Source organism: Brucella cytisi, from assembly GCF_038433355.1.
Taxonomy (GTDB): domain Bacteria; phylum Pseudomonadota; class Alphaproteobacteria; order Rhizobiales; family Rhizobiaceae; genus Brucella; species Brucella cytisi.
The window spans coordinates 113,504-171,174 of record NZ_JBCAUP010000002.1 but is presented as its reverse complement, the minus strand read 5'-3'; the positions used below and the strand labels follow the sequence as shown (position 1 = coordinate 171,174).

Genomic DNA, 57,671 nt, shown 5'->3' with positions numbered 1-57,671 from the left:
AAGCAGAACCAGCGAAACGCTTGCCGGTCACAGCGAAGCCTTCGCTGCAAGCGTCGCCGACAACCTTGCTGGCACCGAAACGCGCCTCAATGAACGCGCCAGCGCTATTGCCAGCGGTCTTGAAGCAATCGAAAGCCGCCTCACCGGCGAACTTAGCTCGATTGAAGCGCGGATTGCCGATACGGCTTCCAGGACGAGTGAAACGCTTGCAGGCCATAGCGAGTCCTTCTCGGCCAGCGTTGCCGACAATCTCGCTGGTACCGAAACGCGCCTCGCTGAGCGTGCTGACGCGATTGCAACCCGTCTCGGTGATATCGGCTCGCGCATCACGATGGAACTCGGTTCCGTCGAGGCTCGTATTGCACAGGTAACCGACACGACTGCGGTGACGCTGGAAGAACGTACTCGTGAGCTCAATGCCGTTCTCGCTGCCCGTTCGCAGGAAATCACCAAGATCCTCAACGATACGGCAGAACCGCTTGTACAGCGGCTTGCTGATAGCGGTCGTGGACTGGCGCAGCAGCTTGAAGAAGCAACCCATGCCGCAACCGACAGGCTTCGTTCGGAAAATGCCGCTCTGGTCAATGCGCTTGCAAGCCGCACCGCGGAAACGATTGCCGCTGTTCAGCAGGCCAAGACCGGTCTTTCCGACAATGTCAGCGAACTGATCGATCGTCTTGCAGCCTCCAACGGCGAACTGGGCAAGTTGATCGACACTGCAACGCGCAATCTCACTGATATCGATGGTCGCCTTGTCGACACGACCTCGAGCTTCGTTGAGAACACCAACCGTGCAGCACAGATGTTCCAGGCCTCCACTGGCCTGATTGACGGCAATATCGGCACGCTGCGCGCGATCTCCGACAGCACGCTGTCGCAGATCGCAGACATCGCCGACCGTTTCGAAGAGCACGGAAAGGTTCTCTCTTCGGCTTCCGACATGATCAACACGGCCCAGAACGGCCTTGTCAGCACGCTTGAAGATCGCCATCAGGCGCTCGACAAACTGGCATCCGGTCTCGTCGAGAAGTCGGAAGGCGTGGAAAAGCTGATGCTGTCCTTCGAAGGGCTGGTGACCTCCGCATTCCAGCGCGCCGAAGGCCAGACCCGTTCGTCTGCCGAGAAGATGCGGGAAAGCGTTTCGGAAATCGTTGAACAGGCAGCACAGAAGTTCTCTGCAGCAACCGACGATATTCGCCGCACTGCAAGCGAAATTCGCAACGAGCTCAACACGACACGTGGCGAACTGAAGCGTGGCGTTCTCGACATGCCTGCCGAGGCCAAGGAAACAACGACCGCTATGCGCAAAGCCGTGAGCGAGCAGATCAATGCGCTCAAGGAACTGGCCGAAATCGTCAATAAGTCCGGTCGTCTGGTAGATGTCGGCGAAAGCCGTGCTGATCGCCCGGTTTCGCGTCCGGCACCGGCAGCAGCTCGTCCAGCGCCCGTTCAGGCACCGGTGGTACAGGCAGATGTTGCAATTCGCCAGCGCGCCTACGAAGCGCCGAAGGCTCAGCCTGCACCGACAGCCGCACAGGCAGAAAAGCCACGTGGATGGGTGTCTGATCTCCTAGCCCGTGCTTCCCGCGAGGAAGAAGAAGCAACGCAGCCGAAAGCACAGCCGGTCGCAACGCCTCGTTCACCAAGCCATGTCGTTGAATCGCTGAACTCGCTTTCGGTGGACATTGCCCGCGCTATCGACCACGAAGCTTCGGTGGAGCTTTGGGACCGTTATCGTCGCGGTGAACGAAACGTCTTTACTCGCCGTCTCTACACGCTGAAGGGGCAGCAGACTTTTGATGATATCAAGCGCAAGTATCAGACGGATGGTGAATTCCGCCGCGCCGTTGATCGCTACATGGACGACTTCCAGCGTCTGCTTGAAGATGTAGCCCGCAACGACCGTGACAACATGGTGACGCGGACTTACCTCACCTCAGACACTGGCAAGGTCTACACCATGCTTGCCCACGCAAGCGGTCGCCTTCGCTAAGACCAGAACTAAAACGCGGCCTTCGGGCCGCGTTTTTGTTTGTCTGGCTCGGATTAAACCGGCTGGTTCCGTTCAATAAAAAAGGTCGACGCAACACGCCGACCTTTTTTATTGTTCCACCTTGCCTCGGTTGGAGTACGTCTCGAAAAGTGTGAAACGGTTTTTAGACAAGATGTGCTTAAAAAAACAAACGGTTAGAGCGCTGTCACTGTCCAGCTAACAATCTCGCTAGCAGTCCGTTCAAAAGCCGCGTCAAGTGCCTTCACATAGGCCGCATTCGTTGCGCCGCTTACCGGAATGGCCGTACGGAATACGCGGGTTGCACGTACTTCGCCGTTCTTGTCATTCATCAGTTTGACAGCCAGTTCGACCACTGCGAGCTTAGGCGATGCATAGGCCTGAATGCCGAACATGCGCAGATCGGTCAGAATCTGATAGTTGATTGCCAGCCCGTCTCCTGGACGTCCAATCCCGCCGAACACACCTGTATTCTCATAGGCCTGCACCAGACGTGATTGCACAATGTTCGTCAGCCTGTCACCCCATTGAGCACCCTTCAGATATTCGATGGAACCGGGCGCTGAGCTGACAACGATATTCTCGCTATCGAGCGCCTTAAGGGCTGTTGGCGTCGGAACCAGCAACTGTGTGCTCTTGCGGCTTGGCGAAGAAACACCCGGCTGCGGTGCAGACAGATTGAACGTGTCGAGCGGCGTTGTCGTCCCGCAGCCAGCAAGAAGTATGCTGAGCAGAACAGATATTGAAGTTGTACGACAAAGAGTGCGACGTGATTTCATGTCAATAAGGCTAGCTTTGGAAATCAATGACGCGTCCTCCCGTCATACTGAGGTACATTCCCTTTACCGCCAAAGATAAGGCGCTGAGGGTTACGCTCGAGATCGGTAATTGCCTGTTCTATGCGCTGAATGGAGCGGCGGCTATCCACCACGACGGATTGCACATCACGCAATCCCTGTCCCGAAAAACGCTGGAGATTGTCCGCAATCGGCCCCATCCGCTTGTCGAGATTGTCGGATGTCTGGCGGATGGATTCCAGCGTTGCCTTAGCCTGTGCAACAACCCCATCCTTGTCGTCGCTCGACAGGAGCTTGTCGGTCTTCGCCAGAATGGCGTCAACACGCACAGAAGCAGCGTTCAAGCGAGCCATCATATCCTTGGCGTCAGTGACGATCTGGTTGATGTTTCCGGTGTTCTCACCAAGTTCCTGAATAATGTTGGCGTTCTGTGCCAGTGCGTCGGTGAAAGTCTTCGTGTTGTTGATTGTATCCGTCAGCGGTCCACGAGCATCCTTTACGAAACCCTCCAACTGACCAAGTACGGCATTGGCTCGTGCAGCAATATCCTGTGCGGTAGCAAGAAGATTGTTGATTGAGGACGGATCGGCATCAATACGCGCAACCGAATCTACGTTTGCAGCCTCGGTCAGAAGATTGGGCTCATCAAGACGACCGCCCTTCAGTTCAATATAAGCCTGCCCGGTCAGTCCCTGAAAACCGAGGGTTGCTGCAGTTGAGCGGGTGATAGGTGTTGTCGCGTTGACGCGAGTTTTGACGATCACCATTTCTGGATTGGACGGATCAAGACGCAGCGCCCGAACATCGCCAACTTTGATACCGTTGAATAGAACCTGACTCCCGATCGAAAGGCCAGTCACGGAACCCGGGATGCGAACATCAAGCTCCAGAGAATCGCGTGCTTCCCCAAAACGGGCGATCCAGAACACAAACGCGAAAGCCAACAGGCTGACGATCAGCGTAAAGACACCCACCAGTACATAATTGGCTTTAGTTTCCATATCTTATCCAGTCTGCAAGCGGCTGCCGGGCCGCCGTCTCGTTGGCGCCGATGGATCAATCTGGCGCGCACGCTTGCCCCGAAAATAGGATTTAACCCACGGATCGTCTACCGTTAGCATGTCTTCAATGGTGCCGCTGACGAGTACCTTCTTGTTTCCAAGAACGGCAATCCGGTCGCAAATTGCAAAAAGACTATCGAGATCATGAGTGACCATATAGACGGTCAGACCCATCGTATCCCGCAGATTGGCAATCAGGTCGTCAAACTCTGCAGCGCCAATGGGATCAAGACCCGATGTCGGTTCGTCAAGGAACAGAATATCCGGATCCAGAGCCAGAGCACGTGCAAGCGCAGCACGCTTGATCATGCCGCCGGAAAGTTCGGACGGAAACTTTTCTGCCGTGTCAGGCTTCAAACCGACAAGGTCGATTTTCAGTCGCGCCAGCTCGTCCATCAGCTTCGGCGACAGATCAAGATACTCGCGCATCGGAACCTGAATATTTTCAAGAACATTCAGCGCCGAAAATAGCGCCCCGTGCTGAAACAAGACGCCCATACGCATGTCGATGGACATTTTTTCCATCTCATTCAGCTGATCGATGTTGCGACCGAGAATCTCGATTTCACCCGACTGTTTCTTGTTGAGACCGAGAATGGTCCGCATCAGCACTGATTTTCCCGCCCCCGAAGGACCGATGAAGCCCAGAACCTCGCCCTGGTAAATCTCAAGCGACAGCTTGTCGAGCACCGTCTGACGCCCGAACGAAACCGTCACGTCGCGCACCGAGATCATCGGCGCGGTCGTCTGGCGATTGTCTTCGTCCTGCAGTTGCGACCGGTGGTCGATGCCGTTCTCCATAACCATTCTTTAACCGAGCTTGGCTTCGGACTGAACCGTTGAACACGATTGAGGGGTCAATTTTCTGTGCAACTGTGTCTCAAAGAACCCATTAAAAACAAAGAACATAAGCAGTTTCTAAAAATTAATGGCCGCATAGAACATCGCAAACAAACCATCCACGACAATAACCACAAAAATTGCTTTCACAACGGAAGCAGTAACACGACGGCCAAGTGATTCTGCACTGCCACCGACCTTCATACCTTCTACCGAGGCGAGAATCCCGATGATCATGGCCATAAACGGTGCCTTGATAAGACCGGCGAAATAAGTATTAAGCGCCACCGCATCATGCAGGCGGCTGATGAAAGCATCGGGCGAAATATTGGAATAGAACCAGGCGACTCCACCTGCCCCAATCAATGCAGCCAGGTCGGAAATGATGGTGAGCAATGGCAGGACTACGACCAGCGCAACGAGACGGGGAAAAACCAGAACGCCGACCGGATTGAGGCCGATAACCGTCAGAGCATCCGTCTCCTCGCGCATTTTCATGGAGCCGATTTCAGCTGTGATCGCACTGCCTGAACGACCAGCGATCATGATAGCTGTCAGAAGCACCCCGAGTTCGCGCAGCACCAGAATGCCAACCAGATCGACGACAAAGATTTCTGCACCGAAATAGCGCAACTGAAATGCGCCCTGCTGGGCGATGATCGCACCAACGATCGTCGACATCAGGATGATAATGGGAATCGCACCGACGCCCATGCGGTCCATCTGCGTAACGATGGCAGCGATTGGAATACCGCTTCCTCGACCGTATTTCAGCTGGGCCCCGCGGATCGTGGCGCCCAGGATATGCATCGCCATCTTGAAGTCGTTACCCATAGAGATAACGCCACCGCCAAGCGCGGCCAGAAACGAGATAAAAAAGAACGGCTTCTTCTGACGTGGAATATCCAGAGTACGTTCGACAGCCTGCCCCACTTCCTCCATCAGAGGGAGCCAGGATTGACGCACGCCTTCAAGCTGGGCGTCGGCACTCTTTGCAACGAGCCGCTGCCGCAAGCGTTCAATCAGCCAAGCACCTGCCGTATCGAGACCGGATACGCCAGAAACATCGATTATCGTTGCTTTGTGTTCGTCCGTTTTCTCAAGGCTGCGCATCTTGTCATCGACAAGATTGACGCTCTGCGAGACCCAGCGACCGCTCAACCTGATATGGCGCGCACCGTCCTGCTCCGTCAGATCAATCTTCGGCGCAGGATTATTGGTGGCTCTTGCTTTGTCGGCAGTGTCGGTCAACATGGCCTACCTCATATACGAGTCGTTGAACGACCGAAATACTGCGTCCCAGAGGGCATCTCTATGCACAATACCTTGAATATCATTGTCGAACGCTATCCCATCGCCGGAAAATTCACAATCTCCAGAGGTTCCAAGACGGAAGCCGTTGTCGTTGTGTGTGTGATTGGCAACGGTCTCAATCAAGGGCGCGGCGAATGCGTTCCTTATGCGCGTTATGGCGAAAGCATTGAGAGCGTGAGTGCCCAGATTGAAGCCGCCCGTACAGCTATCGAAAGTGGCGCCACACGACAGGATATCCAGACTTTGATGCCAGCCGGCGCTGCCCGCAATGCGGTCGATTGTGCCTTATGGGATCTCGAGGCAAAGGCATCAGGCAGAAGTGTCGCCGATATGCTCGGTACGCCAACCCGACCACTTGAAACCGCAATCACCGTTTCGCTCGGCACACCCGCCGAAATGGCAGAGTCGGTAGCCAAGGTCGCTCACTATCCTCTCATCAAGGTCAAAATGGGTGGTGAAAACGATATCGAGAAGATACAAGCGGTCACGACTGCGGCTCCGAACAGGCGCATCATTATCGATGCGAACGAAGGTTGGACGGCCGACAATATTGCCGAGAACATGCGTGCAGCAGCCGACGCAGGCGTCGTTCTTATCGAACAGCCCTTACCAGCGGATAACGATCATATTCTCAGTGAAATTGAACGGCCTGTCATTATCTGTGCCGATGAAAGCGTTCATACGTCGGTCGGACTTGAGGAGCTGGCCAAGCGCTACGACGCGGTGAACATAAAGCTCGACAAAGCAGGTGGACTGACTGAAGGTCTCATCATGCGAGACAAGGCAATCAACTACGGTCTTCAGATCATGGTCGGCTGTATGGTCGGCACATCGCTCGGCATGGCGCCAGCTGTTCTGCTCGCCCAGAAAGCCAATGTGGTTGACCTTGATGGCCCGCTACTCCTCGCCCATGATCGTGACCCAGGCTTGCGCTATGATGGGGCTCTGGTTTACCCGCCGGAAGCCGCCGTCTGGGGCTGACTTGCACGTTGATAACTCTCGCTCGCGGTTCCGCTTATCGGAGCGAGAGCATCTTCGAAAATGTCCGCACAAGCGTCCCAGGTGAACTGCCTGAGCACCTGTGCGGGCTCGAACGGCTCCATTTGCAGGGCTGACAGACACGCCTTCCCAAGATCTTCGGAGAGAACGCCTGCCCCGGTTGCCACCACGACATCCCGTGATCCGGGAACGGGATAGGCCGCCACCGGCAAGCCGGAGGCAATTGCTTCAAGCAAGACGAGACCAAACGTATCTGTCCGGCTTGGGAAGACAAACACGTCGGCTGCGGCATAGGTGTTTGCCAGCGTTTCACCTTCCTGCTTCCCGACAAACACAACCTCCGGGAAACGCGCACGCAGATCGTTGAGGGAAGGACCATCCCCGACGATCAACTTTGTGCCGGGAAGATCAAGCTCCAGAAACGCTGGCAGGTTCTTTTCCGTGGCGACGCGTCCCACACAAATGAACACCGGACGTGGCAAGTCCTTGACCACTTCCGGCCGAGGATAAAACAGATTGCGATCGACACCGCGCGTCCAGAGGTCCAGCCGCGTAAAACCTCGCCCCTTGAGATCATCCACAATAGATTGGGTCGGTACCAGCGTATGCTGGGCCGCATTATGGAAACGTCGCAGGAAAGCATAGGTCCATTGTGGCGGGACAGGAAAGCGTTCCGCAAGATATTCGGGAAACCGCGTGTGAAAGCTTGTCGTGAAGGACCAGCCCATTTTCAGGCAGGCGCGCCGTGCCATAAACCCGAGTGGTCCCTCGGTTGCAATGTGCACATAGTCCGGTCGCATGACCTTCAAACGTCGTCTAAGCGCACCTGGCGTCGTCAAGGCGAGCCGGATTTCCGGATAGGTCGGACAGGGGACCGACCGATAATCCAGCGGAGATATGACGGTGACGTTGTATCCGCGCTCAATCATCAGATCACGACATTTGGTCAGCGTGCGCACGACGCCGTTGACTTGAGGATGCCAGGCGTCGGTAACGATGACAATTTTCTTCATCAGCGGAAGGTCGCCAGTTCGCGGACGGGAAGTGGGAGCTGGATTACCCTATCCTCGTCACGCTCTTCACTGTCGGAATTGACAATACCTGTCGTCGGGCGGCGATCACGGCGTTCCGTCCATTCGATGAGCTCCATACGGCCATCGAAATGTTCAATCACGGCCGTGCAGCTTTCCACCCAATCGCCCGTATTGATGTATTCCACGCCATTCATGCTCTCGATCGTGGCGTGATGAATATGGCCGCAGATCACACCATCAACCCCGATACGCTGCGCTTCTTCCGAAACCACGCTCTCGAACTGACCAATGAAATTGACCGCCTTTTTGACGCGAAACTTCGCCCAGGCTGAAAATGACCAATAGCGCAGGCCGAAAAGCGAGCGAACCCGGCTCATAACCGTATTTATCCAGATCGCTGTGTCGTATGCCCAATCACCCAGATAGGCGATAAAGCGGGCATTGCGTACAACCACATCGAACTGATCACCATGGATTACCAGAAACTTGCGTCCGTCTGCCGTCTCATGGATCGCGCGGTTCATCACTTCGATGCCGCCAAAATGCGTTCCCTGAAAATTACGCAGGAACTCATCGTGATTACCAGCAATGTAGATGATGTTGGCACCCTTGCGGCTCTTGCGGAGCAGCTTCTGGACTACGTCATTATGCTCTTGCGGCCAATGCCAATTGCGCCGCAGGCGCCACCCATCGACAATATCGCCGACAAGATAGATCGTCTCGGCTTCATGATAGCGAAGAAAATCCAGAAGCAGTTCCGCCTGTGCGGCCTTGGAACCGAGATGCACATCCGAGATAAAGAGGGTTCGGAGTTTTCTGGGCTGAGGAGCTTCGGTGCTCATGTGGTTGTCCCCTTCAATGGCAACCTGATCTGAGCGCAGAAAACCCGATTCATGTCACAGAGATATGACGGTCGGCTTTGAGGCGCGGAAGGTAGCATCCGCGCCTCTTGTTGTGTCCACTTTAGGCGACAAGTCCCACAGTTGGGCCGACATATCGCGACTGCGGACGAATGAGCTTGTTTGCCGCCACCTGTTCACGACAATGCGCTATCCAGCCCATGGCCCGCCCCATAGCGAAAACGCAAGTGAAAGCCTCACGTGGGAACCCCAGTTGTTCCAACAACAAAGCAGTATAGAACTCGACATTGGTTTCGAGGGAGCGGTCCGGTTTGTGGCGCTTTAGAACTGCGATAGCGGCTTTCTCAACGGCCTCGGCCAATTCAACGCGGTGTTTTCCACGCCCTTGTTCTAGGGCTTCGATGTGCTTCAATGCACCTTTCAAGGCACCGGCGCGTGGATCGCGTACACGATAGACCCTGTGACCGAACCCCATCAGTCTGTCTCCATCCGCAACAGCGGATTCAAGCCAACGCTCCGCGTTGTCGGGTCTACCGATTGCATCCAGCATATCGAGGACCGGGCCGGGTGCACCACCATGCAGCGGTCCTTTCAGTGCGCTGATTGCGGCAAGCAGCGATGAAGTCAATCCGGCTCGTGTCGATGCCACGACACGCGCAGCAAAAGTCGATGCGTTCAATCCGTGGTCTGAAACCGTCATAAGATAAGTGTTCAGCCCCGCAACTTCTGCTTCATCCGGCATTCCCGCATTCATCATACGAAGGATGTCAGCGCTATGGGGAAGCGTCGGATCAGGATGTATCGGACGGCGCCCCTTCTGGCCCCTCAGAATGGCCGTCGTAAAGACCGCCGGTGCCGCCATCAGGTGTAAGGCTGCGGTCAGATCATCGTCATCAGGGATGCGTGCCATCAATGCGCGAAGCGCTTCTATGGGAGACATTTCCATCAATGTATCGTCAAGCGCATCCGTATGATGATATACCTGTACGCGCGCTTCACCGAGCGCTTTCTGAAGTTCCTCCCCTTTGGGAAGATCATTGAAAAAGCCGCCCCACAGAAGTTCTATTCCATCTTCGACGCTGCTATGCGGGACCAGATCGTCCAGCGACCGACCGCGAATAACCAGCCTGCCTGCAAGCCCATCGACGTCTGACAACACGGTTTCAGCAGCAATCACATCTTCAAGTCCGCTATTCATAATTATTCTCCTTGTTTGCCTTTCGACATTGAATCCAAGTATAGTTGACGTCAATCTTGACGAAATAGATCAATGTAGGGGGCAATAATGGACTGGCTAACTACGGAGGAAGCCCTCGCTGTTCTCCAGACAAAGCCGCAGACTCTTTACGCAAATGTGAGTCGCGGGCGTATCCGTTCCAAGCCATTGCCGGATGATCCGAGACGCAGCCTCTATCGGTCGGAGGATGTCCATCGTCTGGCTGGCAAGCGTCCCGGTCGCAAGAGAGATAGCGTGGTTGCCGCCGACACCATTCGTTGGGGCCTGCCGATCATGCGCTCGGGCATTTCGACCATCCTGGATGGCCGCTTGCTCTATCGCGGCTGCGACGCTGCTGAACTGTCCGAAACAGCAACGCTGGAGGAAGTGGCTGCACTGCTGTGGCAGATGGATTTCGACGGTATCATCAGCAGTGACAACGAATCGACCTTGAACATTCGTCAGACCGAGACTGGGCCTCTGGAACGGCTGTTTACTGTCTTTGGTGTTCGCGCTGCGAATGATCTACCCAGTTCGGGACGTTCAACATCGATTCTGCAGCAAGAGGCTTTTGGTCTGCTGCAACTGTTTCACAATACCGTTCTTGGCGTTTCCGCATCGAATATGCCGATGCATGAACGCATTGCTCAGGCTTGGCAAAAGCCGCAGGCAAGTGATGTGATCCGGCGCATTCTTGTGCTTCTGGCCGACCACGAACTCAATGCATCGGCATTCGCTACACGCGTTGCAGCGTCTACAGGTACACCACTTTCCGCTGCGGTTCTCGCCGGATTATCAACATTGATTGGCCCGCGACATGGACGAGCGGCCACAGCGGCGGCGGCTATTGTTACGCAAACCCGGCAAATAGGAGCAGAAGCAGCGATCAAGGGCCAGCTCAGGCAAGGAACACAGTTTCACTTTTTCGGCCACCCGCTTTACCGCGAAACAGGTGATATTCGCGCCACCGCACTATTGGAACATCTGGAATTGCCTGCCCCCTATAGCGACCTGAAACAAAGTGCCGCGAACATTCTCGGAGAAAAGCCAAACGTCGACTTCGCCCTCGCTGCCGTTACAGAAATCTATGATCTGCCGCTCGACGCACCGCTATTTCTGTTTGCGCTCGCACGCATCGTGGGATGGCTCGCCCATGCACTGGAACAGGCTGATAGCGGATCGCTCATACGCCCGAGGGCAGAATTCATGCCGCCGCTTGAATAACGCTTCACCAAATATTGTTCGCAATGAACGCATATTCTGCTGGTAAAAGGTGGACATATGCGCCCGTGAACCAGAATCCGGTTGATCGGACTGCTCGCTTGGTGGCATGTCTCTAAAACTGGAACAAGATGTGAGGATCGAGCCGTGGACTTGGGCCTGAAAGGTCGAAAAGCAATTGTGTGTGCTTCCAGCAAGGGACTCGGACGGGCATGCGCGGAGGCGCTCGCCGAATCCGGTTGCGATCTGGTTCTCAATGGACGCAACGAAGAAACTCTCGCCACAACCGCGGAAGCAATTCGCAAAACATTTGGCGTGAAAGTCGATGCTGTCGTTGCCGACGTGTCCACTGCTGAAGGGCAAGCCAAACTGCTTGCCGCCTGCCCCGCACCGGACATTCTCGTGAATAATAACGGCGGTCCAGCCTTCAAGGATTTCCGTCTGCTCGACCGCGACGCGATCCTGGAGGGTGTGACACAGAATATGGTCACCCCCATAGAATTGATCAAAGCTGTTATCGACGGGATGGTCGAGCGCCGTTTCGGCCGTATCGTCAATATCACATCGACGTCGGTTTACGCCCCCATTCCCGGGCTTGATCTCTCATCCGGCGCCCGCGCCGGTCTGACTGCATTTCTGGCTGGCGTCGCCCGCACGGTTGCAGCCTCCAATGTGACGATCAACAACATCCTCCCCGGGGCCTTTGACACGGATCGCCTTCGCAATGGCTTTGCATTCTCAGCCCAGAAGAACGGCACGACAGCGGATGCGGAAGCTGCAAAGCGAGCATCAGCAATTCCCGCCGGAAGAATCGGGCAGCCAAAGGAATTTGGTCAGGCCTGTGCCTTCCTATGTTCGGAACATTCCGGGTTCATTACCGGGCAAAATCTCGTTATCGATGGCGGCGCGTATCAGAGTGCGTTTTAACAGCATCAAATAATAGATCTGCAAAATTGGAAAAACTCATTCTCGAAAACGGGCCTACTGAGATTTGAGCCGATAGACTAAGAACAATGACGGCCCAGAGTGCGGAAGTCGTGTACGGAAACTGTATGCGAACACCGCACCCTCCACGTGCAAACGAGCTTTTGCCCTGCACGAAAGATTTTGGAAAGCGATGCGACAATGACCAAGAAAACACCTTCCACTTCCCGTTCGGATTTCGATGAAGCAGCTCTATTCTTCCACCGTTATCCGAAGCCCGGAAAGCTGGAAATTCAGGCGACAAAGCCACTTGGCAACCAACGAGATCTGGCGTTAGCTTATTCTCCCGGCGTAGCCGCTCCCTGCCTCGCAATCCACGAAGACCCGGCAACTGCCGCCGAATACACCGCTCGCGGCAATCTCGTTGCCGTCGTATCAAACGGCACTGCGGTTCTCGGCCTCGGTAACATTGGTGCGCTTGCTTCCAAACCGGTCATGGAAGGTAAAGCCGTCCTTTTCAAAAAATTCGCCGACATCGACGTATTCGACATTGAAATCGACGCGCACGAAATCGGTCGCATCGTTGATGTTGTTGCCGCTTTGGAGCCGACTTTCGGCGGCATCAACCTTGAAGACATCAAGGCACCGGAGTGCTTCGAAGTTGAAGAACAGCTTCGCGCGAAAATGAACATTCCGGTTTTCCACGACGACCAGCACGGCACAGCGATCATCGTTGCTTCGGCGGTGTTGAACGGTTTGGAACTTGCCGGCAAGAAAATCGGGGACGCCAAGATCGTTACATCGGGCGCTGGCGCTGCGGCCCTTGCCTGCCTCAATCTTCTCGTCAATCTCGGCGCGAAACGCGAAAACATCTGGGTCTGTGATCTCGAAGGCGTTGTCTACGAAGGCCGTAACACGCTGATGGATCGTTGGAAGGAAGTTTACGCCCAGAAGACTGACGCGCGCGTTCTGGCCGATGTCATCGGTGGTGCTGACGTCTTCCTCGGCCTTTCGGCTGCTGGCGTGCTGAAGCCTGAACTTCTGAATCAGATGGCCGAAAAGCCACTCATCATGGCCCTTGCCAATCCGAAGCCGGAAATCATGCCGGAAGAGGCTCGTGCGGCCCGCGCCGACGCCATGATCTGCACCGGACGTTCGGATTATCCGAACCAGGTCAACAACGTTCTCTGCTTCCCCTATATCTTCCGCGGCGCACTGGATGTCGGTGCGACTGCAATTAACGAAGAAATGAAGCTGGCGGCTGTTCGCGCAATTGCCGCTCTTGCCCGCGAAGAGCCTTCGGATGTCGCAGCACGCGCTTATTCCGGCGACACACCCACTTTCGGACCAGACTACATCATTCCATCGCCATTCGATCAGCGCCTAATTCTGCGTATCGCCCCGGCAGTGGCCAAAGCGGCCATGGACACAGGCGTGGCGACACGCCCGATCGAAGACATGGAAGCCTATCTCGATCGTCTGAACCGCTTCGTCTTCCGCTCCGGCCTCATCATGAAGCCAGTCTTTGCTGCCGCCCGCGCGCAGGAAAAACCAAAGCGCGTTATTTATGCCGATGGTGAAGATGAACGCGTGCTCCGCGCTGCTCAGGTAGTCATTGAAGAGCGTATCGCGGCTCCGATTCTCGTCGGACGCCCGCAGGTTATCGAAACACGTTTGCGCCGCTATGGCCTCAAGATTCGTCCGGGAACGGATTTCGAACTTATCAATCCGGAAGACGATCCGCGCTATCGCGACTATGTAGACCTTTATCTGTCCTACACCGGCAGGCAGGGCGTCACACCGGAAGCTGCACGCACCATCGTGCGCACGAACTCGACCGCAATTGCCGCTCTCGCGGTTATGCGCGACGAAGCAGACGCCATGATCTGCGGTCTTGAAGGTCGCTTCGAACGCCACCTCCGTGTCGTACGGCAGATTATCGGCAAGGTTCCCGGTATCCGAGACTATTCCGCCTTGAGCCTGCTCATCTCGCAGCGTGGCGCCCTCTTCCTCACAGACACTTATGTCAACGTCGAACCGGGCGCGAACGAGATCGCCGAAATGGCAATTCTTGCCGCAAAGGAAATCAGCCGCTTCGGTATTGAGCCAAAGGCTGCCCTCGTATCGCATTCGAATTTCGGATCGAAAGAATCAGCCAGCGCCGAAAAGATGCGTGAAGCAGCGGCAATTCTTGCCGAGAAGGCACCTGAGCTGGAATCCGATGGCGAAATGCACGGCGACTCCGCTCTCTCGCAGGCTCTGCGCGATCGTGTGTTCCCGAATTCGCGCCTGAAGGGCGAAGCCAATCTTCTTGTTTTCCCCAACCTTGACGCTGCAAACATCACGCTGAACGTAGTCAAAATGGTTACAGATGCGCTGCACGTGGGTCCAATCCTGCTCGGCGCGGCACGTCCGGCACATATTCTGACGCCATCCGTCACCTCGCGTGGCGTCGTCAATATGACAGCACTGGCAGTTGTTGAAGCCTTGCAAAAATCAGGAGAGACTCTTCGCAAGAAGAAGTAATTTAACAACAACTAAGTTAGATAATTATAAAATAAATTCAAATAACGGCGAGTATATTTAAATATACTCGCCGTTAGTATTTAATTTACTATATTTTTTAAACATGATATCGCCAGCATCGTTATCGAGGTTATCATGTCTTTTATTTCAATTAATTCTAATAGGTCGCTGACTTACTCAGTAGTTTTGATATTCTCGGGAATATTGGCTGGCTGTACAACAATACGCCCTCCAGAACTATGCACGCCTGCCGAGCAGATACAGCTTAAGAAGCAACTTCGCGTCACCCAGTCCCCCCTTGATCGCAAGGAGGCGGAGCTTTCTCAGATGAGAAAGACCGCGACCCAGAATCGTTGCGTCGGGAGCCTGTTTACACCTGCTGTCAAATCCGCACGATGCACGAAATTGCTGACCAGAACAGATCATCTGGTAACCGAAACACAGACTTTGCGCGAACGTGTCAATGAGCTGAATATGGCGCTTGCCGGACGTCCGTCTGCGTCCAAACATGTCAAATCGTGCAACGCCTCCTGGGTGGCATCCCCTAAGAAACCTCTGTCGAAAACTGTCCACGTACCACAGCAGAAGTCCAGGGGCATCGCCAAGCCGAGCGTCGAGATGGCCAACTCAATTGCATTGCCTGCCTATGAAACTCCTGCCCCTGTCGAAACAGAGAAAGTGGATTACACGTCATCTGCAACTGTGCAGACCTCGAATATCACACCAGCCTATGTTGCACCTGTCGCAACGACACCGCCTGTGGAACGCCCCTATACGGCAAACGCAAAAGTCAGGGTCGTCGGGTCAGGGTTCTTTCCGGACCAATCAACACCAGCAAGTCAGCCAACTCCGGCCCATGCGCCTGCCCCGTAAGCGCCAGTCGCAAGGGCATGAAAAGGTTCTTGCCCTTGCGCCCAGTTGCAGCCTTCACTGCTTCGGTCCAGACTTTCCATGTCTGATGATCCCAGGGAGCTGGTGGCAAAAGGGCAAAAGCCTCTTCCAGGAAAACACTATCCTCTTCTGACAGGTCTGGCATTTCTGGCAGATCACCGTTAACGATAGACCACCAATGCACCGCATCCTTGAAGCGGTCGAGATTTCCTCGCACTGCCTGCCAGAAAGGCTCAGCCTTCTCGCCGGAAATGCCTATGGCAGCCAGACGTGGCTGAGCTTTTGAAAACGGCATCTCGTGCAGCAGAGCACGATTGAGCGTGTCCAGTTCCGCAGGATCAAACTTTGCCGATGACTTCGATATGGATGCCAGATCGAAACGTTCGGCGAGACTTTCCATATTGGGTGCCGCCGAAACACTTTCCGAGGTGCCGATCAAAATCGCCAACGAGGCCACTGCCATCGGCTCGAACCCGGCGTCGCGCAACGATCCGACAGACAATGCGCCGGTTCGCTTTGAAAGCCCCTCGCCCGAAATTGTCGTCAGTAGATTGTGGTGCCCAAAAACCGGAGCCTTGGCCCCCAGTGCCTCGAAAATAGCAATCTGCACACCGGTGTTGGTTACGTGGTCGTCACCGCGAATGATGTGCGTGACACCGAGATCAATATCATCCACCACCGACGGTAAGGTATAAAGATAAGTGCCGTCTTCACGCACCAGCACAGGATCGGACATAGAGGCCAGATCGACGGTCTGCGGGCCCCGAACAAGGTCATCCCAATGAACCTCCGTGCGCTGCGTATCAAACGGATCAGCTTCGAAATTCGGCAGCAGGAAACGCCAGTGCGGCTTGCGTCCTTCAGCTTCAAAAGCAGCTTTCTCATCGTCAGTGATTTTTAAACCTTCGCGGCCATATACCGGTGGCAGACGACGTGCGAGGCGCAGTTTGCGGCGACGCTCCAATTCATCAGCCGTTTCATAGCAAGCATAAAGCAAGCCAGCCTGTTTGAGCTTCTCTACCGCCTTGCCATAAACATCAAAACGCTTCGACTGATATTCGACGCGATCGGGTTTAACACCGAGCCAGTCAAGGTCGACTGCGATTGCCTGCGCGTATTCTTCCCGGGAGCGCTCAACATCAGTGTCGTCATAGCGCAGAATGAACTTGCCGCCATTCTTCTGTGCGAAAAGCCAGTTTGAAAGCGCTGTGCGCGTATTACCAATATGGATATAGCCCGTCGGCGACGGAGCAAAACGAACGGTTACGGTCATCTTATTGTCTTTCAGCGGTCGCGGAAGCGGTTCGTTATAGGGTAGCGGCGATCGCGTCCAAAATTCTTCTTGGTAATTTTAACACCGGGCGCCGATTGTCGGCGCTTGTATTCAGCCAGATAGAGCAAATGTTCGATCCGTTGAACGGTTTCGAGTGGATGCCCGCGCTCAGCAATCTCGGTGTTGCTCATTTCGTTTTCGACAAGGCATTCAAGAATATCGTCCAGAACCGGATAAGGTGGCAGACTATCCTGATCCGTCTGGTTTTCACGCAGTTCAGCAGACGGCGCCTTGGAGATGATGTTGTGCGGGATCACTTCACTCGATGGGCCAAGCGCACCGTTCGGAACATGACTGTTGCGCCATTCCGACATCGCATAGACCTGCATCTTGTAGACGTCTTTGATCGGATTGAACCCGCCATTCATGTCACCATAAAGCGTCGCATAGCCCACCGACATTTCAGACTTGTTGCCGGTGGTAACAACCATCGAACCGAACTTGTTTGAAACAGCCATCAGAATGGTGCCGCGTGCGCGGCTTTGCAGGTTTTCTTCGGTAACGCCGCTCTCGGTGCCTTCGAACAACGGATGTAGCGTTTCAAGAAAGCCTTCAACTGGCGCAGAGATCGGAACAATATCGTACCGAACACCGAGCGCTTTTGCACAATCGGCCGCGTCTTTCAGAGATTCATCGGATGTATAGCGGTAAGGCAGCATGATGCAGCGCACCCGATCCTTACCCAATGCATCGACGCCGAGAGCCGCGCAGATTGCCGAATCGATACCGCCCGAAAGCCCGAGCACCACATCCTTGAAACCGTTTTTGTTCACATAATCCCGCAAGCCCAGCATGCAGGCGGAATAATCAGCTTCAAGCCCTTCAGGAAGAATAGCCTTTTCGCCTTCGTCACAGTGCCAGCCGTCATCCTCTCTGCGCCAAACGGTCAGCGTGATCTGCTCCTCAAACTGAGGCAATTGCAGACAGAGCGACCGGTCAGTGTTGAATGCAAACGATCCACCATCGAAAACCAGTTCATCCTGTCCGCCAACCTGATTGGCATAGACCATCGGTAACTCGGTTTCGATCACCTGCTTCAGGACAATCTGATGGCGCCGGTCCATCTTCGCACGGTGATAAGGCGAACCGTTCGGCACGAGCAAAATCTCTGCGCCGCTCTCAGCCAGCGTTTCCGCCACACCGAGTTCGCCCCAAATATCTTCACAGATTGGAATCCCGATGCGAACACCACGGAAATTGACTGGCCCCGGCATTGGGCCTGCCTGAAATACGCGCTTCTCGTCAAACTCGCCATAGTTGGGCAGATCGACCTTGAACCGTTCGGCAATGATCTCGCCGCCATCCAGAACTGCGATAGAATTGTGCAGACCGCTTTCTCGGCTAAGCGGCGTGCCGATAATGACGCCTGGTCCGCCGTCGGCAGTATCACTCGCCAGCGCACGAACAGCCTTTTCACACGCAGCAAGAAAGGATGGCTTCAGAACCAGATCTTCCGGTGGATAGCCGGAGATGAACAATTCTGTAAACAAAATGAGATCGGCCTTCATCCTGGCCGCCTCAGCGCGTGCCGCGCGTGCCTTGGTCAGATTTCCGGCGATATCGCCCATGATGGGATTAAGCTGCGCAACGGCAATACGGAGCATGGCAAGATTCTCATGAGAGGCTAACATGCCCCAGCTTTAGCGCGCTTGGGCAAGCAAATGCAACGGATGCAATCAACAGACTACTCTGTTTGTCAGGCCAAATATGTATTGGCGAGGATATAACCCCAGATCGCGACGACGAACACAATGGAAATCAGAACAGCAAGAGAACCGCAGTCCTTCGCAATCTGAATTTCCTTGTGAAAATCCCGCGAGACGGCATCACACGTTGCCTCGATACCAGTGTTCAACACTTCCACGAGGATGAGAAACAAGATCGAGCCGGTCATGAAGAGGAAAGCGAGCCATGTCGGTGCAAGGAAAAAAGCCACCGGCAGAGACAGAAGAAACAGCACAAGCTCCTGTTGGACAGCCTTTTCATGTCCTGCGAGGTACTTCAGTGCTCGCATGGAATTAAGAAAGGCCAGGAAAATGCGCTGCATTATTACCCTCGATCAAATTGGTTACAGCTTGGCCCGAAAATCAGAGCCGATTTTCTGAAAGCATAAAGCGTCCTTCATGCATCCGCTCGGACACATGCCGCTCCAAGGCAATCAATAGGCGAGTTTCCCCGAAATGCAACAGGGCGGAGATCGAAACCTCCGCCCTGCAAGCTCTAGAATGTTGGAAACGGGTCAGGCACTCGCAACCTGCTTGTCCGCACCGGCATCGCGCTCCTTCTTGAGGAGTTCGGCCAGCAAAAACGCGAGTTCCAGCGCCTGATCGGCGTTGAGACGTGGATCGCAGTGCGTGTGATAACGATCGTGCAGATCTTCTGCCGAGATCGCACGCGCGCCGCCCGTGCATTCCGTCACATTCTTGCCGGTCATTTCGACATGGATACCACCTGGATGCGATCCTTCAGCACGATGGATCGCAAAGAAGGACTCCACTTCCTTGAGGATACGGTCGAACGGACGCGTCTTGTAGCCACCGGCAGTGATCGTGTTGCCATGCATCGGATCGCATGACCATACGACCTTGCGACCTTCCCTCTCGACAGCACGGATAAGCTGCGGCAGATGATCACCAACCTTGTCGTAGCCAAAGCGCGCAATCAACGTCAGACGCCCTGCTTCGTTTTCCGGATTCAGAAGATCGATCAGGCGGATGAGATCATCCGGCTGCAGCGACGGCCCACACTTGAGGCCTAGCGGATTCTTGATGCCGCGGCAGTATTCAATATGTGCATGGTCAGCCTGACGTGTACGATCGCCAATCCAGATCATGTGGCCGGACGTGCCGTACCAATCACCGGAAGTCGAGTCCACACGAGTCAGCGCTTCTTCATAGCCAAGTAGCAGCGCTTCATGGCTGGTGTAGAAATCGGTTTCACGCAGCGAATGATTGCTGTCAGCCGTGATCCCGATTGCACGCATGAAATTCATGGTCTCGGAAATACGCTGCGCCAAAGCTGCATAGCGTTCTGCCTGCGGGCTCTTGCCGACAAAGCCGAGCATCCACTGGTGAACGTTCTCCAGATTGGCATAACCGCCCTGGGCGAATGCCCGCAGCAGGTTAAGCGTAGCCGCCGACTGGCGATATGCCATGTCCTGACGCTGCGGATCGGGAATGCGCGATGCCGCGTCGAACTCGATACCGTTGATGATGTCACCACGGTAGGACGGCAGTTCCACACCATTCAGCGTTTCCATGTCCGATGAACGTGGTTTGGCAAACTGACCGGCGATACGACCGACCTTCACGACGGGCTTCGAAGCACCGAATGTGAGGACAACGGCCATCTGAAGAAAGACGCGGAAAAAGTCGCGAATGTTATCCGCGCCATGTTCAGCAAAACTTTCAGCGCAATCGCCGCCCTGGAGCAGAAATGCCTTGCCTTCCGCCACTTCAGCCAATTGCTGCTTGAGCTTACGCGCTTCACCTGCAAAAACCAGCGGCGGATAGGTGCGAAGACGGGCCTCAACGTCGTTCAGAGCCTGTGCGTCCGGATAAAACGGCACTTGCTTGATCGGTTTGTTTCTCCAGGAATGCGGGGTCCAGTTCTTCGTCATTTGAGCACCTGTTTGCTTCTATCCGCTCGATTTCTCTCGGATTATATCCTCCTTACACGAATGCCGGAATTCCTTAACGGACAGCCCGCATCTGACAAAGATGACAGTCTGCCCCGGAAAGCCGGCGTGCGTGGTCGCGCTGATATAATGCAGGCCGAGACTTTATGCCAGCAATAATCGTTAACCGGAGAAACCGGTCGCGAAAGAGTTAGTCGTCAACTTTCTCACCATTCACGACGCGATAGGTCGGCTTATACATAGTGACCAGTTCTTCGGCCGCTGTCGGATGAACCGCCATCGTGCGATCGAAGTCATCCTTGGTCGCACCAGCCTTGAGGGAAATACCCAGAAGCTGAGCCATTTCACCGGCATCTGGCCCCATGATATGAGCCCCGACCACCCTGTGGCTCGCGGCATCAACGATGAGCTTCATCAGCATTTTTTCATTGCGGCCGGAAAGCGTGTTCTTCATCGGGCGAAACAGCGCTCGGTAAACCTCAAGTTCCGGATACTTCTTTGCAGCCTCATCTTCCGGCAAGCCGACCGTACCAATTTCCGGCTGAGAGAACACTGCGGTCGCAATCAATTCATGGTCGGGCTTCGTCGGATTGTCCTTGAACGCCGTTTCGAGAAAGCACATGGCTTCATGAATTGCCACCGGCGTCAGCTGGACACGGTTCGTAACATCACCGACGGCCCAGATATTAGCGACATTGGTACGCGAATAATCATCGACCGGAATTGCGCCAAGCTCATCCACCTTGACGCCAGCTCTCTCCAGCCCAAGACCCGTCGTATTGGCCTTGCGCCCGATCGCCATCATTGCCTGACCGACTTCCAATGTATCGCCATTGTTCAACGCGATTTTCAGATTACCGTCGGACTGCTTCTCGATTTTCTCGAAAACCGCTTCGCAAATGATACGGATACCTTTTGCTTCCATGGTTTCATGCAAAAGATGGCGCAAGTCCGGGTCGAAACGGGAGAGGATTTCCTTGCCTCGATACACGAGTGTCGTTTCGACGCCAAGGCCGTGGAATATGTTCGCGAACTCAACAGCGATATATCCGCCACCCGCAATGGCAATCGCTTTCGGCAGCTCAGCGAGATGAAACGCTTCGTTGGAGCTGATGCAATATTCATGTCCGGGCATGGATTCGGGCATGCTCGGATGACCGCCGGTCGCAATCAATATCTGGTCTGCGGTAACGCGACGACCGTCTGCCTTCAGCACGACAGTATGTTCATCGATCAATTCGGCGCGGCTGGCAAAAATTTCGACATCGGAATTCTGGAGGCCCTTGGTGTAGAGCCCTTCAAGCCGCGCAATTTCCTTGTCCTTGGCATCGATCAGCTTTTTCCAGTCAAACGTCGATGTGCCGACATCCCAACCATAGCCGGCTGCATCCTCGAAATGCTCAGGAAACTGCGAAGCATAGACGAACAGCTTCTTCGGCACGCAACCACGAATAACGCAGGTTCCGCCCATGCGATATTCTTCTGCAAGACCAACCTTTTTGCCCATGGCTCCAGCGAGACGCGCTGCCCGAACACCGCCAGAACCGCCGCCGATAACAAAAAGATCATAGTCGAAGCCGGTCATGGGATTCTCCAATAAACATCAGGTTGGCTGTTATGTAAGCAAAAGAAAAAGCCCGGCCAAGGGACCGGGCTTTCAAATTCCGCGTTACCGCAAAAATTACTGTTGCGCAGGCTGTGCCGGAGCTGCAGCAGCGCCAGCCTGTGCCGCCAGAACCTCAGCTACGCCGGTCGCCAGATCACGCGCGATGCCATTCTGCCAGATATTTGCTGCTTTCACGACTTCACGCGTCACAATCGGGCCTTCGGACAGAAGCTTCTTGCCTGCAGGCGACGTATAGAATGCTGCGATGGCTTTGAGTTCGTCTTCGGAAAACGCTTTTGCATAGGCGCGAGCGGATTCGGTTTCGAGATCAGCACGGCGGGAAGCAAGAGCGAGAGCCTTGTCATCGACAGTCTTCGTGATCAGGGCTTCCAGATTCGGATCCTTCTGGATCAGTTCACCCTTGAGGGAGCGCGCTGCGTTCGGCAGAATTTCGTCGAACTGCTCAGTAGCACTAATCGCAGAAATAGCAGCACGGGCAGCTTCCAGATGAGCTTCAGTGATTTCTTGTGCCGAAGCTGCATGAATGCCCGACATCAGTACGAGCGCGGAAAACGGTGCAATCAGACGGCGAAAGCCAGTTGCCGGGATCATAAGGTCAGTACTCCGTTCAATCAGTTCAAGACCGGTTCATGGTGCGGATGCCGTCGTTGCCGGCAACCACTGCCGCACGCGCCAGTCCGATGAAAAGTCCGTGCTCGACAACGCCTGGAATTGCGAAGAGAGCGTCAGATAGTGTCTTTGGATCGGGAATGCGGCCAAAAGATGCATCCACGATATAATGCCCACCATCTGTTACGAAGGGTGAGCCATCTTTTAAACGCAGTGCCAGCGGGCCTGCAAGACCACACTTCGCAGCTACTTCTTCAATCGCGCGCATGGTAGCACCAAGACCGAAGCGATTGACTTCCACAGGTAGCGGAAAACGCCCAAGTGTTTCGACGACCTTCGAACTGTCGGCAATGACGATCATTGCGTCAGATGCCGCAGCTACGATCTTTTCACGAAGAAGCGCTCCACCGCCGCCCTTGATGAGCGAAAGGTTGGTATCGACTTCATCGGCACCATCCACGGTAAGATCGAGATGAGGCGTTTCATCGAGCGTCGTAAGCGGAACCCCGAGTTCCTCGCAAAGTTTTGCAGTGCGTTCGGAAGTAGGCACTCCAATGATCTTGAAGCCGTTGCTTACCTTGTTGGCAAGCAGGCGCACGAATTCCTCGGCCGTCGAACCAGTACCAATCCCCAGACGCATTCCGTCCTTGACGTGCGTGAGTGCTTCTGCGGCGGCTGCGATTTTCAGCTTGCGAGCTTCGTCCATACTTGAATTCCCGATATTCCCCTGCGGATTCTCATTGTCGTCCGGTTCGCCTCTAGCATGCGGACGCGGCACAACAAAGCGCCTATTCGAACTATGACGCAGAATTTCGGTTTTTAGAGCGCATCCCGATCGTGAGGTTGAGCCGAAGTCGACAATCAGATAGGACTTGCTTATTCCCCATTTCACACACGAGAAGCTAATGTCTGCTGCCAACCCTAAGCCCATCATCGTTTTCGATCTCGACGGAACACTTGTCGACACAGCGCCAGATCTTCTCGACAGTCTCAATCACTGCCTCGCAATATCGGGACTGAAAACAGCAGATCGTGAATCGTTACGCAGATTCGTTGGGCAAGGCGGACGTGTCATGATCGAGCGTGCTTTCGCTGCGCAGAAGAAACAGGCTAACGAAGCACAGCTCGACAACCTCGTGGAAGAGTTCCGCGAACATTATGCGGATCACATGCCGGGACATTCAACCTTTTTCCCAGGCGTTCTGGAAGCAATGGACCGCTTCTCGGCAAGTGGCTACGAGTTGGCAGTTTGCACGAACAAATTCGAGGCCTTGTCGGTAAAACTCCTGACTTCCCTGGGTGAAGCCGAACGATTTGCTGCAATCTGCGGTGCCGATACATTTGCTTATCGCAAGCCTGATCCGCGCCATCTCACCGAGACCATCGTACTGGCTGGTGGCAATCGTGAACGGGCAATCATGGTCGGGGATAGCCGAACCGACATCGACACCGCAAAAGCTGCTGGCATCCCCGTTGTTGCCGTCGACTTTGGATATACCGATCTTCCCGTGCAGCATTACGATCCAAGCCGTGTGATTTCGCATTTTGACGAGTTCACCCTCGAAATGGCCGAACAGCTCATCGATGCGGTCACCGATCCCGTATAAAAGGAGAATGGTAAATGATTACGCAGCGTTTTCTTATATTTGGCTTTGTTTTCTTAGCCACAGTATCAACAGCGTCTGCGAACGACAGATCGCCGGGACTGCCCGGCGTTCAGGCTCAAAAACCCATTGTGACCGCCCCGCCACCTGCTCCCGAACCGGAACAGGCACCAAGCGGTAACTGGAAAAATTTTCGTGTCGGCAATACTGACGTTTCGGTCTCTGGAAGCATCACGATTGATGTCGGCACCAAGAACAGCCGGACGTCCGGTCGTTAATTGCGAGAGGATCGCACCAATGCCGACAGGACAGCAGGTATCTGAGCAGGCAAATCTTCCGCAATAAGTCCATGGCCAAAGTGTCGCGCGGCGTCCGCATGCATCCACACGGAAGCACAGGCCGCTGCAAATGCGGGCATCCTTTGAGCAAGCAGGCCGCACACAATTCCCGTCAAGACATCGCCTGATCCTGCAGTGGCGAGCAGCGGGGTTCCATTGGCATTGACCACTGCCAGACCACCCGGTTCTGCGATCACGGTATCGGGACCTTTATATATAAGGACTGCGTTAGCACGCCTTGCAGCCTCGCGAGCCTTTTCGATCTTTGATGTCGAACTCTTTGCTATATCTGGAAAAAGCCGCCGGAACTCTCCCTCATGTGGTGTAAGCACAACAGCAGTCTTTATGCCCTGTCGCTTATCGAAAAGCTCAGCTGGATTCTGCTCAAAGGCCGTAATCCCGTCGGCATCAAGAACCAAACCATGAAACCCCTCAGCCTCGCCGCTTGCGAGAAACAGGGCGTGCTCACGCGCGAACGCGGGATTTCCATAGCCCGGACCGAGTACCGCTGCTGCGACCTTGCGTTCGGCAAAAAACTGTCGAACATCCCTCAAACCACGGGTCTCACGGACCATGATACTGGTCAAATGCGTGGCATTGACCGCCATAGCATCGGGTGGAGACAGAAGTGTTACCGCACCCGCTCCACTACGGGCCGCAGCGAGGGCTGATAAGCGTGCGGCACCTGTCGAATGAGCGCCACCGGAAAACACAGCTGCATGGCCGCGACTATACTTATGGGCCTCAACGCCAGATACTGGCAGGGCGCGTGCCCAAAGGTCTGGAGCATTCTCGAATGCATGCGGTACGATCGCCGCGAGTATGTGATCGGGAATGCCGATATCGGCCGCATGAAGTACACCGCAATGCGCCCTTCCCGGTTGTAGCAAATGGCCGGGTTTCTTGCGAAAGAACGTAACTGTTGCTCGTGCACGGATCGCCGTTCCGAGGATATGACCGCTTTCACCGGATATGCCGCTAGGTAAATCAACCGCCACAACCGGCACATCAGAAGTGTTCACAGCATCAATCGCGATGGCTTCGGCTCCGTGAACATCGCGAGCGAGGCCAGCGCCGAATAATGCATCGATTACGCCGCCGAAACTCACAACCGAAAATTCACCGAAGTTCGAGACAGGCCCCTTGTAGAACAACGACGCACGCATGGCATCGGAGCCTTTCCGCGGGGGAGCGGATGCGAAGCACACAACTTCCAAACCCGCTTCCAGGAGAAACTGCGCCGCAATGTAGCCGTCGCCACCATTGTTGCCAGGCCCGCACAGAACAGCAACTGGAGCATTGCGAGGAAACATCCGCTGTGCGACCTCTGCGACGGCCCGGCCTGCAGCAAGCATCAGTGAGAAACCATCCTTGATACCAGTCTCGATCGTCTGGCGATCCGCTTCTGCCATTTCCTGCGGGGTCAGCAACTCGTACATCGCGTACCTTCTCAATACGGGGTCTCATTGTGATTAAATACGCGGCACCGGACTTTATGCAAGCTTGCCCGCTTTTGATGCACAATGACTAATTTTTAGACAGATAAACCGGAATGATAGTGCCTATTTCATACCCGTCATCAGAGTCCCGCTTGCACAAGCGTCATGAATAGTGCCACTCTGCCTGCGGATGAACGAAATCGAAGAAATTTTTTATACGGACTTCAAACTGGCACACTTCATGCTTCTCTATTGGTGAAACGGGCACAATGTCCATTTCCGTAGAAGAGCGGAGACCATTCTCTGATGAAAAAGATCGAAGCCATCATTAAGCCCTTCAAGCTGGATGAAGTGAAGGAAGCCCTTCAGGAAGTCGGCTTACAGGGGATCACTGTCATCGAAGCCAAGGGCTTTGGACGACAGAAAGGTCATACCGAGCTTTACCGCGGCGCCGAATATGTCGTCGACTTTCTTCCAAAGGTGAAAGTTGAAGTCATCGTCGCAGACGAAACCGTGGACAGCGCCATCGAAGCCATCCGCAAGGCTGCCCAGACGGGACGCATCGGCGACGGCAAGATTTTCGTCTCCAACATCGAAGAAGTTATCCGTATCCGCACCGGTGAATCCGGCGTGGATGCAATCTGATAATACCTGCGTACAATCCATCGTCGTGCAAACAGGGAATTAAAATGACGACTGCCAACGATATTCTCAAACAAATCAAAGACAACGACATCAAGTTCGTCGACCTTCGCTTCACCGACCCGAAGGGCAAACTGCAGCATGTTACGATGGATATCGGCCTCGTGGACGAAGAAATGTTTGTCGACGGCGTGATGTTCGACGGCTCTTCCATCGCCGGTTGGAAAGCCATCAATGAATCCGACATGGTTCTGATGCCGGATCCGACGACGGCCCATATCGACCCGTTCTTCGCTCAATCCACACTGGTCATCCTTTGTGACATTCTTGACCCGATCTCGGGTGAAGCCTATGGCCGCGATCCGCGCACGACCGCAAAGAAGGCAGAAGCCTACATGAAGTCGCTCGGCATCGGCGACACGGTCTATGTCGGTCCGGAAGCTGAATTCTTCGTCTTCGACGACGTGAAGTACAAGGCTGACCCGTACAATACCGGTTTCAAGCTCGACTCGACCGAACTGCCGTCAAACGACGATACTGAATATGAAACGGGCAATCTCGGCCACCGTCCGCGCGTCAAGGGCGGCTATTTCCCGGTACCGCCGATCGACAGCGCGCAGGACATGCGCTCGGAAATGCTGACCGTCCTCACCGAAATGGGTGTCACGGTTGAAAAGCATCACCATGAGGTTGCTTCCGCACAGCACGAACTCGGCGTGAAATTCGACACGCTGGTCCGCAACGCCGACAAGATGCAGATCTACAAGTATGTCGTGCATCAGGTTGCCAACGCCTATGGCAAGACCGCAACCTTCATGCCGAAGCCGATCTTCGGTGACAACGGTTCGGGCATGCACGTCCATTTCTCGATCTGGAAAGAAGGTAAGCCAACCTTCGCCGGTAACGAATATGCCGGCCTGTCGGAAAACTGCCTTTACTTCATCGGTGGCGTCATCAAGCACGCCAAGGCGGTGAATGCCTTCACCAACCCGTCGACCAACTCCTACAAGCGTCTGGTTCCGGGTTACGAAGCCCCGGTTCTGCTTGCCTACTCGGCTCGCAACCGTTCGGCTTCCTGCCGTATTCCATTCGGCAATTCGCCAAAGTCCAAGCGTCTGGAGGTTCGTTTCCCTGATCCGGCGGCAAACCCGTATCTGTGCTTTGCTGCCCTGCTGATGGCTGGTCTTGACGGCATCAAGAACAAGATTCATCCGGGTCAGGCCATGGATAAGGATCTTTACGATCTGCCTGCCAAAGAACTGAAGAAGATTCCGACCGTCTGCGGTTCGCTGCGTGAAGCACTGCAGTCGCTCGATAAGGATCGTGAATTCCTCAAGGCTGGCGGCGTGTTCGATGACGATCAGATCGACAGCTTCATCGAACTCAAGATGGCCGAAGTGATGCGTTATGAAACGACGCCGCATCCGGTCGAGTACGACATGTACTACTCGGTTTAAGAAAGCTGCGCAGGCGTTAATGCGTTCGCGCCATTACTTTTGCTCTTACCGAGGGGAACGACGCGCAACACTTGATGATTGCGCGCGCAAAAGAAACCCCGGCATTGCCGGGGTTTCTTTATTAGATCAATGCGATAAGTCTGATATTTAAAGTGCTTTGAGCACGCGCGCCGCCATCATCATTTCAATTTCGCGGTTTTTTCGCCGCTCTATGGCTTCCGCGTCCGAACCCCAATGCTCGATAGTCCAGTCCTCATCAATATGAGCCAGATTCCAGCCTTGCTCTGCTGTTATTTCACCCTTTGCGATAGCAAGTGCAATAATCGCTGACCCGGTCAGCGTCGTCATTGTATGCAGTGATGCCAGCGCGATTGGGTCTTTGAAACCAGCCAGATGAACACCAAATGCCGCGATGGCTTCCCGAGGCTGTTCAATGTGCATCACACCTTCAGCAAGTGAAAAACGTGCGCCAAGGCCTTCCATCCAATCGATCAGCGGATCCCATTGCCCGGTCTGCCGGGAAACGAGTTCCTGCGGACTATCGGCGCGATAGCAAAGCATATCCGTGCCTGCGAAACGCAAAATGTCCTCGAAAACTGCCTGCGGATCCTGCGCAATCCCATCAATCGCCGTGTTGACGAGACGGGTCGCAGGCATTTTCCCCGGGTCGATAACCTTTTCCTGAGCGATGAATTCGTCCGCTACGATCTGGGCCGCCGCCTTGGTCGGCAACAGCAGCAGATTGCGAGCCGGTGTCTTGACAGGGCGACCATCCAGATGGACGGCAAAGCCGCCTTCAACTTCCGCCACTTCTGCCTTTTCGTAGAAGCGTTTAGGCAGTTGCGCCAGCATCTGCTTTTGCGCCCGCACGATTAGGTTTTCGTCCGAAAGCTGCTTTCCTGCCTCAAGATCACTCAAAATATCACGCATAGATTTGTCCAGTTCAGTGTCGCTGACTTGGTGGAAGGCTCAACAACTAGAGAACCTGTTCGTCCATACCTTGCAGCAATGCATGGAGTTCAGATGGCGCTTCCAGAATGTGATGGGCGCCAGATTCAATCAGTCCCTGTCGGTTATGATACCCCCAGGAGACGCCCACCGCCATAGCCGCCGCCGCACGTGCCATCTGCATATCATAAACAGCATCACCGATAACAATTGTCTGGCTGGGTTCTATCCCCATTTCCGCACAGGATTCAAGCACCATGGCCGGGTGTGGTTTCGACGGGCAATCGTCAGCAGTACGCGTCACCACGAAATGATGCCCGATGCCATGACGTTCGAAAACAGAGCGGACGCCGCGCTGGGATTTTCCGGTCACTATGCCAAGCAGAAGATCGTCCCTCGCCCCGAGCTCCGTCAGAAGCGGCAGAATTCCATCGTAGAGCGGCTCCGTGAAATCGGGCGCCTGTCGCAACATCACAAAGTTTTCCTTGTAGCGTTGCGTCAACCAATGCACCTGCTTATCCGGCTCACGATCCAGAATCTTAGCAATAGCCAGATGCAGCGACAGGCCGATGATCGAATGCGTTTCCTCGATTGCTGGAGGTTCCAGACCGGCATCTGCAAAGCTCGTAGCCATGCATCTGTGAATGAAGTCACCGCTGTCGACCAGCGTACCGTCGCAATCGAAAAGGACCAGTTTCATCGGGCGTTGGTGACCTTTGCCGGCTTGTTGATAATCATCAGTCCGCAACCAATCAGCGCAAGAGCCGCGAATATTTTCCAGCTCAGAGGCTCATTCAGGATCAGACCGCTCAATAACACGCCGAAAGCGGGCGTGAGAAAGGCGAAATTAGAAAGTTTCGATGCCGGATAACGGCGCACCATCCAGAACCAGAGCGGATAGGTGAAAGCCACCACGAATATCGCCTGAAAGAGAAACGCCGATATGGACAAGGCATCCGGACTACGAAGCAATGGGCCGCTCAACGCGATGAATGGCAGCGGCACCAGTGTCGCGACCACCAGCTGGTAGAGAAGCGTCTTTTCTGGAGCCGTATAGGCAAGCCGGGTTCGCTTGATAACCAGCGTGGTAAGTCCCCACAGCACACCTGACACGAGCGCAAGCATATCACCATAGATGGCGTGCGGCCCCGGTCGGCTGACATGATCGGAGAAGACGAGAAACACACCCAGAAAGGCGATACACATGCCAACGAAGGCCCGGACAGACATCCGTTCGCCGAGAAGGAAATGACTGCCAATAGCGACCCAGAACGGCATGACGTTCATCATGAGTGTGACGCGCCCAACGCTCGTCAGCTCCATCGCCAGAAAAATCAGAACGAATTCGCTTCCGAACAACAGCCCGGCGGCAATTCCGGCCCAGAGCGTGCCATCACGCTTGAAAAGCGGAATACGGCGCCAGTAACACCACAGAAAAACGCACAGGCCACCGAGCGCAGCGCGCCCCGCTGCCATCAGCATGGGATTGAACCCTCGATTGCCGATCTTGATGGCAACCTGATTGAGCCCCCAGCTGAACATGATGAACATGACCAGCATGATGGCCAGTCCATCGAACGAAACTCGTCCCTCGGACGATCCCCCCGCTTCGCCTGACATTTTTAATCTTCCGCACTTTCCTCATCGAAACCGAGTAGGTTCCACGACTGAACCATATGCGGCGGCAGTGGCGCCGTCACATCGATAGTACCGCCCGAGGGGTTTGGAATACGAATACGGCGCGCATGAAGATGCAGACGTTTTTGTATACCGCCCGGAAATTCCCAATTCTGGTCAGCTTCAAAATACTTTGGATCACCGATGATAGGATGACCGATATAGGCCGCATGAACGCGCAACTGATGGGTTCTGCCGGTATAAGGCTCCATCTCGAGCCAGGTCAGGTTATTCCCTGCCTTCTCGATGATGCGATAATATGAGACAGCATGATCGGAATCCGGTTCGCCATGCTGGCAAACACGCATCTTGTCGCCATCCGGTGTCTGTTCCCTGACCAGCCAAGTGGAAATTTTGTCTTCGCGCTTGCGTGGAACGCCTTTGACCAAAGCCCAATAGGTCTTTTTGGTGTCGCGTTCACGGAAGGCGGCGGTCAACGCCTGCGCTGCGCCCCGCGTACGAGCAACGACAAGCACGCCCGATGTGTCACGGTCGATACGATGCACAAGACGCGGTTTTTCGCCCCTCTTGTTGCGCCACGCCTCAAGCATGCCATCAACATGACGCGATACGCCCGAACCGCCTTGCACGGCGAGTCCTGCGGGCTTGTTGAAGACGTACACTTTCGGGTCTTCATAAAGAAGCATCTGCGAAAGTACGTCGCCGTCCTGCTGACTGCGGATTGTGCGCGCGGTAACCGGCCCAGTGGCTTTTTCATCGACGCCAAGAGGTGGAATACGAACCGTCTGCCCAGCCTGAATACGCGTATCTGCCTTGGCCCTTGAGCCGTCGATACGAACTTGCCCCGACCGCAGAAGCTTCTGCAGATGACCGAAACCCAGCCCCGGATAATGGACCTTGAACCAGCGGTCGAGCCGCATGCCCGCCTCGCCTGTATCCACAATCTTCTGTTCAACGCCTGCCATGGAGAAACCCGATCAACTCTTGCTATTGCGGTGCGTACGCGCGCGCCGGTCATTAAGTCCTGTCAATAGACGCGAGTTCCGACGATTGCTAGGCGGAATTCCTGAAAACTGCAATTTGGCTGCTTTAGCCGAAACTGGTCCAGCAATCCCTAAAGAATTCCATTTCGACTACTGAATCTTCACACTCGGTTACACACGTTCTTAATTTATGGTCGATCTTGACACCCAATCGCCACTTCTTGTCGTCATCAGATATTGATAGAACTAAGGGGCTATACCATTTAGTCCCGTGAAATAGAACGAGCGGGAGTGCGAAAGTGTCATTGCTCAAAATCTACTGGCGAGCCATGGAATACCTTGCGGTCGAAAAGACTGCAACGATTACCATGTGTGTCGCCAGCGTGCTGGTTGCCCTGGTCACACTTGCCGAACCTATTCTGTTCGGTCGGGTCATTCAGGCTATCTCCGATAAGGGCGACATCTTCTCGCCTCTTGCGATGTGGGCTGCACTTGGCGGCTTCAACATCGTTGCTGCAGTCTTCGTGGCGCGCGGAGCCGACCGCCTCGCACACCGCCGTCGTCTGGGCGTGATGATCGATTCTTATGAGCGTCTCATCACAATGCCGCTTTCGTGGCACCAGAAGCGCGGTACATCCAACGCACTCCACACGCTGATCCGCGCAACAGACTCGCTTTTCACGCTCTGGCTCGAATTCATGCGCCAGCATCTGACGACCGTGGTTGCTTTGGCAACGCTCATTCCGGTTGCAATGAGCATGGACATGCGCATGTCGCTGGTGCTGATTGTGCTCGGTGTCATCTATGTGATGATTGGCCAGCTCGTCATGCGCAAGACCAAGGATGGTCAGACCGCTGTCGAAAAGCATCACCACAAGCTGTTCGAACATGTGAGCGATACGATCAGCAACGTCTCGGTTGTGCAGAGCTATAACCGCATTGCGTCGGAAACCCAATCTCTGCGTGATTATGCCAAGAACCTGGAGAAGGTACAGTTTCCTGTTCTCAATTGGTGGGCGCTGGCCAGCGGCCTGAACCGCATGGCATCGACCTTCTCGATGGTGGTTGTTCTCGTTCTAGGCGCTTACTTTGTCACCAAGGGCCAGATGCGCGTCGGCGATGTAATTGCCTTTATCGGCTTTGCACAGCTGATGATCGGTCGTCTCGACCAGATCAGCGCCTTCATCAGCCAGACCGTTACGGCACGCGCCAAGCTTGAAGAATTCTTTCAGATGGAAGATGCCACGGCTGATCGTCAGGAGCCCCAGAGCGTCTCAGACCTGAACGACGTCAAGGGCGACATCATTTTCGACAATGTAACCTTCGAGTTTCCGAACTCCGGCCAGGGCGTCTATGATGTATCGTTTGAAATCAAGCCAGGACAGACGGTGGCTATCGTCGGCCCAACCGGTGCAGGCAAGACGACGCTCATCAATCTGTTGCAGCGCGTTTTTGATCCGGCAGCTGGCCGCATCACGATCGACGGAACAGATACGCGTACCGTCAGCCGTCGTTCGCTGCGTCACGCCATCGCAACCGTCTTTCAGGATGCAGGCCTGTTCAATCGATCGGTCGAGGAGAATATTCGTGTCGGTCGTGAAAGCGCCACGCATGAGGAAGTGCATGCTGCAGCACGTGCCGCAGCAGCCCACGACTTCATTCTGGCCAAGAGCGATGGCTACGATACGGTTGTCGGTGAACGCGGCTCACAGCTTTCGGGCGGTGAACGTCAGCGCCTTGCGATTGCGCGCGCAATCCTGAAGGATTCGCCGATCCTCGTTCTGGACGAAGCCACCAGTGCGCTTGACGTTGAAACCGAAGAGAAGGTGAAGCAGGCGGTTGACGATCTCAGCCACAACCGCACGACCTTCATCATTGCTCACCGTCTTTCGACAGTCCGTTCCGCCGATCTGGTCCTTTTCATGGACAAGGGCCACCTTGTCGAAAGCGGCAGCTTCGATGAACTGGCCGCACGCGGCGGTCGCTTCACCGACCTTCTTCGTGCTGGCGGCCTCATGCTGGAGGACAAAGCGCCCAAAGCTGTCGAGGGTAGCAATGTGATGCCGTTCCCGTCCAAGGGCGCAGTGGGCTAAATCATAGAGCTTTCAAATGAAAAGCCCGCGATGATCTCATCGCGGGCTTTTTTTCTTCATGGCCTAAAATCTAAAACGGTACCTCGAAGCGGAGCCCATCATATCCCGGTTCGACATTACCCGGTGTCTCACGCATGACGGTCTCGTAATCGAGTGGAACGTGCATATGCGTGAGAATGGCGCGCTTGGGCGCCAGCTTCTCGATCCATTCCAGCGCTTCGCCAAGCGAGAAATGGCTTGGATGTGGGCGGTATTGCAATGCATCGATGACGAGCACGTCGGCCCCGCCCAAATACTTGAGGCTTGTTTCAGGGAAAGCGCTCACATCGGTGCAATAAACAGCAGATCCGATACGAAAGCCGAGCGATTCAATATCGCCGTGCACCTGACTAAACGGCTCGAAGCGGATTGGGCCACCCGCTCCCGATATGGAAAACGGCGTCTCCGGAGCAATGTCGTGCATGCTGAGGATCGGCGGGTAGCTCGATCCGGCAGGTGTTTCGAAACAATAGCCAAATGCCTCGAAGAGCCGGTTCCGCGTCAATCGATTGGCATAGACATCCATGAGACGACGATTTTCAACGACATATGTGCGAAGATCGTCGACACCGTGAATATGGTCAGCATGCGGATGTGTATAAACAGCCGCATCGAGGCTGTGTGCGCCTGCGTCAATCATCTGAGCACGGAAATCCGGCCCGGTATCGATCACAACTGTCGTGCTGTTACCTGTATCGTCAAATCGCTCAACCAATAGCGATGCGCGACGACGTTTGTTTCTCGGATTATTGGGATCGCAACCGCCCCAATCGCCATTGATACGCGGCACGCCGGGCGACGAACCACAGCCCAGAACCGTGAAACGCAGGCAATTTTTTGGGGGAGTCACGCTCAATCTTCCCCCCTTACAGTGCCAGTGTAGGCCGAGGTATCTTGGAAAACAGCCTGAACACGTTGTCGCTCGTGATACGCGCGACTTCGTCATTGCTCACGCCAATCGTCTCAGCCAGCACGGCCGCCGTATGCTGCACGAAAGACGGTTCGTTGCGCTTGCCGCGATGCGGCAACGGAGCAAGAAACGGCGCATCCGTTTCCACCAGCAGGCGATCACGCGGAACGATGGTCGCTATTTCGCGGATCTCCGGTGAGTTCTTGAAAGTCAGAATCCCTGAGAAAGAAACATAACCGCCGAGCGCGATGCCCTTTTCAGCCAGAGCACGACCGGAAGAGAAACAGTGCAGGATAAACGGAAAAGCGCCCTTCTCCGTCTCACGCTCCAGTATCTCGGCCATATCCTCGTCCGCACTGCGGGCATGAATGACTAACGGCAACTGAGTCCGGCGCGCCGCCTCGATGTGTACGAGGAAACCTTGGCGCTGCGCTTCCGGTGGGGCATAGTCGTAGTGATAATCGAGACCCGCCTCGCCTATGGCGACAACCTTCGGATGTTCCGAGAGACGCACGAGATCATCAGCCGTAATGTCGAGTTCTTCATGCGCGTTGTTCGGGTGGGTACCCACCGAGCAATAAACGGAGTCATAGGTTTCCGCGATCGCGCGGATCGTATCGAATTTCTTGACCCGTGTGGAAATCGTCACCATGCGCCTAACTCCGGCATCCAGAGCGCGCTGAACAATATCATCACGCTCCGGTTCAAAGTCGGCAAAGTCGAGGTGACAATGACTGTCGACAAGCATCATCGAACTCAGTTCTGTTCTTCTGTTTCCACATAGCGCGGAAATACCGGCTGCGGAGCTGGCAGATCGGCACCCCCGACAAGCTGGCTTGCCGTAACGTCAGAGAACTGACGCTTGTCGGCAGGAATTGCCAGTATGTCGAGAAGCTTTTCTGCCGACTGCGGAATGAACGGCTGCACCATGATGCCAACGCGCCGGATCACTTCGGCTGTCACATAAAGGACAGTACCCATGCGCGCCGGATCGGTCTTGCGCAGCGCCCAAGGTTCCTGCCCCGCGAAATAACGATTGGCTTCCGCGACAACGGCGAAGATCGCGCCGAGCGCCAGATGCAGCGCTTGGTCGTCCATAGCTTTACGCGCCGTTTCCAGCGCCGCATCGGCCTGATCGAGAATAGCTTTATCTGCGTCGGAGAATTCACCTGGAACCGGAACCTTACCTTCGCAGTTCTTGGCGATCATCGACAGCGAACGCTGCGCCAGATTACCGAGATCATTGGCCAGATCGGCATTGGTGCGGTTGACTATGGCATCATGACTGTAGCTGCCGTCCTGACCGAATGGTACTTCACGCATCAGGAAATAGCGCAGCTGATCGAGCCCATAACGTTCAACGAGACCGAAGGGATCGATCACATTACCGAGGGACTTCGACATTTTCTCGCCGCGGTTGAACAGGAAGCCATGTGCGAAAACCCGCTTCGGCAGTGGAATACCAGCAGACATCAGGAATGCAGGCCAATAGACGGCGTGAAAGCGCGAGATATCCTTGCCGATGATATGTGCATCGGCAGGCCAATAACCCCAATTTTCATCCGAAGTATCAGGATAGCCAAGAGCAGTAATGTAATTGGTCAGGGCATCGACCCAGACATACATGACGTGTTTCTCGTCACCCGGCACCGGAATGCCCCAGTCGAATGTCGTACGCGAAATCGACAGGTCCTTCAGACCCGACTTTACGAAGCTCACGATCTCGTTGCGACGTTCCGCAGGCATGATGAAGCCCGGATTCTTCTCGTAAAGATCGAGCAATTTGTCCTGATAGGCTGAGAGACGGAAGAAATAGCTTTCTTCCTCAACCCATTCGACAGGAGTCCCTTGCGGACCGTAGCGCACACCATCCTCGCGGACTTCCGTTTCCTCTTCGCCGTAATAGGCTTCGTCACGCACGGAATACCAGCCGGCATATCCACCCTTGTAGATATCGCCATTGTCAACCATCGCTTTCCAGATAGCCTGACTCGCCTTGTAATGGCGCTCTTCCGAGGTGCGAATATAGTCGTCATTCGAGCTGTTCAGCACATCCGCCATCTGGCGGAACGCAGCCGTATTGCGATCTGCGAGCTCGCGCGGCGTAATGCCTTCCTTGCGCGCGCTCTGCAACATCTTGATGCCGTGTTCGTCCGTACCGGTCAGAAAAAAAACATCCTTGCCGTTCAGGCGCTGAAAACGCGCCATTGCATCGGTCGCGATCAACTCATACGCGTGGCCGATGTGCGGCTTTCCGTTCGGATAAGCAATCGCGGTGGTGATGTAATATTTTTCGCGGCTCATTATGGACCCGGTCTTTCGAAGTTTGAAAGCGCGCCTGAATGATTAGCAGACACACGAGGAGAAAATTATCAGCGGTGACATAACGCATGTCAGCGGCCATGTCACGCAAGCAGAGGCTGACCGGAACGAAAAGCGCGATGCGTTTTTTCCAAGAGGATTACCACAGCTTGCCGGCGGTCGAGATTGTAGGTTTCAGCATCCACGGTCTCGCGTACGAGATCGCTCCAGAAACGCGACCAGCGATCTGCATCACGCAGTTGCCCTGCCTCCGCACGACGACGAGCTTCGATTGCAACCTGCCCAAGCAGATGATCACGGAACAGCTCATATTGAACCTCCGACTCACGACCATTCAATATGCCGCCGAGCGCCTGCGCTTTCGGCAAATCGAAATTTTGTCCTTCAAGAAGGGAATCGACAGTGTCGGAGATTTCGATACCGCCATTCGCTACCAGCAGAAGTGCCTTACGCACACTGCCTTCCGATCGCTGGAGCAGTGTTTGCGTTACAGCATCAGCCTGCATTCCGACGCCGGGACCGACATGTGCCAAGGCATCCGTCAACCCAGCATCGTCAAGTGGCTTGAAGCCGATGCTCTGGCAACGCGACCGGATTGTCGGGAGCAAGCGTCCCGCCGAATGGGAAATCAGGATAAAGAGCGCCCGTGCAGGAGGCTCTTCCAGGGTTTTCAGGAGTGCATTGGCGGCATTGCGGTTCATATCATCGGCAGGGTCGACAATAACGATGCGCCAAGCGTGGTCTGATGCCGTTCTGGTCAGAAAATGTGTAACCCGGCGGATTTCCTCAACAGGAATACCCGTTTTGAATTTCCCGGTCTTCTGATCGAATGGGCGATTGATATGCAGGACAGCGGGATGCATCCCGCCTGCAATCTGTCGCCAGAGCGGTCTTGCAAAATCCGGAACAGCAATATGCTCCGGCGCCTCGCTATTGTCGCCATGCGCCAGCATATGCCCTGCCAGGTGAAAAGCGAGCGTTGCCTTGCCGATCCCCTGCGCACCTTCAAAGAGCAGCGCATGATGCATACGCCCCTCGCGATAGGCTTGCGCCAAAAAGTCACTAATCTCCCGGTGCCCGGCAACATAATCACTTGCAGAAGGCTCTGGCACACCCTCAATGGAATCGTGCGCTTTAGGGACGTCGAGTTCCTCAATCACAACAACCCCCTTTCCTTCAAAGCACTATCAACCTCTTTTGCGACATCACTTGCAATCTGGTCTTGCAGGCGATCAGCATCGATCACCTTGCAGCGTTCAGGTTCCGCCTCGGCGATTGCGAGAAAGGCTTGCCGTCGTGCCTCGTGCACAGCAATATCTTCCTTCTCGAACCGGTCCGCCGTCTCGCTAACGCGCCGTTTTCCAGCACGAGACAAACCCTTCTCTGCGGGAATATCAAGGATGATCGTCATGTCAGGCATGGCGCCATCGATCGCAATGCGCTCCACCGCCGCCATATAGGTTCTGTCGAGATTGCCGGTAACACCTTGATACGCACGACTTGAGTCGATGAAACGGTCACAGAGGACCACCCGCCCCTCATTCAGCGCCGGGCGGATAAGCTGGTCCACATGGTCTGCTCTTGCCGCCGCGAACAGAAGCGCCTCCATCGCTGCGCCGTGGTTCTCCGCATTGCCGCTCAATATGACATGGCGAATTGCTTCCGCACCAGGAGAACCACCCGGTTCTCGCGTGATGACCGGATCGAAGCCGTTAGCCCGTAAATGCTTGGCCAGCAACGCAATTTGCGTTGATTTGCCCGCTCCTTCGCCGCCTTCGAATGTGATGAACAATCCCGACAAACCAACTTCCAAATGTTTGAATCTCCGAATGGACTTCTATGAAAGTTATTATCGGCCTTTGGCTATCAGGTCGAGCCTGGAATACGCGTAGCGCAGGCTAAAGATATTTCCGCAGCCAGCCAGTGGAAAGCTCCATTGCCGCACCCAATGCGCGCTTTGAAAGGCTCCCCTTTTCAACAGATTGCGCCGTAAAAACAGGAACATCGCGAAGAATACTACCATTAAGCTCCAGCCGAAGAACGCCGACCTGCTGGTTGTCGGCAACAGGTGCATCGAGTGGACCCTTATAGACAATACGCGCTTTCAGCTTGTCGCGACCGTCCCTGGGCAGCAACAGCTCGACGCGATCCTTGACCTTCAACGGCACGTGCGTGAGCGCACCACCGAAAACTTGCGCCTCACCCACGATTTCGTCCGCCGGATAAAGCTGCACATCATCAAATGCCGTCATCCCCCATTGCAGGAGACGCTTTGCTTCGTCTTCACGCTCCTTGATGCTGGCAAGGCCGCTCATCGCGAGATAGAGCCTGCGACCGCTCTGTTCCGCCGACCCGACCAGCGCAAAGCCCGATGCTTCCGTAAAGCCTGTTCCCATGCCGTCAGCCCCGACATCAAGCCGCAACAACGGATTGCGGTTGCGCTGCATGATGTTGTTCCAGGTGAAGGCCGGTTGAGCATAATACTTATAGTATTCAGGATGGGCGGTTCGGATATGTCGCGCCAATCTGACCAAATCCTGCAGCGAGACTACTTGTCCTTCAGCAGGCAAACCCGTCGAGTTTACGAATTTGGAGCCGATCAAGCCTAGCTCCTTCGCACGGTCATTCATGCGGTCTGCGAAAGCCTGCTCGGTGCCTGCCAGTCCTTCTGCCAGTACGATAGCTCCGTCATTCGCCGACTGAACAATCATTCCTTGCAAAAGATCAGCGACGGTCGGCGTCGACTTGATACGCGCGAACATCGTTGACGTCCCCGAGGGTGCACCTCCGGTTCTCCATGCATTTTCGCTGACTGTGTATGGTGTACCGAGTGTCGTGGCACCCTGTTCGAGCGCTTCGAATATTACTTCCGCAGTCATCAGCTTGGCAAGTGACGCAGGAGGAATCGGAACATTGGCATTCTTGGAGAGAAGCACAGTTCCGCTCCGGTCATCGACGAGCAAGACCTGCGGAGCTTTTGTAACGAATGCAGTTTCGACAGGTGCCGCCAAGCTAGTAACCGGCACGGCAACAGCCAGAGAAACGCCGACAGTGGCGGCACGAGCAAACACCAGTGTTTTTGAAATCAGCCCCATACAAATCCCGTTACGTGAGCAATGTGATAGAGCTTACGCAACGAATCCGACCAAAATCAATATGCCAGTGTTTATCACCGTATCGTGAGAGATCAATCGAGACGCACCACAAACGCATTTTCTGCGCCGACCTTCCAGGCCGCACGCAGCAGGGCATCATTTCCACCCTTCTCGGCCACGGCTGTCAACTCGTACAACTCACTGGTTTCGGTCGGAATCTTCGTGAGCGTAAATCTGGTTGAGCCTGGCAATGAAGCCTGAACCTGCTTGGCCTCTTCAAGCGTCTTGAATGTGCCAATCTCAACATATTCGCCGTGTTCCTCGGCTTCACGACGCTTCCAGGCGCTTGAGATCGCATCCTTGGTCAGGATGCTGCCATAGGCGCGCTCTTCGGCATAGGCTGTTGCTGCAAGCCGGTCAGACGCATAGCCCGCGAGACCGCTGACACCGGCAGCATTAGCCACTCCGAAGCTTGAGCCGGGGCGCTGCGACGGTACCGGTACATTTGCCGGTAACATTGGAGCTGCTCCACCCGACGGATCGCTATAAGCAGGATCGACAGCGAAAGGTGAGTTTTCAGGTATAGGCGCGGATACCGGAACCGCGTCCATTACAGGCATCGGAACACGTGACTTCGGTGAGGTCGGCGTCGGCCCGTTCATCGCCATCATGACGCCAGTTGCAGGCTGGCCAATCGCATCACCACCTGCCGGACGGTACGACGCCATCAGAAATGCATCATCATTGCCGTTCAACGGAGCTCTTCCGACATATTCGACCTTCACATTCGCTGTACCGTGATGCTGGTAATCAAGCATTTCGGCAGCTTTCTGGGAAAGATCGATCACGCGGTCATATTCGTATGGACCACGGTCGTTCACACGCACGATCACCGAACTGCCGTTGGCAAGATTGGTCACGCGGGCATAGCTCGGCAACGGCATCGTTGGATGCGCTGCGGTCAGATGCGTCATGTCATAGACTTCACCATTGGCAGTCAGACGACCATGGAAAGCTTCGCCATACCAGGAGGCATGACCGACCTTGACGTATTTCTTGTCTTCCTTGGGATAATACCAGCGACCCTTAACCTTGTAGGGCTGGCCGGTCTGGTCCCGCCCGCCGCCACGTGGTAGAGGCTTCCCCTTCGAAAAAGCCACACGAGGACTGGCTTTCACGCCATATTTGGATTCGGCGAAATATTCCTTCGAGCGCTTTGTCTTTGATTTCGGCTGCGGTGCCGATGCACAACCCGCCAAGGCAACAGCAATGGCCATAAACGACAACATAACGACAGGACCGCGCTTATCGCGCAGCTTCACTGCCTTGCCGTTGACCGAATGTTTCAGCCCTCGTTTCGAATCCATACGCCACACGCCCGTTACTCAACAACGCAACCGGAAACGCTGGTCACGCCTTTTAGAATTTAGTGATGTCACCGATTCATTGACGGATCATTAAAGCATTTGGAATTCCGCGTATTTTGAGTCGCATTGAACGGTACGGGCTCAACGCGGACGCGCCATGAATGCCCTGACTTGTGGAACAATCGCTCATTCGAAACGTTGAATTTTCAACAGGAAGGAGAACAAAAATGTTGAGAGCAATGATCCTTTGGCTGATGGGGGTTCCACTCGTTGTCGTGCTGCTTATCTGGTATTTTTTCTTTTAAATGTGGAACGTTCAGACCCTTCAATCGTTATTGATACGGCTCTTATGACCTCCGAGCCAGTCACCTAACGTCATGGATTAGGCCCGCTCCAACAAGGCGGGTCTTTTTTTGCGTGATCAACATCACGGCCTCAATTTTGAATCTGGCATGTAAACATTGATTGCATTGCGCAGCAGACGAAAATGGGCAGGTGTCCAGGTTGACAGTTCACCATCTGTGTTTACGGCACGCGGCTTCTTGGTGCGCACAATAACTTCGGTCGTCGGAAAAGCCCGCACATCATCCCATTTGGAATGGGTACCACGACGCAGGCTTGGAAGCAGGCGCAAAAGTTTCCACCAGTGATCAACTTCCAGACTATAGAAATCCAGCTTACCATCATCCACTGTCGCATCCTTTTCGATAGCCATACCGCCGCCGTAGAATTTTCCATTCCCGACAGAGACTTGCAACGTACGGATCTTCTCCGTCATGCCGTCATGTTCCAGATAGACTGTAAAAAGCTCGGAGCGCATGAGGATGCGCGCTGCGACAATCGCATAACCGAGCTTCCCCCATTTCTTCTTCGCCGCAGAACTCAGTTGCTGCGCCAATTCAGCACTGAAACCGATACTTGCGACATTGAAATAAAGGTGACCGTTCACCTCACCCAGATCGATGGGCTGCACCTCGTAGGATGCAAGGCGACGCGCTGCCTCAACTGGATCGGCAGGAATGCCGATGGTTCGGGCAAAATCGTTTGCGGTTCCCAGCGGAAGGATTGCAAGCGGCAATCCGGTTTCCATCAATCCTTTGGCCGCAGCGTTCAGCGAACCGTCGCCACCACCGACAATAACCAGATCGCAATCTCTTTCACGAAGGATTACATCTGAAATTGTTTCATCGTCCTGCGGATTTCGTTCTATGAGCTGGAGGCCACCGCGTTCCAATGCTGCACGAATATCCGCGCCGTATCCCCTGCCATTTCGGGCATGTGGGTTTACGATAAGTAGTGCTCGGCGCTTTGTGGTCTTACCCATGGACTTCCTGTCATCTGCAACAGCCTGCGAATCTGGCTGCATGGTTGGAGCGTTACCTGCAGATGGCCTCTCAATCCTGGATATCAATGGAACGGTTCATGAAAAATTTGTCACGGTACTGTAGTGTTTCGTGAGGTCATGAGACCGCATGTAGTGACAAGGCCGACCTGTCGACAAAACAGTTTGACGAGACCAGAAAGAGAACATAGTTTGGCAAAACCAACTGTAAAACTTTCTAAAGCGGCCTCGTCGAATTTGTCTCTAATCGACTGAAATACATTACAGTTTGCGGGTATGATGTAATGGTAGCCTGTCAGCTTCCCAAGCTGAACGCGCGGGTTCGATTCCCGCTACCCGCTCCAACATAATCTCTCGCATAAGTGTCAGAGACTAGCGAACATTTTCTCCGGTTTTTGGATCGACCTTCACCTCCACCTTGGCGCCAGCCTTGGTGACATATTCGATCTCGTAATAACCACGATCATTCCAGTCGACTTCATCAATGAAAGCAGTATCCGCGTTCTGTTCGATTTTCGCGATTATTTCCGAAAGCTTGGTGCCTTCCGGTGGTGGAGCGGCATAGGTCGCAGCAACAGACAGACCAAGAAACAAAGTCGTAGCAGCAAGACGCATGGTTATCTCCTTTAGCTATCCTAAAAGAGTAGGACTTCAGGCGTCTTCTTCAAGGCTAATGAGCATTACTTTATGATGGGGCTTATCGAACCGGTGAAGGTTTGATCTATCATCGCAGAGAGTTTAGGCTCTGCTCCAGACAAGATGACGACGATCGCTAGCATCAATATCAAAGGCGCAGCAAGAATGCCGCTCCTTACAGCCGGTTCGAGAATGCGCCGGGTTTTCTTGCTTCGCGTGGATTGCTGATCTCTCATGCAACTAACAGTAGTCGAGCAGACTTAATTGCCTATTAAATAATGTAGTTAATGCGTTATTAGCGCCCAACTACCGCTTAGTTTCCCTTGTTTCCGCGATATATATTGACCCCGAGCTCACGAATTTTCTTGCGCAGCGTGTTCCGATTTAATCCCAGAAGGTCTGCCGCCTTGATTTGATTTCCACGTGTTGCCGTAAGACAGGCAAGGATCAAGGGATATTCCAGTTCCGCCAGAACCCGATGGTAGAGACCTGGAGGCGGCAAATCGGCACCGAATGACGCGAAGTAACGCTGCATATTCTGCTCGACAGCCTGCGATATGGAAATATTCTCCATATCGCCACCACCGGCGGGAACGATATCCGGCTTGGCCAGTTCAGACTTCAATTCGGTTTCGATGATCTCCGGCGATATTTCCTCTTGCGGATAAAGCGCCGCAAGTCTTCGCACGAGATTCTCCAGCTCACGCACATTTCCAGGCCATGGGTACCGGCGCATCATTTCCAGGCCAGCAATGCTGATACGTTTTTCGGGCAGACCTTCTTCGGCAGCCCGCTTGAAAAAATGGCGCACGAGATCGGCCACATCCTCGCTGCGCTCGCGAAGCGGCGGCAAACGCAGAGGCACGACATTCAGCCGATAATAAAGGTCTTCGCGGAAAAGTCCTTGTGCAATCAACTGCCGCAAATCCTTGTTGGTTGCTGCAACGATGCGCACATCGGTCTTGATCGGCGTGCGTCCGCCGACTGTCATATATTCGCCCTGTTGCAGCACACGCAAAAGTCGGGTTTGTGCCTCCATCGGCATGTCGCCGATTTCGTCGAGAAACAGTGTTCCACCATTCGCCTGCTCGAAGCGACCGCTCGAGCGGTTTTGCGCGCCGGTAAAAGCGCCCTTCTCGTGCCCGAACAACTCAGACTCGATCAGGTCGCGTGGGATTGCCGCCATATTGATCGCAACAAACGGTCCTTTTCGACGGCGTCCATATTCGTGCAGGGCGCTCGCAACCAGTTCCTTGCCCGTACCGGATTCACCCGTAACCATCACGGTCAAATCCGTCTGCATCATGCGCGCCAGCACACGGTATATTTCCTGCATCGCAGGCGAACGGCCCACCAGCGGCATGTTATCTGCCTGCTCATCCGATAGAGTGGCAATGGGCTTGTGTTTTGGTTCAGACAGCGCACGACCGACGATATTAATGAGTTCCGTCAAATCGAATGGCTTCGGCAGATATTCGTAGGCTCCCGCCTCGGATGCCCTAATTGCCGTCATGAATGTGTTCTGCGCACTCATCACCACAACCGGCAGGTCGGGACGCATCTTCTTGATGCGCGGCAGAAGATCAAAGGCATTCTCGTCCGGCATATTGACGTCGGTAATGACAAGGTCACCGTCACCTGCCGCCACCCATCGCCAGAGCGAGGCAGCATTGGAAGTCACGCGCACATCGTAACCTGCTCGCGACAATGCCTGGTTAAGCACGGTCCGAATGGCTGCATCGTCATCCGCCACCAATATGGTTCCCGTCGGACGTCCTGCGATCATGCGTTGTCTCCAGTATTTCTAGCTGCCAGTTCAGTATTTTTCCATGCGGGCATCAGAACGCGGAAAGTCGTTCGCGAAGGATGGCTGTCACATTCGATAATGCCACCATGATCGCCAATGATCTTCGCAACGAGTGCCAATCCCAGCCCCGAGCCATTGGTCTTCGTGGTCACGAACGGATCGAACAAATGCGGCAGCATATCCTGCGGCACACCTGGACCATTATCATGCACACAGAATTCGAGAGGCAGCGCCACCCTGTCCCGTGCGCCCGGCACCTGTAGACGAATGCCTGGACGATAAGCCGTAGACAGGACAATCTCGCCGCCCTCACGATCGCCTATGGCTTCCGAGGCATTCTTCAGGAGATTGAGAAAGATCTGCACGAGCTGGTCACGATTGGCGAAAACCGGCGGGAGAGAAGGATCATAATCTTCCACAAAGCGGATCTTCCGTGCGAAACCGTTCTTCGCAATCGCCTTCACATGATCCAGAACCGCGTGAATGTTGACCGCAGAGCGCTCGATGGGGCGCTCGTCCGAGAAAACTTCCATGCGGTCAACCAGTGAAACAATCCGATCCGTTTCGTCGGTAATGAGGCGCGCAAGCGCTCGATCTTCATCGCTGACAACCTGCTCCAGCAATTGTGCCGCACCGCGGATACCGGATAAAGGGTTTTTGATTTCATGGGCCAGCATCGAGGCAAGCCCGGTCACGGACCGCGCAGCACCTCGATGCGTCATCTGGCGGTCTATCTTTTCAGCCATCGTCTTTTCCTTGAAGAGGATGACCACAGCTCCCGGCAGCTCCGCTACAGGCGCTACGTAAACATCAACGATGCGCTCTGCCCCAAGACGCGGCGACGAGACATCGACGCGATATTCGTTCACCGGCATCTGACTGGTGCGAACCTGATCGACGAGTGCCAGAAGCGGGCTGCCAAAGGGCAGAAAGGATTCCAGCCGGTTGCGCGCCAGAATAGACGAGCCGGAACGAAAGAACTGTTCCGCGTCCAGATTGGCATAGGCGATATAATTCTCGGCGCTAACCATGATAACCGGTTGGCTGATCGCATCGAGTACAACTGACGGAATACCGTTCGTTTCGATTCTCTCGCGCATCAGGCAACCTCTTTGAGCGCGGTTTCAGGAACTTCGCGCATGAATATACGACGCAAGGCATCGATGACGGCTTTTCGGTCGGTCAGGGTCATGACTTCTGCTTTCTCGATTGGCGTACATGCAGCGCCAGCATGACGATCAAGATACCAGCCGAGATGTTTGCGCGAATGACGGATGCCCGTCGTACTTCCATAATGCTCAAGCATATCTTCGTAGTGCTTTATAATATAATCAAGAATTTCACTTCGTGACTGTGGGGCAAGATCGCTTCCAGCAATTGCCCCGGCCAGCCATGGCTGTCCATAAGAGGCACGCCCGACCATCACGGCATCCGCTCCGGAACGGCGTAAAATTTCCTCCGCATCACGTCGACACGCCACATCCCCGTTGGCAATCAGAGGAATTCTGATCGCGTCGCGGACTGCGTGAATTGCATCCCAGTCCGCTTTACCTTCATAGAACTGACAACGCGTGCGCCCATGGACAGTCACCATGGCAATACCGGCTCCTTCAGCGCGCCTTGCAAGTTCAGGCGCGTTGATGCTTTTCTCGTCCCATCCCAGCCGCATCTTGAGTGTGACCGGAACGCGGACCGCATTAACCGTGGCCTCGACAAGGGTCATTGCGTGATCGAGATCGCGCATCAGCGCAGATCCCGAATAACCGCCCGTCACTTTCTTGGCCGGACACCCCATATTGATATCGATGATATCAGCGCCTTCACCTTCGGCGATCCTGGCCGCCTCGCCCATCCAGTGTGCTTCTCGTCCCGCGAGCTGCACGACATGCGTTCCAAGCCCTTCACCCGAAAGACGCAGAAGGCTTTCCTTGTGACGGTTACAGAGTTCGGCGCTGGCGACCATTTCAGACACGACCACGCCAGCGCCAGCCTCTGCGGCACGCCTGCGGAATGGAAGGTCCGAAACGCCAGACATCGGCGCGAGGAAAACGCGATTGGCAAGGGCCACACCGCCAATGGTCAAAGGTTGATCGAGAAAACTCACCAATAAATGCCTATTTGATGTGCATAGTGCAATTAGCACATACATTAATCAGTCTCAATTTTCAACGCAAGGAAAAGCGCGCGCAAAATCACGATAAATCAATTGCCGTCTGGCATTTATCTGCGCAAGGCATTATTCGGCTTGAAAAGGCAAATTTGAACAAATGCAACCTTTGGCAGAGGCGACAACCATTTCAAAGATAGCAGCAGTCATTGTGGCAGCTGGCCGCGGAGAGCGAGCCGGGCAGAGCATCGAAGGGCCGAAACAATACCGGCGCATCGGTGGCGAAGCCGTACTTGCCCGCACATTGCGTGCTTTTATCGACTGCCCGCTGGTTGATAGCATCGTTGTCGTCATTCATCCTGACGACCATGTGCTTTACGAACGCGCCCTCCTGGAAAACTGCGACACCATTCTCGTCGTGAATGGCGGCGCTACCCGGCAGGAATCAACGCGCCTTGGTCTCCTCGCATTGCGAGATTATGCACCGCAATATGTCATGATCCATGATGGTGTGAGACCGTTTGTCAGTCAGGATTTACTGAAGCGTATCGTCGAAAATCTCGCGCCTGATGAAGGCGTTCTACCGGCTCTGGCAGTTTCGGACACTCTCAAACAGTCAGCCACAGACGGAACAGTAAAAACGACGGTGCCTCGCGTTGGTCTTTTTGCTGCACAGACCCCCCAAGCATTTCCCTATACGCCAATCCTTGATGCACATGAAAAGGCCTTCGCGATCAGTCGCTCTGATTTCACGGATGATGCTGCAATTGCCGAATGGCAAAGTATCGCTGTCCGCATCATCGAAGGATCGGCGGACAATACAAAGCTTACCTGGGCAAAGGATATCGAAATGGCTGACAAACGCCTGCGGCAAGACCACGTCTCGTTTCCCGACATTCGTACTGGCAATGGCTATGACGTCCATTCCTTTGAACCCGGCGATCATGTGACGCTGTGCGGTGTGAAAATTCCCCACGAAGCGAAACTCAATGGCCACTCGGACGCCGATGTTGGACTTCATGCACTGACCGACGCCCTGCTTGCGACGCGAGGAGCGGGTGATATCGGCACGCATTTCCCCCCTTCCGACCCACAATGGAAAGGCGCTGCGTCCCGCATCTTTATCGAACATGCTGCCAATATCGTGCGTGAAGCTGGCGGTCGTATCGCCAATGTCGACGTGACCTTTATCAGCGAAGCACCGAAGATCGGCCCACATCGTGCAGCAATGACGGAAGCTCTTTGCGACATGCTGGGAATTGCCGCCGATCGCGTTTCCATTAAAGCCACAACCAACGAAAAACTTGGCTTCGTCGGACGCCGTGAAGGTATCGCTGCCATTGCAACGGCAACCGTCATCTATCCCGGCGAGGTTCCCGAATGAGCGCGCTCATCGCAGAAGACAAAGCTATTGCCGTGCTGGAAGCCTGCCGCAAGGCCGGTGTAATGATCGCAATGGCCGAGTCTTGCACAGGCGGGCTTATAGCTGGATCTCTGACCGACATCGCCGGTTCGTCCGATGTCGTGGATCGCGGCTTCGTTACTTATTCCAACGAAGCGAAAGCCGAAATGATCGGTGTTCCGATGGAATTGATCAATCGCGTTGGCGCTGTCTCGAAAGAAGTGGCGCTTTCCATGGCTGAAGGGGCACTTTCTCGCTCCCGCGCCGGTGTAACGGTGGCGGTTACGGGCGTTGCGGGGCCAGGCGGCGGTTCCGATGAAAAACCTGTCGGTCTCGTGCACATCGCATCGGCGCGACAAGGCCACCCGCCCCTTCATCGCGAATACCATTTCGGTCCAAAAACCAGAGCCGAAATCCGACACGCGACGGTTCTCGCCGCACTGGACCTCGTTCTGGAAAACCTTCGATAGTCTGAAGCATATACTTTTATTCGTCGTGCCCTATCCTTGTCTTTGATCAGACAAGGAGAAGATGGCGATGCGTTTCGATGGTAAGGTGGCAATCGTTACAGGTGGGGCAAGTGGCATCGGCGAAGCGACTGTTCGGGCTTTTATTCGCGAGGGAGCGAATGTCGTTATCGCGGATTATTCGGAGCATGGCCAGCAACTGGCCAACGAGCTTGCAGGCGGCACCGAACGGGCAATATTCGTCAAAACCGATGTAACCGATACGAAAGCCGTGCAGGCGTTAATTGCAAAAACCGTCGAAACCTATGGTCGCCTCGACATCATGTTCGCCAACGCAGGCATCGCTGCAGATGGCCCGATAGATGAGCTGGATGAAACTGCATGGCAGAAAACCATCGATATTAACCTCACCGGCGTCTATCTTTGCGATAAATACGCTATCGATCAAATGCGCTCGCAAGGCGGCGGAGTGATCGTAAACTGCGGCTCAATTCACAGTCATGTCGGCAAATCAGGCGTGACCGCTTATGCAGCAGCAAAGGGCGGCGTAAAACTGCTGACACAGACACTTGCCATTGAATACGGCGCGCAGAACATCCGGGTGAACGCGGTTTGTCCCGGCTATATCGATACGCCGCTTCTCAAGGATATACCCGACGACAAGAAACGGGCTCTAGTAGCCCTGCATCCTATAGGTCGTCTCGGTCGCGCCGAAGAAGTAGCCAGCGTCGTGCTTTTTCTGGCAAGCGACGAATCTTCCTTCGTCACGGGAGCATCCATATTGGTCGATGGCGGCTATACGGCGCAGTAAAAGCACATCCTGAAAAGTGTGAAACGGTTTTCAGGATGTGCGTGAAAAGAAAAATTAGAGCCCCGGATAACCAGGGCTTTTCTCAGGTTAGTCCGTATATCTGGTCGGCCCGCTTCTCAAACGCTTCGGAAAATTTTTTGAAAGCGAGATCGAACATCGTTCCCATGAGAAGACCGAGGGTACGGCTCTTGAACTCATAATCGATGAAAAATTCGACATCGCACTCACTTCCGTCTCCCACCGGCTTGAAGGTCCAGCGGTTGTCGAGATAGCGAAACGGCCCGTCGAGATATTTTACATCAATGACGTTTTCCTCGGGCTTCAGCAGCACCTGACTGGTGAATGTCTCACGGATAAGCTTGTAACCAACTGTCATGTCGGCAATGAGAAGAGACTTCCCGTCACGCTCCTTGCGGGAGCGAACAGACAAGGCCTCGCACATTGGCAGAAACTGCGGATATTTCTCGACATCCGCAACGAGACCGAACATTTGCTCTGCCTGGTGATGTACCCGCCTGACGGTTGTAAACTGCGGCATTTCCTGTCTTAGGCCCGTGCAGCGATCTGCGCCTCACGCGCGGCTCTCAGCTTCGCGAAATCGTCGCCAGCGTGATGCGATGAACGCGTCAGCGGACTGGATGCAACCAGCAGGAAGCCCTTCGTCCGACCAATCGTCTCGAACGACTTGAATTCGTCGGGTGTCACGAAGCGAATGACAGGATGATGCTTGCGGGTCGGCTGGAGATATTGGCCGATGGTCATAAAATCCACATCAGCCGAACGCAGATCGTCCATCAACTGAAGGATTTCGTTCCGCTCTTCGCCAAGACCGACCATGATACCAGATTTGGTGAAAATGGTTGGGTCCAGTTCCTTGACGCGCTGCAGCAGACGGATCGAATGGAAATAACGCGCGCCAGGACGAACCTTCAGATAACGCGACGGCACAGTTTCCAGATTGTGGTTGAACACGTCGGGACGGGCTTTGACCACGACTTCAAGAGCACCTTCCTTGCGCAGGAAATCCGGCGTCAGGATTTCAATCGTGGTAGCAGGAGTAGCTTCGCGGATCGCCTGAATGACCTCAGCAAAATGCTGCGCACCACCATCGGCAAGATCGTCGCGATCCACCGATGTAATAACCACATGCGTCAAGCCCATCTGCTTGACCGCCTTGGCCACATTCTCTGGTTCGTTAGGATCGAGCGCAGTCGGGATACCGGTCGAGACGTTACAGAAAGCACAGGCACGCGTGCAGATCTCGCCCATAATCATGAAGGTCGCGTGCTTCTTTTCCCAGCACTCGCCGATGTTCGGACAACCTGCCTCTTCGCAAACCGTGACCAGCTTGTTTGAGCGAACGATATCGCGCGTTTCGCTGTAGCCGCGTGAGACAGGAGCCTTGACACGAATCCACTCGGGCTTCTTCAGGACAACATTGTCCGGACGATGCGCCTTCTCGGGATGCCGCTCACGCTTGCCTTGGTTCACCAGATCGAGAACTGTAACCATGCTTTTTCCTGCCTTATCCGAAGCATTTTCATGAATGGACCTGAAATGCTCCCAAATTCGGTTCGGTCCTAATCCCTGCCCTCAACCCTGTCAACTTGAGCGATTTGCTACTCATCGCCGCGCCGCCAGTCCAAGAGCCCGGAAAACTAATGCCCATATCAGGCCAAATACCAAGCCTGCAGCGCCGAGCGCCAATGTGAGCACCCAGACACCATACCAACCGGTTATGGCCACTCCGTTGACCGATATGGTGTTGCCGCCAAGAACACTCAAGGTGCCGGCTGCAAACCCCAGCACCAGTCCTCCAACAGTACACCACTTAATGATCGGCCAGGCGGCACGCCGCCATGGCCCTCCGTTCTCGATCAGCGGAATGAGCGTCCCTCCGTATTATGCGTTCAGCACACGACCATACGCATCCAGAACGCTTTCCTTCATCATCTCGGAAAGGGTCGGGTGCGGGAAGACCGAATGCATCAGCTCTTCCTCAGTCGTTTCAAGGTTCATGGCGATCACGAAACCCTGGATGAGTTCAGTCACTTCCGCACCGACCATATGGGCACCAAGCAGCTGTCCCGTCTTCTTGTCGAAGATGGTCTTAACCAGCCCCTGATCTTCACCGAGCGCAATCGCCTTGCCATTTGCGGCAAACGAATAGCGACCAACGCGGATATCGTAGCCCTTTTCCTTGGCTTTTGCTTCGGTCAGACCAACGGAAGCGACCTGCGGGTTACAGTAGGTGCAGCCCGGAATCATGTTCTTGTCGAGCGGATGAACGTTCGGAAGGCCTGCAATCTTCTCGATACAGATAACACCCTCATGCTCGGCCTTGTGCGCAAGCATTGGCGGACCAGCAACGTCGCCGATAGCATAGATGCCAGCAACATTGGTCTTGCCATATCCATCAATGACGACGCATCCACGGTCTGTTTTCACACCGAGTGCTTCAAGGCCAAGATTTTCGATATTACCCTGAACGCCAACTGCCGAGATCATACGGTCCACGGTCAACGACTGCGTCTTGCCGTCCTTGGTCTCGATATGGGCGGTCACATTATTTGCAACCTTCTCGACCTTGGTAACCTTGGCATCGGTAATGATCTTCAGGCCACGCTTTTCAAGCTGTTTGCGCGCGAGTGCGGAAATCTCCGCATCTTCAACCGGCATGATCTGCGGCATCAATTCCACGACCGTCACGTCAACGCCCATGTCATTGTAGAAAGAGGCAAACTCGATACCAATCGCACCCGACCCCATAACCAGCATGGACTTTGGCAGTTCCTGTGGAACCATTGCTTCGAAATAGGTCCAGATCAGCTTGCCATCCGGCTCAATGCCCGGCAAAGAACGCGGACGTGCGCCAGTGGCGACGATAACGTGCTTCGCCTTGTAGGTGCCCTCGCCCAGAACGCCCTTCGGAACAGGGTTCTGCGGTTGCATCGGCTGCTTTGACGACTTGCCGACCGAAATCTCAACCGGATTGTTGCCCGAAGCAGCCTTTACAAGCTTTGCCTCGCCCCAGATCACGTCGATCTTGTTCTTCTTCATCAGGAAGCCGACGCCGCCGTTAAGACGTGCGGACACACCGCGCGACCGCTGTACCACAGCCGTCACATCAGGTGTGATCGTTCCTTCCAGCTTCAGGCCGTAATCCTTGGCGTGTTCGCCAAAATGCAGGATTTCAGCCGAGCGCAAAAGCGCCTTGGTCGGAATACAGCCCCAGTTGAGGCAAATGCCACCCAGATGTTCACGCTCAACGATAGCCGTCTTCAGGCCAAGCTGCGCAGCGCGGATTGCGGTAACATAACCACCCGGGCCCGAGCCGATAACAATAACGTCGTAAATGTCGGCCATATTGTCCTGCCTTTGCTCAGTTCACTTCTCGGGTGAGCAGCACCCAGTCGTGTCTTTTGTCCTGCCCAATGCGTTCTATCGCTTCGAGCCGCTCAATTTCCTTGAAACCATGGGCGCCGTAAAGGGAAAGCGCCACATCGTTGTGGCTTTCGGTTATCAGGCTGATTGCCGGATTACCGTTCCGGTACGCTAGGTCGATCTCGTTGGCGACGAGTGCACGGCCAATACCTTTGCCGCGAAACTCCCGATAAACGCCAACACTATCTATAAAACGGTTGCCAATGACCTTGCGCTGCATCGCGATCAGCTGATCCGTAACCGGATGTTTTTCAGGCAGATCGTTGAAACTTTCGTCCACAGTAAAGCCGATAGAAAGCCCAGCAATATCGCCGGCCCATTCGGCTATGGTCGCGCTCTGCCAGCCTTCGCTCCCGTCAGCGCGCATATACTGCCGACCGCGTTCCATGGCCGTTTCGGTTCGCCCGTCAAGAACGGCCCCGTACCAGAGCCAAGATGCAAAACCGTGCGAAGAGATATCGACAAGAATAGCGATCTCTGCGGCTTCACGGCGTTCAGCCGGGCGTAGGTTCGGTTGTCCAGCCATTCAAAAACCTCAGGCGTCGAGTTCAGCAGAACGCGACGCCCTTGAAGTTGATCAATCAGACCAGCATACCCATCGGGTTTTCGATGTGACGCTTGAAGGCCTGTGCAAGTTCAGCAGCCAACGCGCCGTCGACGGCACGGTGATCGGTTGAAAGGGTTACAGACATAACGGTCGCAACCTTGATTTCACCGTTCCTAACCACTGCACGCTGTTCACCTGCGCCGATTGCGAAAATGGTCGCATGCGGCGGATTGATGATCGCGGCAAAGTCCTTCACGCCAAACATGCCAAGGTTGGACACGGAGGTCGAACCGCCCTGATATTCTTCAGGCTTCAGCTTGCGATCACGCGCACGCTTGGCAAGGTCCTTCATCTCATTGGAGATAGCGGACAGCGTCTTCGAGTCCGACTGACGCACGATTGGTGTAATCAGACCGCCCGGAATGGAGACTGCAACGCCGACATCAGCACGCTTGTGCTTAACCATACCGCCTTCAGTCCAGGAGACATTGGCTTCAGGAATGTCACGCAGTGCAAGAGCAACAGCCTTGATCACCAGATCGTTGACAGAAAGCTTGTAGGCCGGAACCTCACCCTTTTCAGTCTTGATCATCGGTGCAGCTGCATTGATCTGCGAACGCAGAGCCAGAAGTGCATCCAGTTCGCAATCAATCGTCAGATAGAAATGCGGAACAGTCTGCTTCGATTCCACCAGACGGCGGGCAATGGTTTTGCGCATACCATCGTGAGGAACGATCTCGTAGGTGCCTTCCTCAAAGAGCTTGAGAACGGTTTCATCCGACATCGGCTTCGGTGCGGCAGCAGCGGCGGCTTCCGCCTTCGGCGCAGCAGCCTTGGCACCACCGGAAGCCAGAGCAGCTTCCACATCGCGCTGAACGACACGGCCGTGCGGACCGGTACCCTTCACAGCGGCGATATCGACACCGGATTCCTTGGCGATACGGCGTGCAAGCGGTGACGCAAACACGCGGTCACCCTTATTCGCAGCTGCGGGCCGCTCTGCCTTGGCTGGTGCAGGCACCGCTGCAGGAGCTGCGGCTGGCTTCGGCTCTTCCTTGGGAGCCTCGACCTTTGCTTCTGTCTTCGGAGCAGAAGTCGCGCCCTTTGCTGCAGCCGCCACGTCCTCGCCTTCTTCGGCGAGGATAGCGATCAGCGCATTGACCTTGACGCCTTCGGAGCCAGCGGGAACCACGAGCTTGGCAATCGTGCCTTCGTCTACAGCTTCCACTTCCATCGTGGCCTTGTCGGTCTCGATTTCAGCAATAACATCGCCAGGAGCGATCTTGTCGCCTTCCTTGACCAGCCATTTCGACAAGTTGCCTTCTTCCATCGTCGGAGAAAGCGCTGGCATGGTGATATTGATCGGCATGTCCAGACCCTTTCGTTACGCGGTATAGGTAACGGCTTTCACCGCTTCGACCACTTCGGCGACAGTCGGCAGCGCCAGCTTTTCCAGATTTGCCGCATAAGGCATCGGAACATCCTTACCAGCAATGGTCAGGATCGGCGCATCGAGATAATCGAAAGCCTGCTGCATGACGCGGGTGGCGATTTCCGTACCAACGGACGATTGCGGGAAACCTTCTTCCACAGTCACCAGTCGGCCAGTCTTCTTGACTGATTCGACGACAGTCGGAATATCCATCGGGCGGATCGTGCGCAGATCGATGATTTCAACATCGATACCCTGCTGGGCCAGCTCTTCAGCCGCCTTGACGGCGTAGGTCATGCCGATACCGAACGAAACAATGGTGGCGTCCTTGCCCTGCTTGTGAATGCGGGCCTTGCCAATCGGCAGCACGAAATCGTCAAGCTTCGGCACATCGAAATGATGACCGTACAGGATTTCGTTTTCGAGGAAGATCACCGGATTCGGATCGCGAATGGCAGCCTTCAGCAAGCCCTTGGCGTCGGCTGCCGTGTACGGCATGACGACCTTGAGACCCGGAATGTGGCTGTACCAGGCCGCATAGCACTGCGAGTGCTGGGCAGCAACACGCGCAGCCGCACCGGACGGACCACGGAAGACCATCGGAGCGCCCATCTGTCCGCCGGACATATAAAGCGTCTTGGCAGCAGAGTTCACGATCTGGTCGATTGCCTGCATGGCAAAGTTGAAGGTCATGAACTCAACGATCGGACGCAGACCTGCAAAAGCAGCCCCTACACCTACACCGGCGAAACCATGTTCGGTGATCGGGGTATCGACAACGCGCTTGGAACCGAATTCGTCGAGAAGTCCCTGCGTTACCTTGTAAGCGCCCTGATATTCGGCAACTTCTTCACCCATAACGAAAACGCTCGGGTCGCGGCGCATTTCTTCGGCCATCGCATCACGAAGCGCTTCACGAACGGTCGTAGAAACCATTTCGGTGCCAGCCGGAATGTCCGGGTCGGACGCGACTTCGAGTGCTGGCGCCTTCGGAGCAGCCGGAACAGAATCAGCCTTCTTTTCTTCGGCTTTTGGCTCTTCCTTGGCTTCGCTCGATGGTGTCTCAGCTTTGGCCGCCGGAGCAGAACCGATATCGGAAGCGCTTTCACCGTCACCGAGAAGCACGGCAATCGGCGTATTGACCTTCACGCCTTCGGTGCCTTCATCGACAAGAATTTTGCCGATCGTGCCTTCATCGACAGCTTCGACTTCCATCGTCGCCTTGTCGGTTTCAATTTCGGCGATCACATCGCCGGACGTAACCTTGTCGCCTTCTTTCTTCAGCCATTTGGAGAGCTTGCCCTCTTCCATGGTTGGGGAAAGTGCGGGCATGAGAATTTCTACGGGCATGACAACACCTTCCTGGAATTAGAGCAGAATATCCGTGTAGAGCTCGGATGCATCCGGCTCCGGATCGTTTTGAGCGAAATCAGCAGAATCAGCGACAATGTCGCGGACATCCTTGTCGATTTCCTTCAGCTCTTCCTCCGTTGCCCAACCCTTGTCGATCAGACGCTGCTTGACCTGTTCGATCGGATCATGCTCGGAGCGCATCTTCTGCACTTCTTCCTTCGAGCGATACTTTGCCGGATCCGACATGGAGTGACCGCGGTAACGATAGGTCTGCATGTCGAGAATGATCGGCCCCTTGCCGGAACGCGTCCACTCCACGGCCAGATCGGCAGCAGCCTTGACCGCACGAACGTCCATGCCATCCACCTGGATACCCGGAATATTGAAAGAGAGACCGCGCTTCGAGAAGTCCGTTTCTGCGGACGAGCGCGAAACCGATGTGCCCATGGCGTAGCGGTTGTTCTCGATGATGTACACTACCGGCAGCTTCCATAGCGATGCCATGTTGAAGCTTTCGTAGACCTGACCCTGATTGGAAGCGCCATCGC

Annotated in this window: 52 protein-coding genes and 1 tRNA gene (2 of these 53 running past the window's edge); 14 read left to right on the top strand and 39 right to left on the bottom strand. The window is 54.7% G+C overall.

Annotated features, from left to right (window positions below):
- A protein-coding gene (locus AAE521_RS03045) for an apolipoprotein A-IV repeat region-like domain-containing protein (RefSeq protein ID WP_342060430.1) crosses the window boundary here: on the top strand, nt 1–1,993 show its 3' portion. It extends 2,870 nt beyond the left edge of the window; the window shows 1,993 of its 4,863 coding nt (coding positions 2,871–4,863); the start codon falls outside the window, past its left edge; its stop codon occupies nt 1,991–1,993.
- 194 nt (nt 1,994–2,187) lie between these two features.
- Here AAE521_RS03045 and AAE521_RS03040 read toward each other — a convergent pair whose 3' ends face one another.
- The 4 genes from AAE521_RS03040 to AAE521_RS03025 form a co-directional block, all read right to left on the bottom strand.
- On the bottom strand, nt 2,188–2,790 hold the full coding sequence (locus AAE521_RS03040; protein ID WP_407922997.1) for an ABC-type transport auxiliary lipoprotein family protein: 603 nt from the start codon (nt 2,788–2,790) through the stop codon (nt 2,188–2,190).
- Nucleotides 2,791–2,813: 23 nt separating this feature from the next.
- A complete protein-coding gene (locus tag AAE521_RS03035; protein WP_010660055.1) occupies nt 2,814–3,809 on the bottom strand; it encodes an MlaD family protein in 996 nt (331 codons plus the stop codon).
- Between the two features lie 3 nt (nt 3,810–3,812).
- Complete coding sequence (locus AAE521_RS03030) at nt 3,813–4,676, bottom strand: ABC transporter ATP-binding protein (RefSeq protein WP_029376099.1); 864 nt, start codon at nt 4,674–4,676, stop codon at nt 3,813–3,815.
- 111 nt (nt 4,677–4,787) lie between these two features.
- Nucleotides 4,788–5,963, bottom strand: a complete 1,176-nt coding sequence (locus AAE521_RS03025; protein WP_010660053.1) for an ABC transporter permease — start codon at nt 5,961–5,963, stop codon at nt 4,788–4,790.
- A gap of 60 nt (nt 5,964–6,023) precedes the next feature.
- Between AAE521_RS03025 and dgcA the strand changes: the two genes are divergently transcribed.
- Complete coding sequence (gene dgcA / locus AAE521_RS03020; RefSeq protein ID WP_071630184.1) at nt 6,024–7,004, top strand: N-acetyl-D-Glu racemase DgcA; 981 nt, start codon at nt 6,024–6,026, stop codon at nt 7,002–7,004.
- Here the strand turns inward: dgcA and AAE521_RS03015 are convergent.
- The 3 genes from AAE521_RS03015 to AAE521_RS03005 form a co-directional block, all read right to left on the bottom strand.
- Nucleotides 6,974–8,035, bottom strand: coding sequence for a glycosyltransferase family 4 protein (locus AAE521_RS03015; protein WP_071630183.1), 1,062 nt, complete (start codon nt 8,033–8,035; stop codon nt 6,974–6,976). The two genes, dgcA and AAE521_RS03015, sit on opposite strands and share 31 nt — an antisense overlap.
- Nucleotides 8,035–8,898, bottom strand: coding sequence for a UDP-2,3-diacylglucosamine diphosphatase (locus AAE521_RS03010; RefSeq protein WP_071630182.1), 864 nt, complete (start codon nt 8,896–8,898; stop codon nt 8,035–8,037). Before AAE521_RS03010 ends, AAE521_RS03015 begins: the two co-directional genes overlap by 1 nt.
- A gap of 121 nt (nt 8,899–9,019) precedes the next feature.
- Entirely contained in the window at nt 9,020–10,114 is a 1,095-nt protein-coding gene (locus AAE521_RS03005) for a citrate synthase/methylcitrate synthase (RefSeq protein WP_342060429.1), read from the bottom strand.
- An 87-nt stretch (nt 10,115–10,201) separates the two neighbouring features.
- On the opposite strand from AAE521_RS03005, the gene AAE521_RS03000 reads away from it, so the two are divergent.
- The 3 genes from AAE521_RS03000 to AAE521_RS02990 all read left to right on the top strand — a co-directional run bounded on the left by AAE521_RS03000 (nt 10,202) and on the right by AAE521_RS02990 (nt 14,803).
- Nucleotides 10,202–11,356: a citrate synthase gene (locus AAE521_RS03000; RefSeq protein ID WP_071630180.1), complete on the top strand. Its 1,155-nt coding sequence runs from the start codon at nt 10,202–10,204 to the stop codon at nt 11,354–11,356.
- Nucleotides 11,357–11,500: 144 nt separating this feature from the next.
- Nucleotides 11,501–12,280: an SDR family oxidoreductase gene (locus AAE521_RS02995; RefSeq protein WP_071630179.1), complete on the top strand. Its 780-nt coding sequence runs from the start codon at nt 11,501–11,503 to the stop codon at nt 12,278–12,280.
- 198 nt (nt 12,281–12,478) lie between these two features.
- Nucleotides 12,479–14,803, top strand: coding sequence for an NADP-dependent malic enzyme (locus AAE521_RS02990; RefSeq protein WP_071630178.1), 2,325 nt, complete (start codon nt 12,479–12,481; stop codon nt 14,801–14,803).
- A 790-nt stretch (nt 14,804–15,593) separates the two neighbouring features.
- Here AAE521_RS02990 and gltX read toward each other — a convergent pair.
- The 7 genes from gltX to rpiA form a co-directional block, all read right to left on the bottom strand.
- A complete protein-coding gene (gene gltX / locus AAE521_RS02985) occupies nt 15,594–16,967 on the bottom strand; it encodes a glutamate--tRNA ligase (protein WP_071630176.1) in 1,374 nt (457 codons plus the stop codon).
- Between the two features lie 11 nt (nt 16,968–16,978).
- Nucleotides 16,979–18,658: an NAD+ synthase gene (locus AAE521_RS02980; protein WP_342060428.1), complete on the bottom strand. Its 1,680-nt coding sequence runs from the start codon at nt 18,656–18,658 to the stop codon at nt 16,979–16,981.
- A 65-nt stretch (nt 18,659–18,723) separates the two neighbouring features.
- Complete coding sequence (locus AAE521_RS02975) at nt 18,724–19,074, bottom strand: diacylglycerol kinase (protein WP_010660042.1); 351 nt, start codon at nt 19,072–19,074, stop codon at nt 18,724–18,726.
- Between the two features lie 192 nt (nt 19,075–19,266).
- A complete protein-coding gene (locus tag AAE521_RS02970; RefSeq protein WP_071630174.1) occupies nt 19,267–20,646 on the bottom strand; it encodes a class II 3-deoxy-7-phosphoheptulonate synthase in 1,380 nt (459 codons plus the stop codon).
- 208 nt (nt 20,647–20,854) lie between these two features.
- Nucleotides 20,855–22,249 (bottom strand): glutathione-disulfide reductase, encoded by a 1,395-nt coding sequence (gor, locus tag AAE521_RS02965; protein WP_342060427.1) that lies wholly within the window; start codon nt 22,247–22,249, stop codon nt 20,855–20,857.
- Between the two features lie 96 nt (nt 22,250–22,345).
- On the bottom strand, nt 22,346–22,882 hold the full coding sequence (locus AAE521_RS02960; RefSeq protein WP_010660039.1) for a DUF2059 domain-containing protein: 537 nt from the start codon (nt 22,880–22,882) through the stop codon (nt 22,346–22,348).
- Between the two features lie 25 nt (nt 22,883–22,907).
- Complete coding sequence (gene rpiA, locus AAE521_RS02955) at nt 22,908–23,606, bottom strand: ribose-5-phosphate isomerase RpiA (protein ID WP_071630172.1); 699 nt, start codon at nt 23,604–23,606, stop codon at nt 22,908–22,910.
- 199 nt (nt 23,607–23,805) lie between these two features.
- Here rpiA and AAE521_RS02950 point away from each other — a divergent pair, with 199 nt between their 5' ends.
- Both AAE521_RS02950 and AAE521_RS02945 read left to right on the top strand, forming a co-directional pair.
- A complete protein-coding gene (locus AAE521_RS02950; protein ID WP_342060426.1) occupies nt 23,806–24,507 on the top strand; it encodes an HAD family hydrolase in 702 nt (233 codons plus the stop codon).
- A 14-nt stretch (nt 24,508–24,521) separates the two neighbouring features.
- Nucleotides 24,522–24,782 carry a hypothetical protein gene (locus AAE521_RS02945; protein ID WP_071630170.1) on the top strand — a complete coding sequence of 87 codons (261 nt, stop codon included), beginning with the start codon at nt 24,522–24,524 and terminating at the stop codon, nt 24,780–24,782.
- Here the strand turns inward: AAE521_RS02945 and AAE521_RS02940 are convergent.
- A complete protein-coding gene (locus AAE521_RS02940; protein ID WP_342060425.1) occupies nt 24,779–26,281 on the bottom strand; it encodes an NAD(P)H-hydrate dehydratase in 1,503 nt (500 codons plus the stop codon). The two genes, AAE521_RS02945 and AAE521_RS02940, sit on opposite strands and share 4 nt — an antisense overlap.
- A 306-nt stretch (nt 26,282–26,587) precedes the next feature.
- On the opposite strand from AAE521_RS02940, the gene AAE521_RS02935 reads away from it, so the two are divergent.
- Nucleotides 26,588–26,926 carry a P-II family nitrogen regulator gene (locus AAE521_RS02935; protein ID WP_002964122.1) on the top strand — a complete coding sequence of 113 codons (339 nt, stop codon included), beginning with the start codon at nt 26,588–26,590 and terminating at the stop codon, nt 26,924–26,926.
- 44 nt (nt 26,927–26,970) lie between these two features.
- Nucleotides 26,971–28,380 carry a type I glutamate--ammonia ligase gene (glnA, locus tag AAE521_RS02930; protein WP_010660034.1) on the top strand — a complete coding sequence of 470 codons (1,410 nt, stop codon included), beginning with the start codon at nt 26,971–26,973 and terminating at the stop codon, nt 28,378–28,380.
- A 147-nt stretch (nt 28,381–28,527) separates the two neighbouring features.
- Here glnA and AAE521_RS02925 read toward each other — a convergent pair whose 3' ends face one another.
- Genes AAE521_RS02925 through AAE521_RS02910 form a run of 4 tightly spaced genes read right to left on the bottom strand, consistent with a single transcriptional unit; the run spans nt 28,528 to nt 31,931 of the window.
- Entirely contained in the window at nt 28,528–29,310 is a 783-nt protein-coding gene (locus tag AAE521_RS02925) for an ATP12 family chaperone protein (protein WP_342060424.1), read from the bottom strand.
- Between the two features lie 46 nt (nt 29,311–29,356).
- Nucleotides 29,357–30,028: an HAD-IA family hydrolase gene (locus AAE521_RS02920; protein ID WP_071630167.1), complete on the bottom strand. Its 672-nt coding sequence runs from the start codon at nt 30,026–30,028 to the stop codon at nt 29,357–29,359.
- On the bottom strand, nt 30,025–30,948 hold the full coding sequence (locus AAE521_RS02915) for a DMT family transporter (protein WP_071630166.1): 924 nt from the start codon (nt 30,946–30,948) through the stop codon (nt 30,025–30,027). Before AAE521_RS02915 ends, AAE521_RS02920 begins: the two co-directional genes overlap by 4 nt.
- Before the next feature lie 2 nt (nt 30,949–30,950).
- Nucleotides 30,951–31,931 carry an RluA family pseudouridine synthase gene (locus tag AAE521_RS02910; protein ID WP_342060423.1) on the bottom strand — a complete coding sequence of 327 codons (981 nt, stop codon included), beginning with the start codon at nt 31,929–31,931 and terminating at the stop codon, nt 30,951–30,953.
- 317 nt (nt 31,932–32,248) lie between these two features.
- On the opposite strand from AAE521_RS02910, the gene AAE521_RS02905 reads away from it, so the two are divergent.
- Nucleotides 32,249–34,042, top strand: coding sequence for a glucan ABC transporter ATP-binding protein/ permease (locus AAE521_RS02905; RefSeq protein ID WP_342060422.1), 1,794 nt, complete (start codon nt 32,249–32,251; stop codon nt 34,040–34,042).
- A gap of 70 nt (nt 34,043–34,112) precedes the next feature.
- Here the strand turns inward: AAE521_RS02905 and AAE521_RS02900 are convergent, their stop codons facing one another.
- The 8 genes from AAE521_RS02900 to AAE521_RS02865 all read right to left on the bottom strand — a co-directional run bounded on the left by AAE521_RS02900 (nt 34,113) and on the right by AAE521_RS02865 (nt 43,099).
- A complete protein-coding gene (locus AAE521_RS02900) occupies nt 34,113–34,931 on the bottom strand; it encodes an MBL fold metallo-hydrolase (protein ID WP_071630235.1) in 819 nt (272 codons plus the stop codon).
- 16 nt (nt 34,932–34,947) lie between these two features.
- Nucleotides 34,948–35,739, bottom strand: coding sequence for a TatD family hydrolase (locus AAE521_RS02895; protein WP_071630234.1), 792 nt, complete (start codon nt 35,737–35,739; stop codon nt 34,948–34,950).
- Nucleotides 35,740–35,747: 8 nt separating this feature from the next.
- On the bottom strand, nt 35,748–37,295 hold the full coding sequence (gene metG / locus AAE521_RS02890; protein ID WP_071630163.1) for a methionine--tRNA ligase: 1,548 nt from the start codon (nt 37,293–37,295) through the stop codon (nt 35,748–35,750).
- Between the two features lie 101 nt (nt 37,296–37,396).
- On the bottom strand, nt 37,397–38,473 hold the full coding sequence (locus tag AAE521_RS02885; protein WP_071630162.1) for a DNA polymerase III subunit delta': 1,077 nt from the start codon (nt 38,471–38,473) through the stop codon (nt 37,397–37,399).
- Nucleotides 38,470–39,114: a dTMP kinase gene (tmk, locus tag AAE521_RS02880; protein WP_342060421.1), complete on the bottom strand. Its 645-nt coding sequence runs from the start codon at nt 39,112–39,114 to the stop codon at nt 38,470–38,472. Before tmk ends, AAE521_RS02885 begins: the two co-directional genes overlap by 4 nt.
- Before the next feature lie 97 nt (nt 39,115–39,211).
- Nucleotides 39,212–40,408, bottom strand: coding sequence for a D-alanyl-D-alanine carboxypeptidase family protein (locus tag AAE521_RS02875; RefSeq protein ID WP_342060420.1), 1,197 nt, complete (start codon nt 40,406–40,408; stop codon nt 39,212–39,214).
- A gap of 92 nt (nt 40,409–40,500) precedes the next feature.
- Nucleotides 40,501–41,775 (bottom strand): septal ring lytic transglycosylase RlpA family protein, encoded by a 1,275-nt coding sequence (locus AAE521_RS02870; RefSeq protein WP_071630161.1) that lies wholly within the window; start codon nt 41,773–41,775, stop codon nt 40,501–40,503.
- 427 nt (nt 41,776–42,202) lie between these two features.
- Nucleotides 42,203–43,099, bottom strand: coding sequence for a lipid kinase (locus AAE521_RS02865; RefSeq protein ID WP_071630231.1), 897 nt, complete (start codon nt 43,097–43,099; stop codon nt 42,203–42,205).
- A gap of 288 nt (nt 43,100–43,387) precedes the next feature.
- On the opposite strand from AAE521_RS02865, the gene AAE521_RS02860 reads away from it, so the two are divergent.
- Nucleotides 43,388–43,461: transfer RNA gene (locus tag AAE521_RS02860), tRNA-Gly, on the top strand.
- Between the two features lie 28 nt (nt 43,462–43,489).
- Here AAE521_RS02860 and AAE521_RS02855 read toward each other — a convergent pair.
- The 4 genes from AAE521_RS02855 to dusB form a co-directional block, all read right to left on the bottom strand.
- Complete coding sequence (locus AAE521_RS02855) at nt 43,490–43,732, bottom strand: PepSY domain-containing protein (RefSeq protein ID WP_071630160.1); 243 nt, start codon at nt 43,730–43,732, stop codon at nt 43,490–43,492.
- Nucleotides 43,733–44,066: 334 nt separating this feature from the next.
- Nucleotides 44,067–45,539 carry a nitrogen regulation protein NR(I) gene (ntrC, locus tag AAE521_RS02850; RefSeq protein WP_071630159.1) on the bottom strand — a complete coding sequence of 491 codons (1,473 nt, stop codon included), beginning with the start codon at nt 45,537–45,539 and terminating at the stop codon, nt 44,067–44,069.
- Nucleotides 45,536–46,660, bottom strand: a complete 1,125-nt coding sequence (locus AAE521_RS02845; protein ID WP_071630158.1) for a two-component system sensor histidine kinase NtrB — start codon at nt 46,658–46,660, stop codon at nt 45,536–45,538. Before AAE521_RS02845 ends, ntrC begins: the two co-directional genes overlap by 4 nt.
- Entirely contained in the window at nt 46,660–47,664 is a 1,005-nt protein-coding gene (gene dusB / locus AAE521_RS02840; RefSeq protein WP_206044263.1) for a tRNA dihydrouridine synthase DusB, read from the bottom strand. Before dusB ends, AAE521_RS02845 begins: the two co-directional genes overlap by 1 nt.
- Nucleotides 47,665–47,827: 163 nt before the next feature.
- On the opposite strand from dusB, the gene AAE521_RS02835 reads away from it, so the two are divergent.
- The 3 genes from AAE521_RS02835 (at nt 47,828) to AAE521_RS02825 (ending at nt 50,347) form a co-directional block, all read left to right on the top strand.
- Complete coding sequence (locus AAE521_RS02835; protein ID WP_071630156.1) at nt 47,828–49,051, top strand: bifunctional 2-C-methyl-D-erythritol 4-phosphate cytidylyltransferase/2-C-methyl-D-erythritol 2,4-cyclodiphosphate synthase; 1,224 nt, start codon at nt 47,828–47,830, stop codon at nt 49,049–49,051.
- A complete protein-coding gene (locus AAE521_RS02830) occupies nt 49,048–49,539 on the top strand; it encodes a CinA family protein (RefSeq protein ID WP_071630155.1) in 492 nt (163 codons plus the stop codon). The genes AAE521_RS02835 and AAE521_RS02830 overlap by 4 nt, the downstream gene beginning before the upstream one ends.
- Before the next feature lie 67 nt (nt 49,540–49,606).
- Nucleotides 49,607–50,347: an SDR family NAD(P)-dependent oxidoreductase gene (locus tag AAE521_RS02825; protein ID WP_071630230.1), complete on the top strand. Its 741-nt coding sequence runs from the start codon at nt 49,607–49,609 to the stop codon at nt 50,345–50,347.
- Between the two features lie 82 nt (nt 50,348–50,429).
- Here AAE521_RS02825 and AAE521_RS02820 read toward each other — a convergent pair whose 3' ends face one another.
- From AAE521_RS02820 to pdhA, 8 genes are all read right to left on the bottom strand, one after another.
- A complete protein-coding gene (locus AAE521_RS02820) occupies nt 50,430–50,885 on the bottom strand; it encodes a type II toxin-antitoxin system RatA family toxin (RefSeq protein WP_071630154.1) in 456 nt (151 codons plus the stop codon).
- A gap of 8 nt (nt 50,886–50,893) precedes the next feature.
- Nucleotides 50,894–51,859 (bottom strand): lipoyl synthase, encoded by a 966-nt coding sequence (lipA, locus tag AAE521_RS02815; RefSeq protein WP_043062027.1) that lies wholly within the window; start codon nt 51,857–51,859, stop codon nt 50,894–50,896.
- 111 nt (nt 51,860–51,970) lie between these two features.
- Nucleotides 51,971–52,156, bottom strand: coding sequence for a hypothetical protein (locus tag AAE521_RS02810; RefSeq protein ID WP_043062028.1), 186 nt, complete (start codon nt 52,154–52,156; stop codon nt 51,971–51,973).
- Nucleotides 52,157–52,249: 93 nt separating this feature from the next.
- Entirely contained in the window at nt 52,250–53,713 is a 1,464-nt protein-coding gene (gene lpdA, locus AAE521_RS02805; RefSeq protein ID WP_342060419.1) for a dihydrolipoyl dehydrogenase, read from the bottom strand.
- 16 nt (nt 53,714–53,729) lie between these two features.
- On the bottom strand, nt 53,730–54,317 hold the full coding sequence (locus AAE521_RS02800) for a GNAT family N-acetyltransferase (protein ID WP_071630152.1): 588 nt from the start codon (nt 54,315–54,317) through the stop codon (nt 53,730–53,732).
- Between the two features lie 55 nt (nt 54,318–54,372).
- On the bottom strand, nt 54,373–55,689 hold the full coding sequence (locus AAE521_RS02795) for a pyruvate dehydrogenase complex dihydrolipoamide acetyltransferase (protein ID WP_425286371.1): 1,317 nt from the start codon (nt 55,687–55,689) through the stop codon (nt 54,373–54,375).
- A 33-nt stretch (nt 55,690–55,722) separates the two neighbouring features.
- The gene (locus tag AAE521_RS02790; protein WP_071630150.1) at nt 55,723–57,120 is read right to left on the bottom strand and encodes a pyruvate dehydrogenase complex E1 component subunit beta; all 1,398 of its coding nucleotides are present in this window, start codon (nt 57,118–57,120) and stop codon (nt 55,723–55,725) included.
- An 18-nt stretch (nt 57,121–57,138) separates the two neighbouring features.
- On the bottom strand, nt 57,139–57,671 hold the 3' portion of the coding sequence (pdhA, locus tag AAE521_RS02785) for a pyruvate dehydrogenase (acetyl-transferring) E1 component subunit alpha (protein WP_012091970.1). 508 nt of this gene lie beyond the right edge of the window; only the last 533 of its 1,041 coding nucleotides appear in the window; the start codon falls outside the window, past its right edge; it ends in the stop codon at nt 57,139–57,141.

Excerpts from the sequence above, each read along its gene's own strand:
- AAE521_RS02990 (WP_071630178.1), top strand. The coding sequence starts at position 12,479 with ATGACCAAGAAAACACCTTCCACTTCCCGTTCGGATTTCGATGAAGCA.
- AAE521_RS02970 (WP_071630174.1), bottom strand. The coding sequence starts at position 20,646 with ATGACGAAGAACTGGACCCCGCATTCCTGGAGAAACAAACCGATCAAG.
- rpiA (WP_071630172.1), bottom strand. The coding sequence starts at position 23,606 with ATGGACGAAGCTCGCAAGCTGAAAATCGCAGCCGCCGCAGAAGCACTC.
- AAE521_RS03010 (WP_071630182.1), bottom strand. The coding sequence starts at position 8,898 with ATGAGCACCGAAGCTCCTCAGCCCAGAAAACTCCGAACCCTCTTTATC.
- AAE521_RS02875 (WP_342060420.1), bottom strand. The coding sequence starts at position 40,408 with ATGGGGCTGATTTCAAAAACACTGGTGTTTGCTCGTGCCGCCACTGTC.
- gltX (WP_071630176.1), bottom strand. The coding sequence starts at position 16,967 with ATGACCGTAACCGTTCGTTTTGCTCCGTCGCCGACGGGCTATATCCAT.
- gor (WP_342060427.1), bottom strand. The coding sequence starts at position 22,249 with ATGACCGGCTTCGACTATGATCTTTTTGTTATCGGCGGCGGTTCTGGC.
- AAE521_RS02910 (WP_342060423.1), bottom strand. The coding sequence starts at position 31,931 with ATGGCAGGCGTTGAACAGAAGATTGTGGATACAGGCGAGGCGGGCATG.
- AAE521_RS02940 (WP_342060425.1), bottom strand. The coding sequence starts at position 26,281 with ATGTACGAGTTGCTGACCCCGCAGGAAATGGCAGAAGCGGATCGCCAG.
- AAE521_RS02915 (WP_071630166.1), bottom strand. The coding sequence starts at position 30,948 with ATGTCAGGCGAAGCGGGGGGATCGTCCGAGGGACGAGTTTCGTTCGAT.
- AAE521_RS03025 (WP_010660053.1), bottom strand. The coding sequence starts at position 5,963 with ATGTTGACCGACACTGCCGACAAAGCAAGAGCCACCAATAATCCTGCG.
- AAE521_RS03035 (WP_010660055.1), bottom strand. The coding sequence starts at position 3,809 with ATGGAAACTAAAGCCAATTATGTACTGGTGGGTGTCTTTACGCTGATC.
- glnA (WP_010660034.1), top strand. The coding sequence starts at position 26,971 with ATGACGACTGCCAACGATATTCTCAAACAAATCAAAGACAACGACATC.
- AAE521_RS03015 (WP_071630183.1), bottom strand. The coding sequence starts at position 8,035 with ATGAAGAAAATTGTCATCGTTACCGACGCCTGGCATCCTCAAGTCAAC.
- AAE521_RS02935 (WP_002964122.1), top strand. The coding sequence starts at position 26,588 with ATGAAAAAGATCGAAGCCATCATTAAGCCCTTCAAGCTGGATGAAGTG.
- AAE521_RS02920 (WP_071630167.1), bottom strand. The coding sequence starts at position 30,028 with ATGAAACTGGTCCTTTTCGATTGCGACGGTACGCTGGTCGACAGCGGT.
- AAE521_RS02945 (WP_071630170.1), top strand. The coding sequence starts at position 24,522 with ATGATTACGCAGCGTTTTCTTATATTTGGCTTTGTTTTCTTAGCCACA.
- AAE521_RS02895 (WP_071630234.1), bottom strand. The coding sequence starts at position 35,739 with ATGCTTGTCGACAGTCATTGTCACCTCGACTTTGCCGACTTTGAACCG.
- AAE521_RS02795 (WP_425286371.1), bottom strand. The coding sequence starts at position 55,689 with ATGCCAGCGCTTTCTCCGACGATGGAAGAAGGCAACTTGTCGAAATGG.
- AAE521_RS02835 (WP_071630156.1), top strand. The coding sequence starts at position 47,828 with ATGCAACCTTTGGCAGAGGCGACAACCATTTCAAAGATAGCAGCAGTC.
- AAE521_RS02800 (WP_071630152.1), bottom strand. The coding sequence starts at position 54,317 with ATGGCTGGACAACCGAACCTACGCCCGGCTGAACGCCGTGAAGCCGCA.
- AAE521_RS02855 (WP_071630160.1), bottom strand. The coding sequence starts at position 43,732 with ATGCGTCTTGCTGCTACGACTTTGTTTCTTGGTCTGTCTGTTGCTGCG.
- AAE521_RS02820 (WP_071630154.1), bottom strand. The coding sequence starts at position 50,885 with ATGCCGCAGTTTACAACCGTCAGGCGGGTACATCACCAGGCAGAGCAA.
- AAE521_RS02845 (WP_071630158.1), bottom strand. The coding sequence starts at position 46,660 with ATGCGCGAGAGAATCGAAACGAACGGTATTCCGTCAGTTGTACTCGAT.
- AAE521_RS03005 (WP_342060429.1), bottom strand. The coding sequence starts at position 10,114 with ATGAATAGCGGACTTGAAGATGTGATTGCTGCTGAAACCGTGTTGTCA.
- AAE521_RS02980 (WP_342060428.1), bottom strand. The coding sequence starts at position 18,658 with ATGTTAGCCTCTCATGAGAATCTTGCCATGCTCCGTATTGCCGTTGCG.
- AAE521_RS02950 (WP_342060426.1), top strand. The coding sequence starts at position 23,806 with ATGTCTGCTGCCAACCCTAAGCCCATCATCGTTTTCGATCTCGACGGA.
- dgcA (WP_071630184.1), top strand. The coding sequence starts at position 6,024 with ATGCACAATACCTTGAATATCATTGTCGAACGCTATCCCATCGCCGGA.
- AAE521_RS02960 (WP_010660039.1), bottom strand. The coding sequence starts at position 22,882 with ATGATCCCGGCAACTGGCTTTCGCCGTCTGATTGCACCGTTTTCCGCG.
- AAE521_RS02865 (WP_071630231.1), bottom strand. The coding sequence starts at position 43,099 with ATGGGTAAGACCACAAAGCGCCGAGCACTACTTATCGTAAACCCACAT.
- metG (WP_071630163.1), bottom strand. The coding sequence starts at position 37,295 with ATGAGCCGCGAAAAATATTACATCACCACCGCGATTGCTTATCCGAAC.
- AAE521_RS02830 (WP_071630155.1), top strand. The coding sequence starts at position 49,048 with ATGAGCGCGCTCATCGCAGAAGACAAAGCTATTGCCGTGCTGGAAGCC.
- lipA (WP_043062027.1), bottom strand. The coding sequence starts at position 51,859 with ATGGTTACAGTTCTCGATCTGGTGAACCAAGGCAAGCGTGAGCGGCAT.
- AAE521_RS03040 (WP_407922997.1), bottom strand. The coding sequence starts at position 2,790 with ATGAAATCACGTCGCACTCTTTGTCGTACAACTTCAATATCTGTTCTG.
- AAE521_RS02870 (WP_071630161.1), bottom strand. The coding sequence starts at position 41,775 with ATGGATTCGAAACGAGGGCTGAAACATTCGGTCAACGGCAAGGCAGTG.
- AAE521_RS03000 (WP_071630180.1), top strand. The coding sequence starts at position 10,202 with ATGGACTGGCTAACTACGGAGGAAGCCCTCGCTGTTCTCCAGACAAAG.
- lpdA (WP_342060419.1), bottom strand. The coding sequence starts at position 53,713 with ATGGCCGACATTTACGACGTTATTGTTATCGGCTCGGGCCCGGGTGGT.
- AAE521_RS02825 (WP_071630230.1), top strand. The coding sequence starts at position 49,607 with ATGCGTTTCGATGGTAAGGTGGCAATCGTTACAGGTGGGGCAAGTGGC.
- AAE521_RS02925 (WP_342060424.1), bottom strand. The coding sequence starts at position 29,310 with ATGCGTGATATTTTGAGTGATCTTGAGGCAGGAAAGCAGCTTTCGGAC.
- ntrC (WP_071630159.1), bottom strand. The coding sequence starts at position 45,539 with ATGATCGCAGGACGTCCGACGGGAACCATATTGGTGGCGGATGACGAT.
- AAE521_RS03030 (WP_029376099.1), bottom strand. The coding sequence starts at position 4,676 with ATGGTTATGGAGAACGGCATCGACCACCGGTCGCAACTGCAGGACGAA.
- AAE521_RS02790 (WP_071630150.1), bottom strand. The coding sequence starts at position 57,120 with ATGCCCGTAGAAATTCTCATGCCCGCACTTTCCCCAACCATGGAAGAG.
- AAE521_RS02975 (WP_010660042.1), bottom strand. The coding sequence starts at position 19,074 with ATGCAGCGCATTTTCCTGGCCTTTCTTAATTCCATGCGAGCACTGAAG.